The following is a 57671-nucleotide window of genomic DNA, read 5'->3' on the forward strand; positions in this document are numbered from 1 at the left end:
TGACCCGAAAGGCTGGTGCCCGCTGCACGAAAGGTCACCGGCACACGGTCGCGCTGGGCCAGTTGCAGCAGGGCCACCACTTCATCTTCCGATTCAACACGGATCACCAGTTGTGGGATCAGTCGGTAAAAACTGGCGTCGGTGCCGAAGGCGAGGGTGGAAAGTGGATCGTCGAAGCGACGATCTTGCGGGATCAGTTGTGCGGCGTCGCTCAGAAAAGCAGCAGGCAGGCTCATCGGTCCTCCAGAAATAGCTGACGCCGGAATCGCTGTCCGGCGTCGGTTCTTACCCTATTACGTGCAGGTCTTAGTGCACCAGCATACCGGTGAACCAGTAGGCCTGGGCCAAGGTGATCAGCCCGACAATCGTCGCGAAGAACAGGCTGTGCTTGAGGGTAAAGCGGAACAGGTCGGATTCCTTGCCTACCAGGCCAGTCGCGGCGCATGCCACGGCGATCGACTGCGGCGAGATCATCTTGCCGGTCACGCCGCCGCTTGTGTTCGCCGCCACCAGCAAGGTGTCGCTGACGCCGATCTGGTGCGCGGTGGTGGCTTGCAGCGAGCTGAACAGCGCGTTGGACGAGGTGTCGGAGCCTGTCAGAAACACGCCGAGCCAGCCAAGGAATGGCGAGAAGAATGGGAAGGCTGCGCCGGTACCTGCCAGCACCAGGGCCATGGTCGATGACATGCCCGAGTAGTTGGTGACGAAGGCAAAGGCCAGCACCATGCCGATGGAGAGAATCGGCCAGCGCAGCTCATAGAAGGTTTCTTTTAAGGTGGTCAGACCAGTTTTGAAGTCGATCTTCAGCACCAGCATCGACACCAAAGCGGAGAAGAAAATCGCCGTGCCGGTCGCGGAAATAGGATCAAGCTTGAACACCGCAGGGATGGCCGTTGGCATGGTAACGATCGGCGCAACCTTGATCACCAGTTGATCCAGGTGCGGGATCGCAAAGTTGAACACCGAGCTGTACATCGCACCGCCGACGGCGAACATCGCCTTGAACGGCTTGAGGGTCCAGATGGTGACCAGTACGGTCAGGATCAGGAACGGCGACCAGGCTTTGAAAATTTCCCCCAGGCTGTAAGGCGAAGCCACAGTATTGCGGGGCAGGCCAAAACCACCGGCGCTGGCGGTGATGGCGGTGCCGGACGTTGCGCCAGCGATTTGCGCGCCGGCACTGCGCTTGGGCTGCCAGACTTTCAGGAACAGGGTCAGGGAAATCAGGCTGGCCAGGGCCGAGGTGATGTCCGGCAGTTCAGGCCCGATGTAGTTCGAGGTGAAGAACTGGGTAACGGCGAAGCTCAGGCCCGCAACCAGCGCGGCAGGCCAGGTTTCCTTGACGCCGCGCAGGCCGTCCATCATGAACACCAGCCAGAACGGCACGAACAACGACAACAGCGGCAATTGGCGGCCGGCCATGGCGCCGATCTTGAACGCGTCGATGCCCGTCACCTGGCCCGCCACGATGATCGGAATCCCCAGTGCGCCGAAGGCAACGGGTGCAGTGTTGGCAATCAGGCACAGGCCGGCGGCGTACAGCGGGTTGAAGCCCAGGCCTACCAGCAATGCGGCGGTAATCGCCACCGGTGCACCAAAGCCGGCCGCACCTTCCAGGAAGGCGCCGAAGCAGAAGCCGATCAGCAGCACTTGCAGGCGCTGGTCGTCGGTAATCGACAGCACGGAGCTGCGGATGATTTCGAACTGGCCGCTTTTGACCGTCAGTTTGTAGAGGAATACAGCGGCGACGATGATCCAGGCGATGGGCCACAGGCCGTAGGCAAAGCCGTAACCGGCGGCGGCGAGCGCCATATCGACCGGCATCTGGAAGGCAAAGATCGCCACCAGGATCGACAGTGCCAAGGTGATGCTGCCCGCAACGTGGCCTTTGAGGCGGAACACCGCCAGGGCCAGGAAGAAAAATACGATGGGAATGACGGCGGCCAGTGCGGACAGGCCGAGGCTGCCGAGCGGGCTGTAGAGCTGTTGCCAGGTTTGCATATGGGGTGGCCCCTAATTGTTGTTGGTCAGGCACTGCTTTAGCGATTTGGATAATTGGTATTACCAATTTACAATCGCTGTTGGCTAGGTTAAAAGCCTTCAGGGGGATGTGTCAATTTGCCGCTTGTGAATCTTTGGTCGTAGGTCGGCCTAAACGGGTACTGATCGGATGAAACGAGAGCGTTCTGATAGGTGCCGGATGCGCGGCGATAGGCCAGAATAGGGGCCCCGGCGAGTGGTCGGGATGGTGGAGAGTGAGTTATGGGGTTTGATCAGGTGCGTCAGCGCCGTTTGTCTGACGATATCGTCGAGCAGCTTGAGGGCATGATCCTTGAGGGCACGCTGAAGTCGGGCGAGCGCTTGCCGGCCGAGCGCGCACTGGCCGAGCAGTTCGGGGTGTCGCGACCGTCGTTGCGCGAGGCGATCCAGAAGCTGGCGGCCAAAGGTTTGCTGATCAGTCGTCAGGGTGGTGGCAATTATGTGGTGGAGTCGCTGGGTTCAACCTTTAGTGATCCGCTGCTGCATCTGCTGGAAAATAATCCCGAGGCTCAGCGCGACCTTTTGGAGTTCCGTCAGACCCTGGAAGCTTCGTGCGCGTACTACGCAGCGTTGCGCGCCACTGAGGTGGACCGAGAGCGGCTGACGGCGGCTTTCGAAGAACTGCAGGATTGCTATACGCGGTCAGACGAAGTGAGCCGGGCGGAAGAGGGCGCGGCGGATGCGAGGTTTCACCTGGCCATCGCCGAGGCCAGTCATAACGCGGTATTGCTGCATACCATTCGCGGCCTGTTCGATCTGCTCAAGCGTAACGTGGTGACCAACATTGGTGGCATGTATCAGCAGCGTACCGAAACACGGGACATGCTGATCAATCAGCACCGTGATCTGTACCTGGCGATTATCGAAGGGCGTGCCGAGCAGGCGCGGGAGGTTTCAACACGTCACCTGCTGTATGTGCAGGAAGTGCTGGAAGAAGTGCGGCAGGAGGTTCAGCGCATGGCGCGGGCGGAACGGCGCAAGGGGATATAGCGATTGAGGTAGCTGAGGGAGCGGGCTCCCTCAGCCACATCAAGTCACAGGAAAATCAGTCTTCCTTGCCCTTGTTACGCACGGCACGCTGCAATTCCCGGTTGGAATCGCGTTCGCGCTCGGTGTCACGCTTGTCGTATTCCTTCTTGCCCTTGCCCAATGCGATCTCGCACTTGACCAGGTGCTTGCTCCAGTACCACGACAGGCAGATGCAGGCGTAGCCTTTTTGCTGCACCGCAGCTTGGAGTTTTTCCAGCTCGCGAGCATTGAGCAGCAGCTTGCGCGTGCGCACCGGATCGGCAATCACGTGGGTGCTGGCTGTCATCAGCGGCGTGATATGACTGCCGAGCAGCCATGCCTCACCGTCTTTGAGCAGCACATAACTGTCGACCAGTTGCAGCTTGCTGGCACGCAGACTTTTTACTTCCCAGCCGGCCAGGACCAGACCAGCCTCGAACCGATGTTCGATGAAGTAATCGTGTCGCGCCTTTTTATTTTGCGCGATGGTCCCTGTTGGGTGTTTCTTTTGTTTAGCCATAGGGGCGGCATTATAGGGAGTTGCGAGCGCGTCGGCTACGGTCAACCTGCGTGCTTGAGCGTGTTGAATGAATCCCGGACAATGTAGGCTGTTTTTTGATTTTTTCTTTCGCGAATCCTGTTGTCCTTTCGCGATGTTTGCCGCTCAGCTGTGGAAATAACGCTCACATGACGACGCATATTCAACGTTCGGCCCTGCTGCCTTATCCGGCACAGGCGCTCTATGACCTGGTCAACGACGTGGCGCGTTACCCGGAGTTCCTGCCTTGGTGTTCAACTGCTGAGGTGTTGGAGAGCAGTGATGAACATATGCTCGCCAGCGTGGGGGTGGCGAAGGGCGGCTTGAGCCAGCACTTTGTCACGCGCAACACGCTGGTGCCCGGGCAGTCCATTGAGATGAATCTCGAAGAAGGCCCATTCACTCAGTTGCATGGTGTGTGGGTGTTCAAGGCGTTGAACGAGAAGGCCTGCAAGATCAGCCTGGACCTGTCGTTCGATTATGCCGGCCCTATCGTACGTGCCACCTTGGGCCCGTTGTTCAATCAAGCGGCCAATACCCTGGTGGACGCGTTCTGCCAACGCGCCAAGCAAATGCATGGCTGAGCCATTGGTTGAAATCGAGGTGGTGTACGCCGCGGTGGATCGCCAGGTGTTGATGAGCCTGGCAGTAGCGCCGGGTTCAAGCCTCAGGGCGGCGGTGCAGGGTTCTGGAGTGGTCGCGCAATTCCCGGAGCTGAATCTGGAGAGTTGCCCTTTGGGGATTTTCGGCAAGGTGGTTGCGGACGCGGATGTTCGCTGTGTGCGGGATGGAGACCGAATCGAGATCTATCGGCCATTGCTGGCAGATCCGATGGAGATACGTCGCTTGCGTGCGGCGAAGGCTGCCAAGGCAAAACAGCAGAATTCATAGCTTGCGAAACGGCAGGCAACAAAAAGCCCGGCATGCCGGGCTTTTTATCGAGCGTTACAAACTTACTGCGGGCTGGCGTCCAGAGGTTCTGGAGTTGGCACCGGAACGGTTTGCACGCCGTCGACGCCTTTCTGGATCTCGTCCAGCAAGGAGCCAGGCTTGGCCGGTACCTCGGACTTAGGCTTCTCCTCGTTCTGCGCAGGCGCAGGAGCGGTGGTGCCGTTGTCCTTGCCCAGCAAGGCTTCATCGCGGCTTACGCCCGGTTTGAAGTCCCCCGACAGGCTGGTGAGCTGATCATTGCCATTGAAGATGACACTGACCCGCTCCTGCTGGCGTTCACCGCCACCAGGTTGGATGCTGTAGAGATAATCCCAGCGATCGGCATGGAATGTGTCGGTCAGCAGGGGATTGCCCATGATAAACCGTACTTGCCGTCGGGTCATTCCCGGGCGTAACTGGTCTATCATGTCCTGCGTGACGACATTGCCCTGCTGGATGTCGATTTTGTAAACCCCGGGGAATGAACAACCGGCGAGTGCGAGCAGTCCCACAAAGGTGAAACTGGTTAGCAAGAGCTTGGTGTTTTGCATCGGTGGGCGACTTCCACTATCTTGGCTGGGACAACGTAAACGCCGATCATACCCGTATTAAGAGAAGCTGCGAAGCAGCATCCGCGAGAAAGCTAACCATGGTTGAAAATAGCGAACTACGCAAAGCCGGTCTTAAAGTGACTCTGCCACGAGTCAAGATTCTACAAATGCTCGATTCTGCTGAGCAGCGCCACATGAGTGCCGAGGATGTATACAAGGCACTGATGGAGTCTAACGAGGACGTCGGCCTGGCCACGGTTTACCGTGTACTGACCCAGTTTGAAGCAGCAGGACTGGTGGTTCGTCATAATTTCGACGGCGGTCATGCAGTGTTTGAATTGGCCGACGGCGGTCATCACGACCACATGGTTGACCTGGATACCAATGAGGTTATCGAGTTCACCAGTCCGGAAATCGAGAAGCTCCAGCACATGATCGCTGAGCAGCATGGATTCGATTTGGTGGACCACAATCTGGTTCTCTACATACGTAAGAAAAAGTAAGAAAGCTACGCAGATTCACTCTGCGAAACGATCGAAGGCGACCCTAGGGTCGCCTTCGTGCTTTCTATAGAAAGAAAAGGATCAGTGAGCTGAGCCTTAGACCTTCGCGGTGACCACCATTTTCTTCGCGTGAGCCAAGGATTCTTTGGTCAGGTCAATGCCTCCGAGCATCCGCGCGACTTCTTCTACCCGTTCGGTCTTGTTCAGCTTGGACACGGCGGTATGAGTGGCATCGCTGCCCCGTACCTTGTGCACGAATAGGTGCTGGTGCCCTTGAGCAGCCACTTGTGGCAAGTGAGTGACGGTCAGTACCTGGCCGCGATCGCCCAGTCGGCGCAATAGTTGACCAACAATCTCGGCAGTCGGGCCGCCGATCCCGACGTCCACTTCATCGAATACCAGCGTTGGCACGCGTGAGGTCTGGGCCGTGATCACCTGGATCGCGAGGCTGATCCGCGACAGTTCGCCGCCGGATGCCACTTTGGCCAGCGCCTTGAGTGGTTGGCCTGGGTTCGCACTGACCAGCAGCTCTACCTGCTCAAGCCCGTTAGGCAGCAGCTCGTTGCTGGTGTTGGTGTGCAGCTCGATGGTGAAACGCCCGCCGGGCATGCCCAATCGCTGGATTTCCTGTTCTACCGCACTGGCCAGGCCAGTGGCAGCCTGATGACGCAGGTCGCTCAGCTCTCGGGCTTTTTCCTGATAGTGGCGAGCAAAGGACGCCAACTCTTCGCCCAGTCGCTCAATGGATTCATCATTGGCATTCAGGGTTTCGATTTCATCCAGCAGCTTTTGCTGCATGGTCGCGACTTCGGTCGGCTGGATCCGGTGTTTGCGCGCCAGGGTGTAGATGGTGTCCAGGCGCTCTTCTATATCCTGCAGGCGAGCCGGGTCGGCATCGAAGTGATCGAGAAAGCGGTTCAGCTCGCCGACGGCTTCTTCTACCTGAATTTGCGCGCTGGTCAGCAACGTGGTGGCTTCATTCAGTGAGCCGGAGGCATTGTTCACGCTGGACAGGCGATTGAGGCTCGCCGTCAGGGCGTTGAGCACATTGCCGGAATCACTTTCGCTGCACTGTTCCACCACTTGCCGGCAAATGCCCAGCAGGGTTTCGGCGTTGGTCAGGTTTTTGTGTTCCTGCTCCAGTTGCTCCAGTTCCGTCTCGCCGAGCCCCAGGCTTTCCAGCTCTTCCAGTTGATAGCTGAGCAGTTGGTGGCGGGCGCGCTGCTCATCGCCGGAGTTGGAGAGGCGCTCCAGTTCCTGGCGGGTTTGGCGCCAGCGCTGAGCGGCCAATTGCACCTGGCGTGCAAGGTCGGTGGCACCGGCATACTCGTCGAGAAGTCGGCGATGGGTGTCGGTTTTCAGCAGGGATTGGTGTTCATGCTGGCTATGGATATCGATCAGCAACTCGCCCAGGGCTTTCAAGTCGCCAAGCGGGCAGGGTGTGCCATTTATATAGCCGCGGGAGCGCCCTTCGGCAGTGATCACCCGGCGCAGGATGCACGGGCCTTCATTATTAAGGTCGCGCTCGGCAAGCCAGGCCTCGGCTTCCGGGATGTCGGCCAGGTCAAAGGTGGCGAGGATGTCGGCCTTGTCGGCGCCCGGGCGAACCACGCCGCTGTCGGCGCGATCACCCAGGGTCAGGCCCAGGGCGTCGAGCATGATCGACTTGCCGGCGCCGGTTTCGCCTGTGATTACGCTCATCCCGCGATCCAGTTCAAGATCCAGATGTTCAACGATGGCGTAGTTATGTACGGACAGGTGCACCAGCATGACGGCCGCTCCCAGGCTTTAGATCTGGTTATTTATACAGTGTTTTGTTTGGGGGTGACAATCCTGATGCTTAGTCCGATTTGCTTGAATGGCTGGCTTTTTAAGTGCGACGGGGAATGACCGGGAAGAATTGATCCAGGGCAAGTAAAGACTTTTGGTAACGCCTCAACCCTTGAACCTGAAAATTGTGGCCCCATATACCGGAACAGAAGCGCGAGTCGAGTTCGCGCATGATTTTGAAAGGAGAAATCTATGGCTGACGAACAGACGCAGGATACGCAAAATCCAGACGCCAACCAGGCAGCAGGTGAAGACCTGGCAGCTCGTGTGCAAGTGCTCGAAGAGCAATTGGCCGGCGCACAGGATCAATCGTTGCGTGTTGCCGCTGATCTGCAGAACGTCCGCCGCCGCGCCGAGCAGGATGTAGAAAAGGCTCACAAATTCGCCCTGGAAAAATTTGCCGGTGATCTGTTGCCGATCATCGACAGCCTGGAGCGTGGCCTTGAGCTGTCCAACCCGGACGACGAAAACATCCGCCCAATGCGCGAAGGGATCGAACTGACCCTGAAAATGTTCCAGGACACCCTGAAGCGTTATCAGCTGGAAGCCATCGATCCGCAAGGCGGTGAGCCGTTCAATGCCGAGCATCATCAAGCGATGGCGATGCAGGAAAACGCTGATCTTGAGCCGAACAGCGTATTGAAGGTGTTCCAGAAGGGTTACCAGCTCAACGGTCGCTTGCTGCGCCCGGCAATGGTTGTAGTGAGCAAGGCTCCTGCACCTGTTGCACCTTCGATTGATGAGCAGGCTTGAAATAAGTCGTAACGGCCCCATCTATAAGTCAAGCGTTTAAGTCATGCCGCAGTTAGCCACCACTGCTGCGGCAAAAAAATCCAAGTTTCGGGAGAGTAAATCATGGGCAAAATTATCGGTATCGACCTGGGGACTACCAACTCCTGCGTCTCCGTGCTGGAAAACGGCGTATCCAAAGTTATTGAAAACGCCGAAGGCGCACGTACCACCCCGTCCATCGTGGCTTATGCCAACGACGGCGAAATCCTGGTGGGCCAGTCCGCCAAGCGTCAAGCTGTGACCAATCCGCATAACACCCTGTATGCGGTGAAGCGTCTGATCGGTCGTAAGTTCGACGAAGAAGTCGTACAGAAAGACATCAAGATGGTTCCGTACAAAATCGCCAAGGCTGACAACGGTGACGCCTGGGTTGAAGTGAACGGCCAGAAAATGTCGCCGCCACAAATTTCGGCTGAAATCTTGAAAAAGATGAAGAAAACCGCCGAAGACTACCTCGGTGAAGCAGTGACTGAAGCGGTGATCACCGTTCCGGCCTACTTCAACGACAGCCAGCGCCAGGCGACCAAAGACGCCGGCCGTATTGCTGGCCTGGACGTAAAACGTATCATCAACGAACCAACCGCAGCCGCTCTGGCTTACGGTATGGACAAGGCCAAGGGCGATCACACCGTGATCGTTTACGACCTGGGTGGCGGTACCTTCGACGTTTCCGTGATCGAAATCGCTGAAGTCGATGGCGAGCACCAGTTCGAAGTGTTGGCCACCAACGGTGACACGTTCCTGGGCGGTGAAGACTTTGACATTCGTCTGATCGACTACCTCGTGGACGAATTCAAGAAAGAAAGCGGCATGAACCTCAAGGGTGACCCGCTGGCCATGCAGCGCCTGAAAGAAGCCGCTGAGAAAGCCAAGATCGAACTGTCTTCGAGCAATTCGACCGACGTGAACCTGCCGTACATCACTGCAGACGCCACCGGTCCTAAGCACTTGAACGTGAAAATCTCCCGCGCCAAGCTGGAGTCGCTGGTAGAAGACCTGGTTCAACGCACCATCGAGCCTTGCCGCATTGCGCTGAAAGACTCGGGTATCGACGTTGGCGCGATCAACGACGTGATCCTGGTCGGCGGTCAGACCCGTATGCCACTGGTTCAGAAGCTGGTTACCGAATTCTTCGGTAAGGAAGCGCGTAAAGACGTGAACCCGGACGAAGCGGTTGCCATGGGTGCTGCCATCCAGGGCGCGGTATTGGCCGGTGACGTGAAAGACGTTCTGCTGCTGGACGTCAGCCCGCTGACCCTGGGTATCGAAACCATGGGTGGCGTGATGACCGCGCTGATCGAGAAAAACACCACGATTCCTACCAAGAAATCGCAAGTGTTCTCGACTGCCGACGACAATCAGGGCGCCGTGACCATTCACGTGCTGCAAGGTGAGCGTAAGCAAGCCGGTCAGAACAAGTCCTTGGGCAAGTTCGACCTGGCCGAGATTCCACCAGCACCACGTGGCGTGCCACAAATCGAAGTGACCTTCGACATCGACGCCAACGGCATCCTGCACGTAGGCGCCAAAGACAAGGCCACCGGCAAGACTCAGTCGATCGTGATCAAGGCTAACTCGGGTCTGTCCGAGGAAGAAATTCAGCAGATGATCCGTGATGCTGAAGCCAACGCTGACGAAGACCGCAAGTTTGAAGAGCTAGCCGCTGCCCGTAACCAGGGTGATGCACTGGTTCACTCGACGCGCAAAATGATCGCTGACGCTGGCGACAAAGTGACTGCCGAAGAGAAAACTGCAATCGAAGCAGCCGTAGTAGCCCTGGAAGCCGCCGTTAAAGGCGACGACAAGGCCGCTATCGAAGCCAAGGTTGAAGAACTGTCGAAAGTCTCTGCGCCAGTGGCTCAGAAAATGTACGCCGAACAAGGCCAGCCGGCTGACGGTGCTGCACACCAGGCAGAACCTGAAGCCAAGCACGACGATGTTGTCGATGCCGAGTTCGAAGAAGTCAAAGACCAGAAGTAACTTGGTCGCCCGGTTGACCGCTCACAAGCGGTGACTGGTAGGATGTCGCCGCGCGGGAGCTTGCTCCCGCGTTGGCGTGTCTGGGGTACGCGAATTTTTACAGCATGCGACAACGCTCGGATGCTGGCGGTGTGATCGGGAATGCTCCTGCTTTCCGGACGACAGTCACCGCGTTTTTGGCCGGTTGCGGCTGAAAGCAGTAACGACCAGGATCGTTGAATTGACGTGAGTTGGGTCCGGGCCTGTATTGGGGCTCAACGAGTTTGGCAAGGCTCAGGAGGGTTTTGCCGGACGTCCTTAAGAGTGCAAAGACTTATGGCAAAGCGTGACTATTACGAAGTGTTGGGTGTGGAGCGCGGCTCCAGCGAGGCGGACCTGAAAAAGGCTTATCGTCGCCTGGCGATGAAGCACCACCCGGACCGTAATCCGGATAACAAAGAATCCGAAGAGCTGTTCAAAGAGGCCAACGAGGCCTACGAATGCCTGTGTGATCCAAACAAGCGTGCCGCTTACGATCAGTACGGCCATGCCGGTGTTGACCCAAGCATGGGCGGCGGCGGTGCCGGTTTCGGTGGCCAGAACTTCTCCGATATTTTCGGCGACGTGTTCAGCGACTTCTTTGGCGGCGGCCGCGGTGGCCAGCGTGGCGGTGCTCAGCGTGGCAGCGACCTGCGCTACACCCTGGAGCTGAACCTGGAAGAAGCGGTGCGTGGCACCAGCGTTAATATCCGCGTTCCGACGCTGGTGAACTGCAAGCCGTGCGACGGTTCGGGCGCCAAGAAAGGCTCCTCGCCGATCACTTGCCCGACTTGCGGCGGCATCGGCCAAGTACGCATGCAGCAAGGCTTCTTCTCGGTGCAGCAAACCTGCCCGCGCTGCCATGGCCAGGGCAAGATCATTTCCGACCCGTGCGATTCGTGCCATGGCGAAGGGCGTGTCGAAGAGTACAAGACCCTCTCGGTGAAAGTGCCGGCGGGTGTTGATACCGGCGACCGCATTCGTCTGTCGGGTGAAGGCGAGGCGGGTACTCAGGGCGGCCCGACGGGCGACCTGTACGTGGTGATCAATGTGCGCGAGCACTCGATCTTCCAGCGCGACGGCAAGCATCTGTTCTGTGAAGTGCCGATCAGCTTTGTCGATGCAGCCTTGGGTGGTGAGCTTGAGATTCCGACGCTGGACGGTCGGGTCAAGCTGAAGATTCCTGAGGGCACGCAGACCGGCAAGCAGTTCCGTATCCGTGGCAAAGGCGTTGCGCCGGTGCGCGGTGGCGGTGCCGGCGACTTGATGTGTCGTGTGGCGGTAGAGACGCCGGTGAACCTGGGTCGTCGTCAGCGTGAACTGTTGGAGGAATTCCGCAGCTCCCTGGCCGGCGATGACACTCATTCGCCAAAGACCACTGGTTGGTTCGAAGGCGTAAAGCGTTTCTTCGGCGACCTGTAAGGAAGTGAGTATGCGACGTATCGCGGTGATGGGCGCTGCCGGGCGCATGGGCAAAACCCTGGTCGAGGCTGTACAGGCACGCTCGCCGGCCTCCGGGCTGACGGCGGCGATTGTTCGTCCCGGCAGCACCTTGATTGGTGCGGACGCGGGTGAGTTGGCGTCCCTGGGGCGGATTGGCGTTTCGTTGTCCGGTAATCTGGAACAGGTCGCCGACGAGTTCGACGTGCTGATCGATTTCACCCTGCCGGACGTGATGCTGAAAAACCTGGCGTTCTGCCGCAAGGCGGGCAAGGCCATGGTGATCGGAACGACCGGTCTGAGCGCCGAGCAAAGGCAGCAGCTGGTGGAGGCGGGCAAGGATATTCCTATCGTGTTCGCGGCCAACTTCAGCGTCGGCGTCAATCTGTCGCTGAAGCTGCTCGACATGGCGGCGCGCGTGATGGGTGATGAGGCTGACATCGAGATTATCGAGACTCATCACCGGCACAAGATTGATGCGCCGTCCGGTACGGCGCTGCGCATGGGCGAGGCGATTGCCGATGCCCTTGGGCGTGATCTGTCGAAAGTGGCGGTGTACGGCCGCGAGGGTCACACCGGTGCTCGAGCTCACGACACCATTGGTTTTGCCACTGTGCGCGGTGGTGACGTGGTGGGTGACCATACGGTGCTGTTTGCAACCGAGGGTGAGCGTCTTGAGATCACCCACAAGGCGTCGAGCCGCATGACGTTCGCCAAGGGTGCCGTACGTGCGGCGCTGTGGCTGGAGGGTCGTACGCCGGCCTTGTACGACATGCGTGACGTGCTGGACCTGCATTAAGAAGTAGCTAAAACGGGGCCTCAGGATTATTCTAGGGCCCCGTTTTTACCCGCTAAGCGACGTCCTGTCGCATTCCCCTGCCTTTAAGGCTCATTAGCGGTGGACCAAAAAAGCCTTTTTCTGTAAGCTACAGCTTTAGTGTGTCCACTAAAAGCGCGCAGAATAATTCGGTGAAGAAGCGGGGTGACGTGTCCATACGTCACTCCGCTTTTTTACAACCTGCGATCGCCCTTTCAGGCTTTATTTACGGGAGGTCTTCTTGACTAAGCCAGCCATACTCGCCCTTGCTGATGGCAGCATTTTTCGCGGCGAAGCCATTGGAGCCGACGGTCAGACCGTTGGAGAGGTGGTGTTCAACACCGCCATGACCGGCTATCAGGAAATCCTTACCGATCCTTCCTACGCCCAACAGATCGTTACCCTGACCTATCCGCACATCGGCAACACCGGTACTACACCGGAAGACGCCGAGTCTGATCGTGTCTGGTCGGCTGGCCTGGTCATTCGTGACCTGCCACTGGTTGCGAGCAACTGGCGTAATACGATGTCCCTGTCCGATTACCTGAAAGCCAACAACGTTGTGGCGATCGCCGGTATCGATACGCGTCGCCTGACACGCATCCTGCGTGAAAAAGGTTCGCAGAACGGCTGCATCATGGCCGGTGACAACATCTCCGAAGAAGCAGCGATTGCAGCGGCCCAAGGTTTTCCTGGCCTGAAAGGCATGGACCTGGCGAAAGTCGTCAGCACCAAGGAAAAGTACGAGTGGCGCTCCACTGTATGGGACTTGAAGACCGACAGCCACGCAACCATCGAAGCTTCCGAGCTGCCGTACCACGTTGTGGCCTACGACTACGGTATCAAGCACAACATCCTGCGCATGCTGGTCGAGCGCGGTTGCCGCGTGACCGTGGTGCCGGCGCAAGCCCCGGCCAGCGACGTACTGGCTTTGCAGCCGGACGGCGTGTTCCTGTCCAACGGCCCGGGTGACCCGGAGCCTTGCGACTACGCCATCAAGGCCATCAAGGAAGTGCTGGAAACCGAGATTCCGGTATTCGGCATCTGCCTCGGCCACCAGCTGCTGGCCCTGGCCTCCGGCGCCAAGACCCTGAAAATGGGCCACGGCCACCACGGTGCCAACCACCCGGTGCAGGATCTGGACACTGGCGTTGTGATGATCACCAGCCAGAACCACGGTTTTGCCGTGGACGAAGCGACGCTGCCGGGCAACGTCCGGGCGATTCACAAGTCGCTGTTCGACGGTTCCCTGCAAGGCATCGAGCGCACCGACAAGAGCGCGTTCAGCTTCCAGGGCCACCCTGAAGCAAGCCCGGGCCCGAACGACGTAGCACCGCTGTTCGACCGTTTCATCAATGAGATGGCCAAGCGACGCTAAGTGAGCGGCCTGAGGGTGGCCCGGGAAACCGGCGGCCCCCTCGGGCTCTTCAAAGATTGTTCAAGACGGCTTGCCGACTGACCTGCGGATTTGAGTGACAAACCCATGCCAAAACGTACAGACATAAAAAGCATCCTGATTCTCGGCGCTGGCCCGATCGTGATCGGCCAGGCCTGCGAATTCGACTACTCCGGCGCCCAGGCCTGTAAAGCCCTGCGCGAAGAGGGTTATCGCGTCATCCTGGTGAACTCCAACCCGGCCACCATCATGACCGACCCGGACATGGCCGACGCCACCTACATCGAGCCGATCAAGTGGCAGACCGTTGCCAAGATCATCGAAAAAGAGCGTCCGGACGCGCTGCTGCCAACCATGGGTGGCCAGACCGCTCTGAACTGCGCACTGGACCTTGAGCGCGAAGGCGTCCTGGAGAAGTTCGGCGTAGAGATGATCGGCGCCAATGCCGACACCATCGACAAGGCTGAAGACCGTTCGCGTTTCGACAAGGCCATGAAGTCCATCGGCCTTGATTGCCCGCGTTCCGGTATCGCCCACAGCATGGAAGAGGCCAATGCGGTCCTCGAGAAGCTTGGCTTCCCGTGCATCATCCGGCCGTCCTTCACCATGGGCGGCACCGGTGGCGGTATCGCCTACAACCGTGAAGAGTTCGAAGAAATCTGCGCCCGCGGTCTGGACTTGTCTCCGACCAAAGAGCTGCTGATCGACGAATCCCTGATCGGCTGGAAAGAATATGAGATGGAGGTTGTCCGCGATAAGAAGGACAACTGCATCATCGTTTGCTCGATCGAAAACTTTGACCCAATGGGCGTGCACACCGGTGACTCGATCACCGTTGCGCCGGCACAGACCCTGACGGACAAGGAATACCAGATCATGCGTAACGCCTCTTTGGCGGTACTGCGTGAGATTGGCGTGGAAACCGGTGGCTCCAACGTCCAGTTCGGCATCTGCCCGGACACTGGCCGCATGGTTGTGATCGAGATGAACCCGCGTGTATCGCGTTCTTCGGCGCTGGCATCGAAAGCTACCGGCTTCCCGATTGCGCGCATCGCTGCCAAGTTGGCGATCGGTTACACATTGGACGAACTGCAGAACGAAATCACTGGCGGCGCGACGCCGGCATCCTTCGAGCCGTCGATCGACTACGTCGTCACCAAGCTGCCACGCTTCGCTTTCGAGAAATTCCCGAAAGCCGACGCCCGCCTGACCACTCAGATGAAGTCGGTCGGTGAAGTCATGGCCATCGGCCGGACCTTCCAGGAGTCCCTGCAGAAAGCCCTGCGTGGCCTGGAAGTGGGTGTTTGCGGCCTGGACGAGAAACTCGACCTGAGCAACCCGGAAAGCATGAGCGTGCTCAAGCGCGAGCTGACCGTGCCGGGTGCCGAGCGTATCTGGTACGTGGCCGATGCTTTCCGCGCCGGCATGACCGTCGAAGACATCTTCGGCATGAACATGATCGACCCGTGGTTCCTGGTACAGATCGAAGATCTGATCAAGGAAGAAGAGAAGGTCAAGACCCTCGGTCTGTCTTCTATCGACCGCGACCTGATGTTCCGCCTCAAGCGCAAAGGCTTCTCCGACATGCGTCTGGCCAAGCTGCTGGGCGTGACCGAGAAGAACCTGCGCACGCATCGCCACAAGCTGGATATCTTCCCGGTCTACAAGCGCGTTGATACCTGTGCGGCCGAGTTCGCAACCGACACGGCGTATATGTACTCCACCTACGAGGAGGAGTGCGAAGCAGCGCCGTCGGGCCGCGACAAAATCATGATCCTGGGTGGCGGTCCAAACCGTATCGGCCAAGGCATCGAGTTCGATTATTGCTGCGTACACGCCGCTCTCGCCCTGCGCGAAGACGGGTACGAGACCATCATGGTCAACTGCAACCCGGAAACTGTTTCCACCGACTACGACACTTCCGACCGTCTGTACTTCGAGCCGGTAACGCTGGAAGACGTACTGGAAATCTGCCGCGTCGAGAAGCCAAAAGGCGTGATCGTTCAGTACGGCGGCCAAACCCCGTTGAAACTGGCTCGCGCACTTGAAGCTGCTGGCGTACCGATCATCGGTACCAGCCCTGATGCTATCGACCGAGCCGAAGACCGTGAACGCTTCCAGCAGATGGTTGAGCGTCTGAACCTGCGTCAGCCGCCAAACGCCACTGTGCGCAGCGAAGACGAAGCGATCCGCGCAGCCAGCAAGATTGGTTACCCGCTGGTGGTGCGTCCGTCCTACGTACTGGGCGGCCGGGCGATGGAAATCGTCTACGAAGAAGACGAACTCAAGCGTTACCTGCGTGATGCGGTGAAAGTGTCCAACGACAGCCCGGTGCTGCTGGACCACTTCCTCAACTGCGCCATCGAGATGGACGTGGATGCGGTCTGCGACGGCACCGACGTGGTGATCGGCGCGATCATGCAGCACATCGAACAGGCTGGCGTTCACTCCGGTGACTCCGCTTGCTCGCTGCCGCCGTACTCGCTGCCTGCGCACATCCAGGACGAAATGCGTGAACAGGTCAAGAAAATGGCCCTGGAACTGGGTGTGGTTGGCTTGATGAACGTACAGTTGGCGCTGCAAGGCGAAGACATCTACGTCATCGAAGTCAACCCGCGCGCTTCGCGTACCGTGCCATTTGTTTCCAAGTGCATCGGTGTTTCCCTGGCGATGATTGCAGCCCGTGTGATGGCCGGTAAGACCTTGAAGGAAATCGGCTTCACCAAGGAAATCATTCCGAACTTCTACAGCGTGAAAGAGGCGGTGTTCCCATTCGCCAAATTCCCTGGTGTGGACCCGATCCTGGGCCCAGAGATGAAGTCCACCGGTGAAGTGATGGGCGTGGGCGATACCTTCGGTGAAGCGTTCGCCAAAGCCCAGATGGGCGCCAGCGAAGTGCTGCCGACCGGCGGTACTGCGTTCATCAGCGTGCGCGATGATGACAAGCCACTGGTTGCGGGCGTGGCCCGTGATCTGATCAACTTGGGCTTCGAAGTCGTGGCTACTGCCGGGACCGCCAAGCTGATCGAAGCTGCCGGCCTGAAAGTACGTCGCGTGAACAAGGTGACGGAAGGCCGTCCACACGTGGTCGACATGATCAAGAATGACGAAGTCACCCTGATCATCAACACCACTGAAGGTCGCCAGTCGATCGCGGACTCCTACTCCATTCGTCGTAACGCCTTGCAGCACAAGATCTACTGCACCACTACCATTGCTGCTGGCGAAGCTATCTGCGAAGCGCTCAAGTTCGGTCCTGAAAAAACCGTGCGTCGCTTGCAGGATCTACACGCAGGATTGAAGGCATGATCAAATACCCAATGACCGTCCAGGGCGCAAAAGCCCTGGAAGAAGAGCACGCTCACCTGACCAAGGTCGTCCGTCCGAAGCTGAGCCAGGACATCGGTACGGCCCGTGAACTGGGTGACCTGAAGGAAAACGCTGAATACCATGCTGCCCGCGAGCAGCAAGGTATGGTCGAGGCGCGTATCCGTGACATTGAAGGCCGTATGCAGAATGCGGTTATCATCGACGTCACGACCATTCCGAAGACCGGCAAGGTGATTTTCGGCACCACCGTGGAAATCGCCAACGTCGAGACTGACGAAAGCGTGGTTTACCACATCGTGGGTGAAGATGAGGCCGACTTTAAACTCGGCAAGATCTCCGTCGGTTCGCCGCTCGCCCGCGCCTTGATTGCCAAGGAAGAGGGGGATGTGGTGGCCGTCAAGACGCCTGGTGGCGTGATCGAGTACGAGATTGTCGAAGTTCGTCACATCTGAAAGACGGCGCCCGCTTCATGCGGGCGCCATGCTTTGGCAGTTTGCCCAGATGCTTTGGGTCGGCGGCCTATGGCTGTTACACATTGGTGTTCTGCCGGTGCTGGGCCTGATAGGCCTGGCACCGTTGCTGATCGATGAGGTCGGCGGATTACTGAGTGCGTTGCTGGTGGGGTTTGCAGCGGCGTGCGTGACGCTTCAGGCGCTGGTGCTGATCAAGGCCGAAGGCTTGGAGAGTTTGTGGCGGGATATACGCGGGCAACTGCTGTTGATGGCGCTGTATGCGTGCGCAATGTTTTGCGTAGTGCGCATCTTTCTGCCGGAAGCGTTGCGCTGGCAGCTGTTCAGCTATCTTGTGCTAGGGTTTTCCGGGTTGGTGCTGGTTGTACAGCCGGCGCCAGGATGGAGTGGCAGGGCGCGCGAAGCACGCCCGTGACCCTTGTTTCACTTGAAGCGGTGTACGTTCGACAGTTGCTTGTTGACGCTGAAGTTCTTGCGATACAGCAGCGCCATCTTGCCGATGACCTGAACCAGGTCCGCTTTGCCAGCCTTGCACAGTTCTGCAATGGCTGCCAGGCGCGCCTCGCGATCAAGGATGCTGACCTTGATTTTGATCAGTTCGTGATCGCCCAATGCGCGTTCAAGTTCGGCTAACACACCTTCAGTCAAACCGTTGTCAGCCACAGTCAAAACTGGTTTCAGATGGTGGCCAATGGATTTGTACTGTTTCTTCTGCTCTTGAGTGAGCGGCATAATCTGACCCCTGCGTCTGATCTTGTAAAAAGCGGCGGCCAGTTTACCCGAGCGAGTCCGGGACCGCCCAGTTAATCACGACCCGTTTTATTTTCGAGGTGGCCCGTGGCCCGTTCCAAAACTAGCCTTAAGTGGCTGCAAGAGCATTTCAACGACCCTTACGTCAAAATGGCGCAAAAGGATGGCTACCGCTCCCGGGCCAGCTATAAGCTGCTGGAGATTCAGGAAAAGGACAAGTTGATCCGCCCTGGCATGAGCGTTATCGACCTGGGCGCCGCCCCGGGTGGCTGGTCCCAGGTGACCAGTCGTCTGATTGGTGGGCAAGGTCGCTTGATCGCTTCAGATATCCTGGAAATGGACAGCATCCCGGACGTGACCTTTGTTCACGGCGATTTTACCCAGGATGAAGTGCTGGCACAGATACTGGAAGCCGTCGGTAATTCGCAGGTAGACCTTGTGATTTCCGATATGGCCCCCAATATGAGTGGATTACCAGCTGTTGATATGCCGCGAGCCATGTTCCTCTGCGAATTGGCACTGGATCTGGCGGGACGGGTACTACGTCCGGGTGGTGATTTTCTGGTCAAGGTCTTCCAGGGTGAAGGCTTCGACGATTATCACAAGAACATCCGCAAGCTGTTCGACAAGGTACAGACACGTAAACCTGACTCTTCCCGGGACAGGTCCCGTGAGCAGTATTTGCTGGGTCGCGGCTTCCGTGGCATTGAAGGCGCTGCGAGTGAAGAGCGTTTTTGAGAAATTTGACGGAGGCGATAGGTTTTTTTATATCGCTTTCGTCACGAAGCTTTACGAATATTGTGTAGTCAAAGTTTCACAAAGGGTTACAGACGGCGCCTGCCAGAGTTGTAGGTAATGTAGTAAGTTAGGCCGGTGAATATCATGCGAAGCACGCGCCAGTAGCGGAGCTTGCTTCAGAGGGTAGTTAATTGAACGATATGGCAAAGAATCTGATCCTGTGGTTGATCATCGCGGCTGTCCTCGTGACGGTGATGAACAACTTCTCCAGCCCTAACGAGCCGCAGACCCTCAACTATTCCGACTTCATCCAGCAAGTTAAGGATGGCAAGGTCGAGCGCGTAGCAGTTGACGGCTACGTGATTACCGGCAAGCGCAACGATGGCGACAGCTTCAAGACCATCCGTCCGGCAATCCAGGACAATGGCCTGATCGGCGATCTGGTGGATAACCACGTGGTCGTTGAAGGCAAACAGCCTGAACAGCAGAGCATCTGGACCCAGCTCCTGGTGGCCAGCTTCCCTATCCTGGTGATCATCGCCGTATTCATGTTCTTCATGCGCCAGATGCAAGGTGGTGCGGGAGGCAAGGGCGGGCCGATGAGCTTCGGCAAGAGCAAGGCGCGCCTGCTTTCCGAAGATCAGGTGAAAACCACCCTGGCTGACGTTGCTGGTTGCGACGAAGCCAAGGAAGAAGTGGGCGAGTTGGTTGAATTCCTGCGGGATCCGGGCAAGTTCCAGCGCCTGGGTGGTCGTATTCCTCGCGGCGTGCTGATGGTTGGCCCGCCAGGTACCGGTAAAACCCTGTTGGCCAAGGCCATTGCCGGCGAAGCCAAAGTACCTTTCTTCACCATTTCCGGTTCCGACTTCGTCGAAATGTTCGTCGGTGTCGGTGCCAGCCGTGTTCGCGATATGTTCGAACAGGCCAAGAAGCACGCGCCATGCATCATCTTCATCGATGAAATCGACGCCGTTGGTCGCCATCGTGGCGCCGGCATGGGCGGCGGTCATGATGAGCGTGAGCAGACTCTTAACCAGTTGCTGGTTGAGATGGACGGCTTCGAAATGAACGACGGCATCATCGTGATTGCTGCGACCAACCGTCCAGACGTACTCGACCCTGCGCTGTTGCGTCCGGGCCGTTTCGACCGTCAGGTTGTGGTTGGTCTGCCGGACATCCGCGGTCGTGAGCAGATTCTGAAAGTGCACATGCGCAAAGTGCCAATGGGCGACGACGTGGCTCCGGCCGTGATTGCCCGTGGTACTCCAGGCTTCTCCGGTGCTGACCTTGCCAACCTGGTGAACGAGGCGTCGCTGTTTGCCGCACGTACCGGCAAGCGCATCGTCGAAATGAAAGAGTTCGAACTGGCGAAAGACAAGATCATGATGGGCGCCGAGCGCAAATCCATGGTCATGTCCGAGAAAGAGAAGCAGAACACTGCTTATCACGAAGCCGGTCACGCCATTGTTGGTCGCGTTGTGCCTGAGCATGATCCGGTCTACAAGGTGTCGATCATTCCTCGTGGCCGGGCGCTGGGCGTTACCATGTTCCTGCCGGAAGAGGATCGCTACAGCCTCTCCAAGCGTGCCTTGATCAGCCAGATCTGCTCGCTGTATGGCGGCCGGATCGCGGAAGAGATGACCTTGGGCTTTGACGGTGTTACCACCGGCGCCTCCAACGACATCATGCGTGCCAGCCAGATTGCACGGAACATGGTGACCAAGTGGGGCCTGTCGGAAAAACTCGGTCCTTTGATGTATGCCGAGGAAGAAGGTGAAGTGTTCCTGGGTCGCGGTGGTGGCGGTCAAGCTGCCAGCTTCTCCGGCGAGACAGCCAAGCTGATCGATTCCGAAGTGCGCAGCATCATTGACCAGTGCTACGGCACGGCCAAGCAGATCCTCTCCGATAACCGTGACAAGCTCGACGCCATGGCTGACGCCCTGATGAAGTACGAGACCATTGATGCCGAGCAGATCGACGACATCATGGCCGGTCGTACGCCTCGCGAGCCTCGCGATTGGGAAGGTGGTTCGGGTACTTCGGGCACTCCGCCAGTAGTACAGAACGAGCGTCCTGAAGCCCCGATCGGCGGCCCGGCTGCTGACCATTAAGGTTTGAAATGACTTCTGCGTTGTCCTCGACCCGGTTGCCTTGCGGCAGCCGGGTTCTTGATTTGGCCCATACACACGTTATGGGCATTCTTAATGTAACCCCTGATTCCTTTTCCGACGGCGGCCGCTTCAGTCAGCTTGATGCTGCGCTGCGACATGCGGAAGCTATGGTGGCTGCAGGGGCGACCCTGATTGATGTCGGTGGCGAATCGACCCGTCCCGGGGCGCGTGCAGTTTCTCCTCTGGAAGAGCTGGAGCGGGTTGCACCTATTGTCGAGCGCATCCACCGAGAGCTGGATGTGATCATCTCTGTCGACACCTCGACGCCGGCCGTCATGCGCGAAACTGCGCGGCTGGGCGCCGGGTTGATCAACGATGTGCGTTCCTTGCAGCGAGACGGTGCCTTGGATGCCGCTGCCGCCACGGGCCTGCCAGTTTGCCTGATGCATATGCTCGGTGAGCCGGGGACGATGCAGGATGACCCGCATTACGACAACCTGGTCGGTGAGGTGAAAGGCTTCCTTGCCGAGCGCATGGCTCAATGTGCAGCCGTGGGGATTGCCCCTGAGCGGATAATCCTCGATCCGGGGTTTGGCTTTGCCAAAACCTTGCAGCACAATTTAAGTCTGTTCAAGCATATGGAATCCCTGCATGCCCTTGGTCGCCCTTTGTTGGTCGGCGTTTCGCGCAAGAGCATGATAGGTCTGGCGTTGAATCGTCCGGTGGGTGAGCGGCTGCATGGCGGCCTGGCACTTGCGGCACTTGCCGTGGTCAAGGGTGCACGTATCTTGCGCGTCCATGACGTGGCCGAGACGGTAGATGTGGTGCGAATGATCGCAGCGGTTGAATCAGCCGAATAAGAATGATGGAGCACTTATGACTAAAAAGTATTTTGGCACCGATGGCATTCGCGGTCGGGTCGGCGAATTTCCGATTACTCCCGATTTCATGCTCAAGCTGGGCTGGGCTGCCGGGATGGCGTTCCGCAGCATGGGTGCCTGCCGCATCCTGGTGGGCAAAGACACGCGTATCTCGGGTTACATGTTTGAGTCCGCGCTGGAGGCGGGTCTGTCTGCTGCCGGCGCTGATGTGATGCTGCTGGGGCCGATGCCTACGCCGGCGATCGCTTACCTGACGCGTACCTTCCACGCTGAAGCCGGTATTGTGATCAGTGCTTCGCACAATCCTCACGATGACAACGGTATCAAGTTCTTCTCGGGCCAGGGCACCAAGCTGCCGGACGAGATCGAGCACATGATCGAAGAGTTGCTGGATGCGCCGATGACCGTCGTCGAATCGAGCAAGCTGGGCAAGGTTTCGCGGATTAACGACGCTTCTGGTCGTTACATCGAATTCTGCAAAAGCAGCGTGCCAAGCAGTACCAATTTTGCCGGACTGAAAGTCGTCATCGACTGTGCTCACGGCGCGACCTACAAAGTGGCTCCGAGTGTGTTCAAGGAGCTTGGCGCAGACGTTACTGTGCTGTCGGCCCAGCCGAATGGCTTGAACATCAACGACAATTGCGGCTCGACCCATATGGGGCAGTTGCAGGCGGCTGTACTGGCTGAACATGCTGACCTGGGCATCGCGTTCGATGGTGATGGTGACCGGGTCTTGATGGTCGACCATACGGGCGCAATTGTTGATGGCGACGACCTGTTGTTCATCATTGCCCGCGACTTGCACGAGCGTAACAAGCTGCAAGGCGGTGTCGTCGGCACCTTGATGAGCAATCTAGGGCTGGAGCTGGCCCTGGCAGATCTGGGTATTCCGTTTGTGCGCGCCAATGTCGGTGACCGCTACGTGATTGCTGATCTGCTGGAGCGTAATTGGCAGGTGGGTGGCGAAAACTCTGGTCATATCGTCTGCTTCCAGCACACGACTACCGGAGATGCGATCATCGCCGCGCTGCAGGTGCTGCTGGCGCTGCGTCGTCGCGAAGAAAGCCTGGCCCAGGCGCGCCAGGCACTGCGCAAGTGCCCTCAAGTACTGCTCAACGTGCGCTTTGCGGGCGGTGACAATCCTATCGAGCATCCGGCCGTGAAAGAGGCCAGTGAGCGCGTCACTGCTGCGATGGCGGGTCGTGGTCGGGTCTTGTTGCGCAAGTCGGGTACCGAGCCTTTGGTGCGTGTCATGGTCGAAGGCGAGGACGAAACACAGGTTCGCGGCTATGCCGAAGAGCTGGCAAAACTGGTAACTGAAGTTTGCGCCTGAATTCGGCTTGCCAGTGATGATGTGGTTGGGTAACATCTGCGCCCACTTTGACCGACGAGGTACAGCATGCGTCGCACTATGGTAGCTGGTAACTGGAAGATGCACGGTACCCGCGCCAGTGTCGCTGAGCTGATCAACGGCCTTCGTCACTTGGCCTTGCCTGGCGGTGTTGATGTCGCGGTATTCCCGCCTTGCTTGTATATCAATCAAGTGATTGATGGCTTGAAAGGTAAGTCGATTCAGGTCGGCGCGCAGAACTCTGCGGTGGAATCCATGCAAGGTGCGTTGACCGGTGAGATTGCGCCGAGTCAGCTGGTTGATGCGGGTTGTTCCCTGGTGCTTGTTGGGCACTCCGAGCGCCGCCAGATCATGGGCGAGCGTGATGGGACACTCAATCGCAAATTCGCGGCGGCACAGGCTTGTGGCTTGATTCCGGTGTTGTGCATAGGGGAGACCCTTGAGCAGCGTGAGTCCGGTAAAACTCTTGAGGTTGTCGGGCGTCAGCTGGGCAGTATCATCGAGGAGCTGGGAGTCGGTGCCTTTGCAAATGCAGTAATCGCTTACGAGCCGGTCTGGGCCATTGGCACCGGGCTGACTGCTTCGCCGCAACAGGCGCAGGATGTGCACGCAGCCATCCGCGCGCAGTTGGCGGCAGAGAATTCTGAGGTCGCACGAGGTGTGCGGCTTCTATACGGCGGCAGCGTGAAGGCGGCCAATGCGGTCGAACTGTTCGGCATGCCGGATATCGATGGGGGGCTCATTGGTGGAGCTTCCTTGAATGCAGATGAGTTCGGTGCGATTTGTCGCGCCGCGGGAAACTGAAAAAATGCTGGAAACAGTCATCGTTGTTTTTCATCTGCTGGGTGCACTGGGCGTAGTTGCTCTGGTTTTGCTGCAGCAGGGTAAAGGTGCGGACGCCGGTGCGTCTTTCGGGGCAGGTGCTTCAAATACTGTGTTCGGAAGCCAAGGTTCCTCTACCTTTCTTAGTAAGTTTACTGCTATACTTGCCGCCGGTTTCTTCATAACCAGCTTGGGGTTAGGTTACTTTGCTAAAGAGAAAGCTCATGTGCTGACTCAAGTAGGTCTCCCAAACCCAGCAGTGTTGGAAGTACCAAAAGCAAAACCGGCTTCTGATGATGTCCCGGTGCTTCAAGAGCAAAAGTCGGCTACTCCAGCGACTGACGTACCTCCAGCTCAAGAGCAGAAGTAAGAAGGTTGTAAACGCTGTATTGCCGAGGTGGTGGAATTGGTAGACACGCAACCTTGAGGTGGTTGTGCCTATAGGGTGTAGGGGTTCGAGTCCCCTTCTCGGTACCAATTATCAGGAGAGCCCGCTGTTGCGGGCTTTCTTGTAGGTGGAAGGTTACATTGACCCTGTAAGGGATCGGTCGTATACTTCCGCCCCAGCTTTGTCGCGGGGTGGAGCAGTCTGGTAGCTCGTCGGGCTCATAACCCGAAGGTCGTCGGTTCAAATCCGGCCCCCGCAACCAGTTTTAGCGGAGCCCCTTTTAAGGGGCTTTTTGTTAGCTGGACACTTTCAACGCCGCTGTTCGACGGCGTTTCAAGGATGGGCGTTTCGCCCATTTTTTTATTTTGCACAGCATGCACATACATGCACGAGGGGGTTCAGGTGTCGAGCAAGCTAGAAGAGTTGCAGGCCTTGTTGGCCCCGGTGATCGTGGCCCTAGGCTATGAATGCTGGGGTATTGAGTTTTCGGCTCAAGGTCGCCACTCAATGTTGCGCGTTTATATCGATAAAGAGGGCGGCGTGCTGGTGGACGATTGTGCCATTGTCAGCCGTCAGATCAGCGGTGTCCTGGATGTTGAAGATCCGATCTCCGTTGAATACACCCTCGAAGTTTCCTCGCCTGGCATGGAACGCCCACTGTTCACTATTGATCAGTTTGCAAAATTTGCCGGTGAACAAGTGAAGATCAAGCTGCGTTCTCCCTTTGAAGGGCGACGCAACTTTCAGGGCCTTCTGCGCGGTGTAGAAGAGCAGGACGTCGTGGTGCAGGTAGAAGACCATGAGTTCCTGTTGCCGATCGATATGATCGACAAGGCCAACATTATTCCCAGTTTTGACTGAGACGCGGATCCCGCGGATCCAATGGCTTGCGAAAGGCGAGGCGTACGATGAGCAAAGAAGTACTGCTGGTTGTTGAGTCGGTATCCAATGAAAAGGGCGTACCGGCAAACGTGATTTTTGAAGCGCTGGAGCTGGCCCTGGCCACTGCTACCAAAAAGCGTTTTGAAGACGAAGTTGATCTGCGTGTGGAAATTAACCGCCACACCGGTGCCTACGAGACTTTCCGTCGCTGGACGGTCGTCGAAGAAGCCGATCTTGATGATCCGGCCATCGAAACCTGGCCGAGCAAGGTTGCTGAAACGCATCCGGGCGCCCAGGTCGGTGATGTCGTCGAAGAAAAGATCGAGTCCATCGAGTTCGGCCGCATCGCTGCACAGACTGCCAAGCAAGTCATCGTGCAGAAGGTCCGCGAAGCCGAGCGCGCTCAAGTCGTTGACGCTTATCGCGAGCGCCTGGGTGAAATCATCTCCGGCACCGTGAAAAAGGTCACCCGCGACAACGTGATCGTCGACCTGGGTAACAACGCTGAAGCGTTGCTGGCCCGCGAAGACATCATTTCTCGCGAAACTTTCCGGGTTGGCGTGCGTTTGCGTGCGCTGCTCAAGGAAATCCGCACCGAGAACCGCGGCCCTCAGTTGATCCTGTCGCGTACCGCGCCGGAAATGCTGATCGAGTTGTTCCGCATCGAAGTGCCGGAAATTGCCGAAGGCCTGATCGAAGTCATGGCTGCGTCCCGCGATCCGGGTTCGCGCGCCAAGATCGCGGTCCGCTCCAAGGACAAACGCATCGACCCGCAAGGTGCTTGCATTGGTATGCGCGGTTCGCGCGTCCAGGCAGTGTCGGGCGAATTGGGCGGTGAGCGTGTGGACATCGTCCTGTGGGACGATAACCCGGCGCAGTTTGTGATCAACGCAATGTCGCCAGCTGAAGTGGCGGCAATTATCGTTGACGAGGATGCCCATGCAATGGACATCGCCGTTGGCGCAGACAATCTGGCTCAGGCCATCGGTCGCGGTGGTCAGAACGTACGTTTGGCCAGCCAGTTGACCGGCTGGACCCTGAACGTGATGACCGAATCGGACATCCAGGCTAAGCAGCAAGCAGAAACCGGTGACATCCTGCGCAACTTCATCGACGAGCTGGAAGTCGACGAAGACCTGGCACAGGTGCTGGTAGATGAAGGCTTTACCAGCCTGGAAGAGATTGCCTACGTACCGTTGGAAGAAATGCTCAACATCGACGGCTTTGACGAAGACACCGTCAACGAGCTTCGCGCTCGGGCCAAGGATCGTTTGTTGACTAAAGCCATCGCTACTGAGGAAAAGCTGGCAGACGCCCATCCGGCCGAAGACCTGCTCTCGCTTGAGGGTATGGACAAGGATTTGGCGATGGAACTGGCGGTGCGCGGCGTAATTACCCGCGAAGACCTGGCCGAGCAGTCTATTGACGACCTGCTCGACATCGACGGCATTGACGATGATCGTGCCGGCAAGTTGATCATGGCCGCCCGAGCCCATTGGTTCGAGTAATTAGGCGCGGCCTGAGGAGAGAAGTGCATGACGCAAGTCACGGTGAAACAACTGGCCGATGAGGTCAAAACACCGGTAGAGCGCCTGTTGCAGCAGATGCGTGAGGCAGGTCTGCCGCACACCGCCGCCGACGAAGGTGTGAGCGATAGTGAGAAGCAGTCTTTGCTGACTCACTTGAAGAGCAGCCACAAGGCGAAAGTGGAAGAACCGCGCAAGATTACATTGCAGCGCAAAACCACCAGCACCCTGCGTGTTGCTGGTAGCAAGAGCATCAGCGTTGAAGTACGCAAGAAGAAAGTCTTCGTACAGCGCAGCCCGGAAGAAATCGAAGCCGAGCGCAAACGCGACCTGGAAGAACGTCGCGCAGTAGAAAATGCTGCTCGTCAGAAGGCTGAAGAAGAAGCCAAGCGTCGCGCCGAAGAAGAAGCGCGTCGCCAGCCTGCTGCTGCGCAACCTGCTAACACTGACGCAGTTGCCGCGCCTAGCGCGCCTGTAGAAGCTGTTCGTGAGGCCGCTCCGGTTGCCGCCGCGCCTGCTCCTGCAGCCGACGCTCGCAAACGCGAAGAGCCTCGTCGTCCGGACAAACCACGTGCCGACGATAACAATCGTCGTGGCAGTGGCGATGGTGAGCGCAAAAACGCTCCACATCGTGCTTCGGTCAAAGAGAAGGCGCCAGCGCCACGCGTTGCTCCACGTACTACCGACGAAGAAAGCGACAGCTTCCGTCGCGGTGGTCGCGGCAAGGCCAAGCTGAAAAAACGCAACGCCCACGGTTTCCAGAGCCCAACCGGCCCTGTCGTGCGTGATGTGCAGATCGGCGAGACCATCACTGTTGGCGACCTCGCCAATCAGATGTCGGTCAAGGCTGCTGAAATCATCAAGTTCATGTTCAAACTGGGTACCCCAGCGACCATCAACCAGGTACTGGATCAGGAAACTGCCCAACTGGTTGCTGAAGAGCTGGGCCACAAAGTGACCCTGGTCAGCGACACCGCCCTGGAAGATTCCCTGGCCGAGTCCCTGAAGTTTGAAGGCGAGACCTTCTCCCGTGCGCCAGTCGTGACCGTAATGGGCCACGTTGACCATGGTAAGACTTCGCTGCTCGACTATATCCGTCGTGCCAAGGTAGCTGCAGGCGAAGCCGGCGGCATCACCCAGCACATCGGTGCATACCACGTTGAAACCGAACGCGGCATGGTCACCTTCCTCGACACCCCTGGTCACGCTGCGTTTACCGCCATGCGTGCCCGTGGTGCCAAGGCTACTGACATCGTGATCCTGGTAGTTGCAGCGGACGACGGCGTAATGCCGCAGACCATTGAAGCTGTCCAGCACGCCAAGGCCGCTGGTGTTCCACTGGTTGTTGCAGTGAACAAAATCGACAAGCCGGGCGCCGATCTCGATCGCATCCGTAGCGAGCTGTCGGTTCACGGCGTGACTTCTGAAGAGTGGGGCGGTGATACGCCATTCGTTTCGGTTTCGGCGAAAGTCGGTACCGGTGTAGACGAACTGCTCGAAGCTGTTCTGCTGCAAGCCGAAGTTCTCGAACTGAAAGCAACTCCATCGGCCCCGGGTCGTGGTGTTGTGGTTGAATCGCGTCTCGACAAAGGTCGTGGCCCGGTTGCAACCGTTCTGGTTCAAGACGGTACCCTGCGCCAAGGCGACATGGTCCTGGTCGGTTCGAACTACGGCCGTGTACGTGCCATGCTCGACGAGAACGGCAAGCCAATCAAGGAAGCCGGTCCTTCCATCCCTGTCGAGATCCTCGGCCTGGACGGTACCCCGGACGCTGGCGACGAGATGAGCGTGCTGTCGGACGAGAAGAAAGCCCGTGAAGTGGCTCTGTTCCGTCAAGGCAAGTTCCGCGAAGTCAAGCTGGCCCGTGCTCACGCCGGCAAGCTGGAAAACATCTTCGAGAACATGGGCCAGGCAGAGAAGAAGACGCTTAACATCGTCCTCAAATCTGACGTTCGTGGTTCCCTCGAAGCGTTGAACGGCGCCTTGAATGGCCTGGGTAACGACGAAGTGCAAGTGCGTGTTGTCGGTGGCGGTGTCGGTGGTATCACCGAATCCGACGCCAACCTGGCACTGGCTTCCAACGCTGTACTGTTCGGCTTCAACGTGCGTGCCGATGCTGGCGCACGGAAGATCGTCGAGCAGGAAGGCCTGGACATGCGTTACTACAACGTCATCTACGACATTATCGAAGACGTCAAGAAAGCCCTCACCGGCATGCTTGGCAGCGACGTCCGGGAGAACATCCTGGGTGTGGCCGAGGTGCGTGACGTGTTCCGCTCGCCGAAATTCGGCGCGATCGCCGGTTGCATGGTTATCGAAGGTGTTGTGCACCGTAACCGTCCAATCCGTGTGCTGCGTGAAGACATCGTTATCTTCGAAGGCGAGCTGGAATCCCTGCGCCGCTTCAAGGATGACGCTTCCGAAGTACGTGCCGGCATGGAATGCGGTATCGGCGTCAAGAGCTACAACGACGTCAAAGCGGGTGACAAGATCGAAGTCTACGAGAAGGTTCAGGTTGCTCGCAGCCTCTAACTCGCGCACTTCAAGGGCCACGCGGCGCCCTGGCATGCAAATGCCTGGCGCCGTGTTCGGACTCTAAACGCAACGCCCGGTCTGGCTTTTGTCAGGCCGGGCGTTTGCCGCTTTCAGACCCCACGGGTTTCACCGTGTGGCAGTAACAGGTAACAAGACATGGCAAAAGAATACAGCCGTACCCAACGTATCGGCGATCAGATGCAGCGTGAGCTGGCACAGCTGATCCGTCGTGAAGTAAAAGACCCACGTGTTGGCCTGGTCACCATCACCGCCGTTGAAGTCAGCCGTGACGTTGGTCACGCCAAGATCTTCATCACCGTGATGGGCCAGGACAGCAGCGAAGAAATCGCGCAAAGCATCAAGGTGCTCAACTCTGCCGCAGGCTTCCTGCGCATGCAGTTGGCCCGTGAGATGAAGCTGCGCAGCGTCCCTCAGTTGCACTTCCACTACGACGAAAGCGTCGTGCGTGGCGCGCACCTGTCGGCACTGATCGAGCGGGCCGTGGCTGAAGACAATCAGCACCCGGTATCCGCCACGCCTGAAGACGCCAAGGAGTAGTCGGTGGCTCAGGTCAAACGTATCCGTCGTAACGTCAGCGGCATCATTCTGCTGGACAAGCCCATTGGCTTTACCTCCAATGCGGCGTTGCAGAAGGTCCGCTGGCTGCTCAATGCCGAGAAGGCAGGGCACACCGGCAGCCTCGACCCTTTGGCCACCGGCGTGTTGCCGTTGTGCTTTGGCGAGGCCACCAAGTTTTCGCAATACCTGCTCGATTCCGACAAGGGTTACGAAACCCTGATGCAACTGGGCAAGACCACCACCACGGCAGACGCCGAAGGTGATGTTTTGCAGGTTCGCGAAGTGACCGTTGGTCGTGCTGATATCGAGGCTGCCTTACCTGCTTTTCGTGGGCAAATCAGTCAGATACCGCCGATGTACTCGGCTCTCAAGCGTGATGGCCAGCCGCTTTACAAGCTGGCACGTGCAGGTGAAGTGGTGGAGCGCGAACCGCGTTCTGTTACTATTGCGCGCTTGGAATTGCTCGCCGCTGAAGGCGACACTGCCCGGTTGGCGGTGGACTGCAGCAAAGGCACCTATATCCGTACCCTTGTGGAAGATATCGGTGAGCAACTAGGCTGTGGCGCATACGTTGCAGAACTGCGACGCACCCAGGCAGGCCCTTTCACCCTGGCCCAGACGGTCACGCTGGAAGAGCTGGAAGCGGTACATGCCGAAGGCGGCAACGAAGCGGTTGATCGCTTCCTGATGCCATCGGACAGCGGTTTGCTGGATTGGCCATTGCTGCACTTCTCGGAGCACAGCGCGTTTTACTGGCTTAACGGCCAGCCAGTACGTGCACCGGATGCCCCGAAGTTCGGCATGGTGCGGGTACAAGATCACAACGGTCGCTTTATCGGTATCGGTGAAGTGAGCGAAGACGGGCGCATCGCGCCGCGTCGACTGATTCGGTCAGAATGACCGAACGAGGGTGGCTGTTAACAGGCACGGTCACTACTCATTTTTAGATACAGGGATTTGTCCCTGGCCTGTTGAAACCGCCCTTTGGGTGGTTTCCTGAAAAAAGGATTGCCTCATGGCTCTCGACGTTCAAGAAAAAGCTCAAATCGTAGCTGACTACCAGCAAGCTGTTGGTGACACTGGTTCGCCAGAAGTGCAAGTTGCACTGCTGACCCACAACATCAACAAGCTGCAAGGTCACTTCAAGGCCAACGGTAAAGATCACCACTCCCGTCGTGGTCTGATCCGCATGGTAAACCAGCGTCGTAAGCTGCTGGACTACCTGAAAGGCAAGGATCTGGGTCGTTATCAGGCTCTGATCGGTCGCCTGGGTCTGCGTCGCTAATAAGCGATTGCGCTAGAGGTTGGTTGGCTGTCGTGTGTCAGTGGGTTTCCCGCTGGCCCATGGCAGGCTTCCAGCCTCAAGTTTTATCTGGATACACGTTTTACCCTGGACAGGCGTTGGGCCGATTCCCGACATTGCCCAAGAATTTCGCAAGAAGACAAGTTCCCCAAGAGCCACAAAGAAGGTAGGACACCGTGAACCCGGTTATCAAAAAATTCCAGTTCGGTCAGTCGACCGTTACCCTCGAGACAGGCCGTATCGCCCGTCAAGCCTCCGGCGCAGTGCTGGTTACCGTTGACGACGACGTCACCGTATTGGTGACCGTTGTAGGCGCCAAGACCGCTGACCCAAGCAAAGGCTTCTTCCCTCTTTCCGTTCACTACCAGGAAAAGACTTACGCTGCCGGTAAGATCCCTGGTGGTTTCTTCAAGCGCGAAGGCCGTCCTTCCGAGAAAGAAACCCTGACTTCCCGACTGATCGACCGTCCGATCCGTCCGCTGTTCCCAGAAGGCTTCATGAACGAAGTGCAGGTTGTCTGCACCGTCGTTTCCACCAGCAAGAAGACCGATCCGGACGTCGCTGCGATGATCGGTACCTCGGCTGCCCTGGCCATCTCCGGTATTCCTTTCGATGGCCCGATCGGCGCTGCCCGTGTTGCGTTCCACGAAAGCACCGGCTACCTGCTGAACCCGACTTACGAACAACAGAAAGCTTCGAGCCTGGACATGGTCGTTGCCGGTACTTCGGAAGCCGTTCTGATGGTTGAATCGGAAGCCAAAGAGCTGACCGAAGACCAGATGCTGGGCGCAGTACTGTTTGCTCACGACGAGTTCCAGGTTGTGATCAACGCGGTTAAAGAACTGGCCGCTGAAGCTGCCAAGCCAACCTGGACCTGGGCTCCTCAGCCAGAAGCCACCGCACTGCTGGGCGCTATCCGCTCCGAGTTCGGCACCGCTATCTCCGACGCCTACACCATCACCATCAAGGCCGACCGTTACGCTCGCCTGGGTGAGTTGAAGGACCAGGTTGTTGCCAAGCTGTCCGGTGAAGAAGGCCAGCCTTCTTCCAGCGAAGTCAAAGCAGCCTTCGGCGAAATCGAATACCGCACCGTTCGCGAAAACATCGTTAACGGCAAGCCACGTATCGACGGCCGCGACACTCGCACCGTACGTCCGCTGAACATCGAAGTCGGCGTTCTGCCAAAAACCCACGGTTCGGCCCTGTTCACCCGTGGTGAAACCCAGGCTCTGGTAGTCGCGACGCTGGGTACTGCCCGTGACGCACAGCTGCTGGACACCCTGGAAGGCGAGAAAAAAGACCCGTTCATGCTGCACTACAACTTCCCTCCGTTCTCGGTAGGTGAGTGTGGCCGCATGGGTGGCGCTGGTCGTCGTGAAATCGGTCACGGCCGTCTGGCCCGTCGTTCGATTGCTGCGATGCTGCCTGCCGCTGACGTGTTCCCGTACACCATTCGTGTTGTGTCGGAAATCACCGAGTCCAACGGTTCCAGCTCCATGGCTTCGGTCTGCGGTGCTTCCCTGGCTCTGATGGACGCTGGCGTACCGATGAAGGCACCTGTTGCCGGTATCGCCATGGGTCTGGTTAAAGAAGGCGAGAAGTTCGCCATCCTGACCGACATCCTGGGTGACGAAGACCACCTCGGCGACATGGACTTCAAAGTAGCCGGTACCGCCAAAGGTGTTACCGCGCTGCAGATGGACATCAAGATCAAGGGCATCACCGAAGAAATCATGGAAATCGCTCTGGGCCAAGCCCTGGAAGCGCGCCTGAACATCCTCGGTCAGATGAACCAGATCATTGGTCAGTCCCGCACCGAACTGTCGGAAAATGCTCCGACCATGATCGCGATGAAAATCGACACCGACAAAATCCGTGATGTTATCGGTAAAGGCGGCGCGACCATTCGTGCGATCTGTGAAGAGACCAAGGCTTCGATCGACATCGAAGACGACGGCTCGATTAAGATCTTCGGCGAAACCAAGGAAGCGGCTGAAGCTGCACGTCAGCGCGTCCTGGGTATTACCGCTGAAGCCGAGATCGGCAAGATCTACGTCGGTAAGGTTGAGCGCATCGTCGACTTCGGCGCATTCGTCAACATCCTGCCTGGCAAGGACGGTCTGGTTCACATCTCCATGCTGAGCGATGCTCGCGTTGAGAAAGTGACCGACATCCTGAAAGAAGGCCAGGAAGTGGAAGTGCTGGTACTGGACGTGGACAACCGCGGCCGTATCAAGCTGTCCATCAAGGACGTAGCAGCAGCCAAGGCTTCGGGCGTTTAATCACCCCGTCGCTGTAAGCTGAAAAAAGGACTCTTCGGAGTCCTTTTTTATGCCTGCGGGAAAGTGTCGCGAAATCAGGCGTTTAGCCAATCTCAAAAGCCGCAACTTGCATGCAGGCACGGTCTTCTTCATGCAAGTTGCACGATTTCGAAAATAGCCTGTTTTCATAACGTATTGTTTTATAAGGGTTTAATCGCGAGTCTGGAGTTGGCACACTGCCTGCAATATCCCTGTTAACGCTGCAGCATCAAGGTTTACGTACTGCAGACTTTTAATAAAACAGGAGTTACTCGTATGAAGAAGTTCGCTCTCGCTACTGCTACCGCTCTGACCCTGGCCATGGGTGCTAACGTAGCCTTTGCTCAGACTTCCCAAGCCCCAATGACGTTGGCGGCCGGTGAAGTCACCAAGGCTAAAGAGTCCACTTCGGATACCTGGATCACCACCAAAGTCAAAGCTGACCTGCTGACCGAGAAAGGTATTCCTGGTTCGGACATTAAGGTCGAAACCAACAAAGGTGTGGTTTCCCTGTCCTCGACAGTCGCTATCTCCGACGCGCAGAAAGCCACTGCTGTAGCAATCACCAAAAAAATCAAAGGCGTAACCGCAGTTTCGGCTGACGGCCTGATGGCTGGCGGCGCTACCAAGGCTGATAACGTCGACAAAACCAAAAGCGCAGCTGCTGGCGCCAAAGAGTCCACCTCGGACACTTGGATTACCACCAAAGTGAAAGCTGACCTGGTAACCGAGAAAGGCATTCCTGGCACCGACATCAAAGTCGAAACCAACAAAGGTGTAGTTTCCCTGTCTTCGACCGTAGCGGTCACTGAAGCGCAGAAAACCACCGCGGTGAACATCACCAAGAAAATCAAAGGCGTTAAAGCTGTATCGGCCGATGGCCTGAAAGCAGAGTAACGTTTAACGAATCGCCTGAGCTAGGCAGAGGCGGCCACGAGCGAGTTAGATATCCGCTCAATGCACCTCACAGGTTCATGCGACCGACCACACGGATGTGGTCATTACAGGCCCCGGCACTTGTGCCGGGGCCTGTTCTATTGTGGGTAGAAAAGTGGGGAGGTTAGCGAGGCTCTTGTGGCGAGGGGGCTTGTCCCCCGTTGGGCCGCGTAGCGGCCCCTTGGTATGACGACGGTGACCTGCCTGAATGACCGCGACGCCCTGATAGGGGCCGCTGCGCGGCCCAACGGGGGACAAGCCCCCTCGCCACAGGTGCTCAGCGGGCGCCGGGTTATTCGGCATCCAGATGCATCGGTGTCACCACCCGACCATCTTTCTCCGTTTCCCCAAGGTTTGCATCGATAAAGTAAACCCGATCATCTTCCAGCTGGCCCTTGTCCACCAGGTAGTCCTTGATCGCGCTGGCGCGGTCCTGGCCCAGTTGGCGCAGCAACACGTCACTGCCACTCCAGAACTTGATCACACCGTCCCGCAGCTTGGCGGTGCGCTCGTCACTGCTCAGGTCTTTCCACTCTGCCGGCGGCTGTTGTTTCAGGCGGGTACGGTAGATGCCTTCCAGCAGCGGCGCCTTTTCCTTTTCCGGGACTTCAAGCAGTGACGCCTGGGCCGGGACCTTATCGCCACGGCGCTGGAGGATCTTGTAGTAGTTGTACTGGTATTCGCGTTCCAGCCGCTGTGCGGCCAACAGCGGACCGTCACTGCTGGCAGCGGCGGTGCCTTCGATCTCCAGGCGCAGGGCCGGGCGCTCCTTAAGGGCCTTGGCCAGGCTGTCCAGTGCCGACTGGGAATCCTTGCTCAGCTCGCTGGAACCTGCGACGAACGACACGTTGCCTAGGTCTTGTGCACCACCACCGCTAACCAACCCGCCAATGAACTTGAAGGGCGCTGTGGCCGCGCGTACCACCAGGTTACGCAGGGTCTGCCAGACAATCGGCATCACGCTGAATTGCGGGTTGTTCAAGTCGCCGGTCACCGGCAGTTCAATGGAGATCTTGCCGTCGGAATCCTTGAGCAGAGCAATCGCCAGGCGTATCGGCAGGTCCACGGCATCAGCACTGTCGACCCTCTCACCCAGTTGCAACTGCTCGACCACCACCTTGTTCTCGGCCTTCAACTGGCCCTTGGTGATGACGTAATGCAGGTCCAGGTTGAGCCGGCCCTTGCGGATACGGAACCCGGCGAACTTGCCCGAGTAGGGCGTCAGGTTGGTCAGTTCGACACGTTTGAAGCTGGTGGCGATATCCAGCGCCGCCATTGGGTCAAACGGATTCACATTGCCCTTGATGGTCACCGGCGCATAACGGTCGACCTTGCCCTTGATGTCGACGCTCGCTGGCTTGGCCTGGCGACTGTCGATGGTGCCGATCTGGCCGTTGAGCTGTTGAATCGCCGTGGCGAAGTTCGGGGTCAGGCTGAAGTCGGCGAAGTTGGCCGAGCCGTCGTTGATCGCAATTTGACCAATATGAATGCCCAGGGGCTTTTCTTTGCCGGCCGCAGGTTTGGCCGCGGACTTGGTGCCGCTGTCGGCCGGCTGTGGAATCAGCAGGTCATCGATGTTGGTGGTGCGGTCATCGTTGATCATGAAGCGCGCATAGGGCTGCAGCAGGTTGACCTTGTCGATCGACAGGCTGTCGCCATGTTGATAATTCACGCCTTCCAGCACCAGGCGCTGCCATTTCAGGAAGTCACGGGTCTTCAAGGTGTCCAGGGTGTGCAACTGATCGACCTGTGCCCGGCCAGTCACCTGGAACGCCAAAGGCTCGGTGCTTTTCAGGTTCACGTCGAGGTTGCTGCCGAGCATGCCGCTACGCAGTTCCAGGCGGATAAACGGGCTGATGTAGGACTGGGCGACGCGCAGGTCGATGTCCTTGGTATCCACTTTCAGCTTGGCGCTGACCGGGTTCAGGTTGACCTGGCCGGTCGCCTGGAGCTTGCCCTGTTTGCCTACGCCGGTATCCAGCTTGAGGGTAAACGGGCTTTGGTTGAGGCTGTCGAAATCCTGCAGGTCAAGGTTCAGCGGCCCCACTTCCAGGGCGACTGCCGGCTTGGCGGAACGGTCCGCCAGATGCACTTGATAGTTGCGCAGTTGCACGTCCTTGAGCAGCACTTGCCATGGTTTGCTCGGCGCTGCCGGTGCGGGCTTTGGCGAGTCGGCGGTGGCGGGTGCGGTGGCAGGCTCGGCGGCGGGTGCCGGCTTGCTCGGTTGGCTGGCAAACAGTTTCTGCCAATCCAGTTGGCCGTCTGCTTCAAGGGCTGCCCAGGTTTCGAGCTTGTTGCTGCGGATCTTGCCGACAATTACCTGCTGCTTGGCCAGGTCGACAGTGGTGTCGCTGACTTCCAGCTTCTCCAGGCGCGCGAGTGGCCGGCCATCCGGGGCTTTGATCGCAAACGGCGCGACACTCAGGGCGACGTTGGTTAGGTTCAGCTCGGTTTCCTTGGCCAGGCTCAGCTTGTAGTCGGTGCTGAAATTGAGGATGCCGTCTTCCAGAACCAGCGGCACCGCATCACGCACATACGGCCACCAGACTTTCATCTTGCCGTCGGTAACCTTGAGTTTGCCCTCGGAGGCAATCGGGATGAGGCTGAAGTTACCGGTCCAATCGATCTGCCCGCCTTCAGGGCCGGCCGCAACCAGCGTCATATCAGCGTTGTCTTCGGGCAGCGTGCTGAGGTTTTTCAGCTCGAAATCCAGCTTGTCGTAGAGAAACTCGATCGGTTCGCTGGGGCGCAAATCCTGGAAGTGCACATAGCCGGCTGCCAGCTTGATGTTATCGATGCGCAGCGGGAACGGCTTGGCGTTGGGGTCGGTGGGCGTCGGCTCGCTGGCTGGCAATTTGAACAGTTGCGCCAGGTTGAGTTGGCCGGACTTGTCGAACAACAACTCGGTCTTGGGCTTGTCGAGCTGTACATCAGCCAGGTGCAGGGCGCGGGTCCAAAGGCTGTCGATCTGCAGGTTGGCATAGAGGCGTTCAAAGCCTACTTGCTCCTTGCCAGGCTCACCGATGTTCAGGCCCCATACGGTCAATTCGAGGCTGAACGGGTTGAGCTCGATACGCTCGATGCGCGCCGGCACGGTGGCGTAATTGGCCAACTGTTGGTTGGCTACGCGAAGGGCGATGCCGGGGAGAATAAGGAAGCCCAGCAAACTGTACAGAGCAAGGGCGGTCAGCAAGGCGCCAGCGGCGCGAATCAATCCTTTGGGCATATGTGACGCCATCTATGTCAATCAAGAGTGCCTTGGAGTATGGCACGGGTTTACGGTTCCGAAGCAACGGTCCTTTATTCCTGCGGCCAGGCTCTTTTGGGACAGATCTTACAGCTGCAGGATCAGCGTCTTCAGCGGGGGCTGCTGGTCTTGCGACGGGAAGTCCGCGCCTGGGGTCATGATCTGCCAGTCACGTACCGGGCGCCCGGCCTTTTCGGCGCAGCGCAGGACCTGGTCGCGCCAGTCGTCCATGCTGACTTTTGCCAGGTTGTTGCAGCAGATCAGCACGCCGTTGTCGGCGGTGGCCAGCAGTGCCGGCTTGAGCAGGCTCTGATAGTCGCGCAGCAGGTCGACGGTGCCGAAGGCGCTCTTGGCCCAGGCCGGAGGGTCGAGCAGTACCAGGTCGTATTGGCGTTGCTCCAGGCGTGGATAACTCGGCAGTTTCTGGCCGCGACGCTGGCTGATGGGCAGGCCGGCCAGTTGGCGGATTGCCGGGAAGTAGTCGGACTGCACGAATTCCATCGTCGGCAATTGCGGATTGAGCTGGCCGTTTTCGCGACCGACCGCGAGATTGCCTTCGGCAAAGTCCAGGTTGCACACCTCACGGGCGCCACCGGCAGCCGCGCTCAGGCCTACGCCACAGGTGTAGGCAAACAGGTTCAGCACGCTTTTACCGGCGCTGTGTGCCTTGACCCAGCCGCGGGTGTTGCGCAGGTCGAGGAACAGCAGCGGGTCTTGCCCTGCATGGCGGCCGCGCACGCGGTAGTTGAGGTCCCATTCGTGGCCGATCAAGTCTTCCAGGGCCGCAGGTTCTGCGCGGTACACCGTGTCTTCACGGTCGATGCGCGAGTTGCCCCGGGAGCGGTCGTTGTAGACCAGCAGCAGTTCCAGCCCCAGGTACTGGTTGATCGCCTGGTGCAGTTGCAGCAGGTCGTCGCTTTCCAGCGACTGGTGAAAGCTTTGCACCAGCAGTTGCGGGCCGTAGCGGTCGATCGTCAGGCCGCCGGCGCCTTCCTGGCTGCCGTGGAACAGGCGATAGCAATCGGTGCCTTGGGCATGCAGCTCAGCGAGCAGGTCTTGGCGATGATCGAGGGCGGCGCGCAGCGCCTGATTCAAGGAAGACATGTTGCGCGCCTTGCAGAGTAATGGGGGCGCGGGAGTTTAACAGTTATGGCTCCAGCAGGCCCATTCGCCTGTGGGCCCGTTGCACCGAACCGTTGCGCATGGCCCAGCGTAGCATTGGCGCGCTGCGCTTGACCCCGGCGCGAATCATCTGGCGTTGCAGCGAGCTTTGCTTCTGCCCGAGCATGTCGCTGGCCCAGTCCGGCAGCAGGTCGATGCCGGCCTGCATCATCAGCGAGCCAAACGGCTTGGCCAAGGTGCTGGGGGACGGCGCGTTCAGCAGCAGACGCAGCACTTCGTGGCTGCGGTCGTCACACAGCAGTTGCGGGCGAATGCGCTCAAGGTAGTAGGAAATTTCCTGACGTGAGCGCGGCACATGGCGCGCACCCAGTTGCTCAGCTACCAGGGCGATTTCGCTGTAGTACCGGTCTTGATCCCTGGGGGATAGTTCCGGGTTGCAATACCGCAGGTGGGCCGCCAGAAAGTTACTGACCTCCGCCACATGCACCCACGTCAGCAATTCCGGATCGCTGGCCGCATACGGTCGACCATCAGGCGCATGCCCCACCACTTGCAGGTGAATGGTGCGCACTTTCTCGATCAGCCATTCGGCGTCGCGGCGCGAACCAAACGTGGTCCCGGAAATAAATTGCGAGGTACGACGTAGCCGTCCCAGCATGTCTTGCCGAAAGTTCGAATGGTCCCACACGCCGGCCAGGGCCAGCGGGTGCAACGCCTGCAACATCAGCGCGCTGATGCCGCCAATCAACATGCTGCTGAAGTCGCCATGGACCTTCCAGCTCACCGAGTTCGGGCCAAAGAGACCTGGATCGCCCTTGGGGTTTTCCAGGTCGAGTTGGCCGAGCGACAAGCCGGTCAGGCTCATCAGCTGGTTTTCGATGCGGCTGCGAATGAATTCCATGGGTTCCTATCGGTTGAGGCGTTTGTCGATCAGGCCATCCACCACGCTCGGGTCGGCCAGGGTGGAGGTATCTCCCAGGCTGTCCAGTTCGTTGCAGGCAATCTTGCGCAAAATCCGCCGCATGATCTTGCCTGAGCGGGTTTTCGGCAAGGCCGGTGCCCATTGAATCAGTTCGGGCTTGGCGAAGCTGCCGATTTCCTTGCTCACCAGGTCCAGCAAGTGCTTTTTCAGCGCATCGTCGGGCTCGACGCCATTCATGGGCGTGACAAAGGCATAGATGCCCTGGCCTTTGACGTCGTGGGGATAACCCACCACGGCGGCTTCGGCGACCTGATCATGCAACACCAGGGCGCTTTCCACCTCGGCGGTACCGATACGATGCCCGGACACGTTGATCACATCATCGATACGCCCGGTGATCCAGTAATCGCCGTCCTCGTCCCGCCGGGCGCCGTCGCCGGTGAAGTAGTAGCCGGGGTAGGGTTTGAAATAGGTGTCGATCATCCGCTGCGGGTCGCCGTACACGCTGCGGATTTGCCCTGGCCAGCTGGACTTGATCGCCAGCACGCCGCTGCCGGCGCCGCTGATTTCCTTGCCTTGCTCATCAAGCAGCACCGGCACTACGCCAAACATCGGCTGGGTAGCGCAGCCGGGTTTGATGCGCTGGGCGCTGACCAGCGGGCTGAGCATGATGCCGCCGGTTTCGGTCTGCCACCAGGTGTCGACAATCGGGCAGCGTTGTTCGCCGACCGCGTTGAAGTACCAGTCCCAGGCCTCCGGGTTGATCGGCTCGCCGACACTGCCCAGCAGGCGCAGGCTGGCGCGAGATGTATTTTCCAGAGGGCCGTGGCCTTCACGCATCAGTGCGCGCAAGGCGGTAGGCGCGGTGTAGAAGATGTTGACCTTGTGTTTGTCGATCACCTGCCAGAAGCGCGAGCTGTCCGGATAACTCGGCACACCCTCGAACATCAGCGATGTGGCGCCATTGGCCAGCGGCCCATAGACGATATAACTGTGGCCAGTGACCCAGCCGACATCAGCGGTGCACCAGAATACTTCGCCGTCGCGGTAGTCGAGCACGTACTTGAACGTCATCGCAGCCTGCAACAGGTAACCGCCGGTGGTATGCAGCACACCTTTGGGTTTGCCGGTGCTGCCGGAGGTATAGAGGATAAACAGCGGGTCTTCCGCGTCCATCGGCTCGGGCGGGCAGTCGTCGCTGGCTGCGTCCAAGGCCTGTTGATACTTGAGGTCGCGGCCTTCGGTCCAATTGACCACCGCGCCGGTGCGCTGCACCACCAGCACTGTGCTGACGTCCGGGCAACTGGCCAGGGCCTTGTCGACATTCTGTTTCAGCGCCACAGGCTTGCCACCGCGCACGCCTTCATCGGCGGTGATCACCGTGCGGCAGTCGGCGTCGAGAATACGGTCGCGCAGGGCGTCCGGCGAGAAACCACCAAACACCACCGAATGCACCGCGCCGATCCGCGTACAGGCGAGCATCGCGTAGGCCGCCTCGGGAATCATCGGCATGTAGATACACACCCGGTCGCCTTTCTTCACGCCACGGCTTTTCAGCACGTTGGCCAGGCGGCTGACGTTTTGGTGCAGTTGGCGGTAGGTGATTTTGGAAGAGGTTGCAGGATCATCGCCTTCCCAGATGAAGGCCGGCTGGTCGGCACGTTGCGCCAGGTGGCGGTCGATGCAGTTGTAACTGACGTTCAGTTGGCCGCCGGCAAACCATTGGGCGGCGCCGGTCTTGATGTCGGATTTCTGAACGGTTTGCCAAGGCGTGGACCAGTCGAGAAAGCGCTTGGCTTGCTCGGCCCAAAAGGTATCGGGTTGTTCGACGGATTGGCGGTAGAGGCGCTGGTAGTCCTCTTGACTGAGTTGCGCAGCCCGGCGGACGGCATCGGCGGTGGGGAACGTGCTGATATCGAACATGAGGGATCCTTATTCTTGTTTTTGCGACAAGCAATAAAGATGCACCCTGTGGCAGGCGGGTTCAAGGCCAACGTCCAAACAGACGTTGGCCTTGCAGGCATTACATCAACCGCGGTGACGACCGCGGAAGTAGTTGATCAACCCTTGGGTGGACGCGTCGTCCGCCGGCTGCTCTTCAGTGCCGGTCAGGCGGTTGTAGACGCCTTTGCCCAGCTCCTTGCCCAACTCCACGCCCCATTGGTCGAAGGCGTTGATGCCCCAGATGACGCTTTGCACGAACACTTTGTGTTCATACATGGCCACCAGCGCGCCGAGGCGGCGAGGGCTGATGCGTTCAACCACAATGGTGTTGCTCGGACGGTTGCCCGGGATCACCTTGTGCGGTGCCAGCTTCTGCACTTCGGCCTCGTCCATCCCTTTGTCGCGCAGCTCGGCTTCAGCTTCGCTGCGGGTCTTGCCGAGCATCAGTGCCTGGCTCTGGGACAGGCAGTTGGCGTACAGCCACTGATGGTGGTCGGAGACCGGGTTGAAGCTGACGATCGGCACGATGAAGTCGGCCGGAATCAGCTGGGTGCCTTGGTGCAGCAGCTGGTGGTAAGCATGCTGACCGTTGCAGCCTACGCCGCCCCAGATAACCGGGCCGGTGTCGGTGGAAACCGGAGTACCGTCCTGGCGCACGCTCTTGCCGTTGGATTCCATATCCAGCTGTTGCAAGTGCTTGGTGATGTTACGCAGGTAGTGGTCGTACGGCAGGATCGCGTGGCTCTGCGCGCCCCAGAAGTTGCCGTACCACACGCCCAACAGGCCCAGTAGTACGGGCATGTTCGCTTCGAACGGCGCGGTTTGGAAGTGCTGGTCCATGGTGTAGGCACCGGACAGCAGTTCCTTGAAGTTGGACATGCCGATGGCCAGCGCGATCGGCAGGCCGATGGCCGACCACAACGAGTAACGACCGCCAACCCAGTCCCACATCGGGAAGATGTTTTCTTCGCGAATACCGAAGGCCACGGCGGCGGCGTTGTTGCTCGAAACGGCGATGAAGTGGCGATACAGCTCGGCTTCCGAGCCACCCTGGGCCAGGTACCAGGCACGTGCGGCCTGGGCGTTTTTCAGGGTTTCGAGGGTGTTGAAGGATTTCGACGAGACGATGAACAGCGTGGTCTCGGCGCGCAGCTTCATGGTCAGCTCGTGGAACTCGCTGCCGTCGATGTTCGCCAGGTAATGGCAGCGCACGCCTTTGTGGGCGTAGGACAACAGCGCTTCAGACACCAGCTCCGGACCGAGGAACGAGCCACCGATGCCGATGTTCACCACGTCGGTGATCGGCTTTTCGGTGTAGCCACGCCACAGGCCGTCGTGGATGCGGCCGACCAGGTCAGTGATCTGGTTCAGCACCTTGTGCACGTCCGGCATGATGTTCACGCCGTTGACCGACAGCTTGTCGCCGACCGGGCGACGCAGCGCGGTGTGCAGCGCCGGGCGACCTTCGGAAGAGTTGACCGGCTCGCCGTTGAACAGCGACTTGATCGCGCCCTGAAGGTCGACTTCCTTGGCCAGGCCTACCAGCAGGTCGCGGGTTTCGCTGGTGATCAGGTTTTTCGAGTAATCGAGGAAAAGTCCGCAGCTGCTCAAAGTGAACTGGGTAAAGCGCTGGGGATCGGCATTAAAGGCTTCGCGCATGCTGAAATCCTGCATGGCTTGGCGATGTTGATTGAGCGCTTGCCAGGCGGGCAGAGCGGTAACGTCATGAGGGGTGCGGTAGTACGCCATCGCTGCGGGTTTCCTTTTTATTGCTGGGACTGCTGGTAGGACACTTTAAAGCCGGGAATGTGCTGTCTTTGTGAAGATGACAGGCTCCGGTCGACGCCAACGAATAGCGTAGGGCGAATACATTAAACCTAGCGTGTCGATCTGTCTTGGCTTTGTCTGCGCTGTGGCCGGTACTTTTTTATACCGGCCGATCAGGCAGTGCAACAGGCGGGGTGTGCGGCGGGGTCAGTTCAGCTGCAAATGCAGGTTGTCGATCAGCCGGGTGGCGCCCAGGTAGGCGGCGACCAGAATCACCAGATCCTTGTCTTCAGCAGTGGCCGGACGCAGGTGCAGGCCCTGGCGGACCTCCAGGTAATCCATGCGAAAGCCCGCGGCTTCAATCTGCTGGACCTGTGCCGCGCGCAGTTGGGCGAAATCACGGTCGCCCGCTTCAATGGCGGCGGCAATCTGGCTGAGGCTGCGGTACAGCACCGGTGCGATCGCGCGCTGCTCTTCGGTGAGGTAACCGTTGCGCGACGACAGCGCGAGGCCATCGTCGGCGCGAACGGTCGGCTCGCCGATAATCTGGATCGGCATGTTCAGGTCATGGACCATGGCGCGAATGACTGCCAGTTGCTGGTAGTCCTTCTGGCCAAAGATCGCCAGGTCTGGCTGGACCATGTTGAACAGCTTGCTGACCACCGTGGCCACACCTTCAAAATGCCCGGGACGGCTGGCGCCGCACAGTCCTTCGGACAGTTGTGGCACGCTGACGCGCGTCTGGCCGGCCATGCCGTCGGGGTACATCTCGTCGACGGTCGGGGCGAACAGCAGGTTGCAACCGGCTTGCAGCAGCTTCTCCTGGTCGGCGGCCAAGGTGCGCGGGTACTTGTCCAGGTCTTCGCCGGCGCCGAATTGCAGCGGGTTGACGAAAATGCTCGCGACCACGAAGTCCGCTTGTTGCGCAGCCTTGGTCACCAGCGTGGCATGGCCGCTGTGCAGGTTGCCCATGGTGGGCACAAAGCCGATGCGTTTGCCTGCGCTGCGGGCATGGGCGACGGCGGCGCGCAGTTCGCGCACGGTCTTGACGGTGTTCATGCAGAGAATCCGTGTTCAGCGCCGGGGAAGGTAACGGCTTTGACTTCGCTGACGTAGGCGGCGAGGGCCGATTGAATGCTGTCCTGGCCAGCCATGAAGTTCTTCACGAACTTGGGTACGCGACCGGTCAGGGACAGGCCCAGCATGTCGTGCAGCACCAATACCTGGCCGTCGGTGCCGGAACCTGCGCCGATACCAATCACCGGGATTTTGACGGCCTGGGTGATTTCCGCTGCCAACTCGCTTGGCACGCATTCCAGCAAAATCATGCACGCACCGGCCTGCTCCAGGGCGATGGCATCGGCCCGCATCTGACGCGCCTGGGCTTCGCCGCGGCCTTGCACCTTGTAGCCGCCGAGGATATTCACCGACTGGGGCGTGAGGCCCATGTGCGCGCAAACCGGCACACCACGTTCAGCCAGCAGGCGAATCGACTCCGCAAGCCAGGCGGCACCTTCAACCTTGACCATGTGTGCACCGGCACGCATCAGTTGAGCGCTGTTGGTCAGGGTCTGTTCGATGGTGGCGTCTGCCATGAAGGGCAGGTCGGCGACGATGAAGGCGCCCTCGTTGCCACGTTTGACGCAGGCTGTGTGGTAAGCGATTTCGTCGTTGGTGACCGGCAGGGTGCTGTCATGCCCTTGTAGAACCATGCCCAGGGAGTCCCCCACCAACAACACTTCAACTCCTGCCTGGCAGCTGGCCTGGGCAAAAGTGGCGTCGTAGCAGGTCAGCATGGTGATCTTTTCACCTTTGAGTTTGAGGCTCTGCAAGGTGCTCAGGGTAACGTTTGGCATGAAAAGGGTCCTCATTCAGGCGCTTGGAAACAGCGAGTAACGCGCGTGAGTCTTCGTTTATACAGGCGCACTTTCTTAAGGATCAGTGCTTATAAGGCCTGGATTGCGCCCTTTAGCGCCGGGTAGGCGGCAGCGGGACGCCTATAGTCGTGAGGAGGACTCTGGAAGTCAATTGGATGTGTTACCGCATTGTTACGCGAGGGGTGTTACCGCTGTTACTGATGCGATTCAGCAGTAAATAATGTAGGAGCGAGCTTGCCCGCGAAGGTCGTTAACGATGACGCGGGAAGCCTGACACCCAGCGGTGTTCTCAGGTTTTTCGCGAGCAAGCTCGCTTCTACAGGTTTGAAGGCAGGCGTTCCAGGCCGGCAAACGGGCAGGCGTCCAACAGGTCGCTGAGCAGGCGGCCATCGGCGAGTTGCAGGCTGGCAGGGGCCAGTTCTGCCAATGGGTAAAGCACGAATGCACGCAGATGCATTTGATAGTGCGGCACCTTCAGGCGCGGCTCGTCGATAAGCCGGTCGCCAAAGATCAGGATATCCAGGTCCAGGGTGCGCGGGCCCCAGCGCTCGAGGCGCTCGCGGCCCTGGTCATTCTCGATGGCTTGCAGGGCATCAAGCATTTCCAGAGGCGCAAGTGCGCTGTCCAGGGCCGCGACCGCGTTGGTGTAGCGCGGTTGGCCCGGGAGCAGGGAATCACTTTGATAGAAGGCGGAGACGCCCGCCAGCGTGGTGTTCGGCAACTGCGCCAAGGCCTCGATGGCATGGCGCAATTGTTGTTCAGGGGCCGCCAGGTTGCTGCCCATGCCGATGTAGATACGTTCCACGGGCTTACTCGCCAGACGCGCTCGAGGCGTCGCCAGCGCTTCGTTTGCGCTTGCTGCCACTGCTGCGGCGACGTTTTTTCGGGCCATCGCCGGTGGCTTCGCCTTTGCTGCTGAGTTCTTTGATCATCTCGCGGCGCTGGCTGTCGTTGGCGTCCTGGTAGTCGGTCCACCATTCACCCAGGCCGTCGGTCTGCTCGCCGGCGCTTTCACGCAGCAGCAGGAAGTCGTAGCCGGCACGGAAGCGCGGGTTGTCCAGCAACAGGTCGGCACGTTTACCGCTGCGGCGTGGCAGGCGCTCCTGCATGTCCCAGATCTCGCGGATCGGCATGGTGAAGCGTTTCGGGATGGCGATGCGTTGGCATTGTTCGGCGATCAGCTCATGAGCCGCTTCCTGCATGGCCGGAATTGCAGGCATGCCGCGATCCTGCAAGCGCATCACGCGCTTCGGCAGCGCAGGCCACAACAGGGCGGCAAACAGGAACGCCGGAGTGACCGGTTTGTTCTGCTTGATGCGCAGGTCGGTGTTGATCAAGGCTTCGCTGATCAGCGTGTGGGTGTAGGTCGGGTTGTACTCCAGTGCCTCGGCGCTGGCCGGGAACAATGGGTCGAACAGCTGCAGGTCTACGAGCATTTCGAACGTGTCGGCGGCATAGCCGGAGAGGAACAGCTTGAGCACCTCTTCGAACAGCCTGGCCGAGGGGATTTCCCGCAACATCGGCGCCAGGTCGCGAATCGGCGCGGCCGTGTGCTTCTCGATGCCGAAGTTCAGCTTGGCCGCGAAACGTACGGCCCGCAGCATCCGCACCGGGTCTTCCTGGTAGCGTTGCGTCGGGTCGCCGATCAGGCGCAGCAGGTTGTTGCGAATGTCGTGCACGCCGTTGGCGTAATCGAGGATGCGCTCGCTGACGGGGTCGTAATACAAGGCATTGATGGTGAAGTCGCGGCGTTGCGCGTCTTCTTCCAGGGTGCCGTAGACATTGTCCCGCAGGATGCGCCCGCTTTCATTGCGGGAAGACTGGTTAGTGTCTTCTTCTTCATCGTTTTGCGGGTGGTTGGCGCGGAAGGTCGCGACCTCGATGATCTCGCGACCAAAGTGGATATGCACCAACTTGAAGCGCCGCCCAATGATCCGCGCATTGCGGAATTCGGCACGCACTTGTTCCGGCGTGGCACTGGTGGCGACGTCGAAATCCTTGGGAGTGATGTTGAGCAACATGTCGCGCACGCAACCGCCAACCAGGTAAGCCTGGTAGCCGGCGTTCTGCAGGCGTTCGACGATGTTCACCGCATAACGGCTGAACTGGGCACGCTGCAACGAATGCTGGTTGCTATTAAGCACTTCAGGCGTGCTGCGGATGTGTTGCGTACGACGCAAGGGAGAACGGAATGACTGGAACAACTTCTTCAGCATGGGATGCACTGTTTGAAGGAATGTTCGGCCATAACGAAGAATGACCGCATGATGGGCGGGGATTCTAGCATTTAGTCAGGGGATGGTGTAGGAACTAGCTGCAAGGCTTGAGCCAGAAGCTTAAAAGAAGGGTGGCAGGTGCCAAATCGCGGAAACTACAAGGGGAGCCGAAGCTCCCCCAGAAGTAGTTGCGTGCTCTATTTTTATTATTGGTTTCGGGCTTCTTGTTTTTGTTGATCGCCCTCGCCATGAAGCTTCACCTTCATGACACTCCCAATCGGGAGCCAAGAGCAAACGGATTGCTTTGGTCGCTGTGTTGCTGATCTACGATCCAACCAGTTCAGGCTCTGCCTTAGGGCAGTTTTTGTTGTTCTCGGCCTGGTTGCGGGGCAAGCCCCAAATGCAACGCCTCTCCAAAAGAATCAGTTAGCTGCGCCTCCGCCGTGTTGTTTTTGTTATGCGTGAGTCGATTCGTCTTATTTTTATTGTCTTGTACATTTGCTTGTTATTGTTTTTGTACTAAGCATATAGCAGGGTGCGTGCCAACTTTTGCGAGGCCCAGCAAAATAAGGGGGTCGGAGCGCTTTCGGGTTTTTTGAGGGCGAAAAAAAGCCGGGGCTTCGTTACCGTAAGCCCCGGCTTTTGTTACGTGAAAAATCAGCGGTAACAGTTTTTTCACATCTGAGGGTGTTACCTGTGGGGGCGCCCCCACTCAGCTTTCGCTGGCAACCCCGGTTTTGCGCCGTGGGATACCCAGGCGCTGGCGCCGTTCCCACAGGCATTTACGGCTGACGCCCAGTTTGCGCGCCAGTTCGGTCTCGGTCATATGGTCCTGATGCTCGAGGACGAAGTGCTGGAAGTAATCCTCCAGTGACAAATCTTCCGTCGGCTCGTGGCTGCTGTTACTGCCACCCTGCTGCGGCGGAAGGCCGATGAAGTCGTCGTCATCCAGGTCGCTGAGCTCGATATCGATCCCTAGCAGCTCGGCGGAAATCTCCGGGCTCTCCGACAGGATCACCGCGCGTTCTACCGCGTTCTCCAACTCCCGCACGTTACCCGGCCAGGAGTAGTGTCGGATTGCCTGCTCGGCATCGGCAGCAAACTTCAGGTCGGTACGGTTGATCCGCGCACTCTGGCGGGCCAGGAAGGCCGTGGCGATTTCGTTGACGTCGGCGCCACGCTCACGCAGGGCCGGCAGTTTGAGCGCGATCACGTGCAGGCGGTAATAAAGGTCTTCACGGAACTGGCCGATCTTGGCCAGGCTTTTCAGGTCTCGGTGCGTGGCTGCGATCAGTCGTACATCGACCTTCTGCGACTGTACCGAGCCGACGCGGCGGATTTCACCTTCCTGGAGTACCCGCAGCAAGCGTGCCTGGGCTTCCAGTGGCAGTTCGCCAATCTCGTCGAGGAACAGCGTGCCGCCATCGGCGGCTTCAACCAGACCTGCACGGCCAGCGCTGGCGCCGGTAAAGGCACCTTTCTCATGGCCGAACAATTCGGATTCGATCAGAGATTCGGGGATCGCCGCGCAGTTCACCGAAATCATCGGTGCCTTGGCGCGCTTGGATAGGTTGTGCAGGGCGCGGGCCACCAGTTCTTTACCGGTGCCGGATTCGCCCTGGATCAATACATTGGAGTCTGTTGGCGCCACTTTGCGGATCTTGCTGTACAGGTCCTGCATCGGTGGGCAAGAGCCGATAATGCCGATTTCGCCATTGCTGTTATCCACCCCGGGCTTTTCGGCGCCGTTGACGGCCTTGCCCGCTGCCGGGCGTTCAGCCGGTGTGCTGCTGGCGGATTGACGGTCACGCAGGATGCGCGCCACGGCCTGGAGCATTTCGTCGTGGTCGAAAGGCTTGGCGATGTAGTCCACCGCGCCCATCTTCATCGAGTCCACTGCCGAGCGCAGGCTGGCGTAGCTGGTCATGATCAGCACCGGAGTGCCTTGGCCGAGTTTGATCAACTCGGTGCCAGGGGCGCCCGGCAAACGTAGGTCACTGACGATCAGGTCGAACGTGGGAATGCTGAAACGCTCTTGGGCTTCCTGCACCGAGCCGGCTTCGCTGACCTGGTACTGATTACGTTCAAGCAGGCGACGCAAGGCAGAGCGGATAATGGTTTCGTCTTCGACGATCAAAATGTGCGGCATTGATTCAACTCTCTCGACGGTCTCAGTTCACAGCGGACGTCGCTTCGACATGACGCGGCAAGGTCACCCGAATACGGGTGCCGCGTTGGCTTTCGGTGTCAGCCGGGCTGTCGATGGTGATTTGTCCATAATGCTCTTCAACGATGGAATAGACCAGTGCAAGGCCCAGACCGGTACCTTCACCCGGATCCTTGGTGGTGAAGAAGGGTTCGAACAATCGATCCATGATGTTCTGTGGAATGCCGCTGCCCTCGTCCTCTACGATCAGGTCGACCGTGTGCTCGAAAGCCTCGCTCTTGACCCGTACCGCGCTGCCGGCCGGCGACGCGTCGCGGGCGTTGGACAGCAGGTTGATCAGCACTTGGGCCAGGCGTTGTGAGTCACCGTCGACCCAATGTTCCGGGTCGCACAGGTTAAAGAACTGTACTTCGAAATTGCGCCGGTTCAAGGCCAGCAGCCCAATGGCATCCTGGGCGACTTCGGCCAGGCACACCGCTTCGTCGTGATTCTGATGGGCACCCGCGTGGGCAAAGCTCATCAGCGACTGCACGATGCGCGAGACACGCTTGGTCTGCTCGAGAATCTGCCCGCTGATTTCGATGATTTCGCCGTCTTCCTCGCGCTCTTCCCGCAGGTTTTGCGCCAGGCAGGCGATACCGGTGATCGGATTGCCGATTTCATGAGCCACACCCGCCGCCAGACGACCGATGCTGGCCAGGCGCTCGGAGTGCACCAGTTTGTCTTCGAGCATCTGGGTGTCGGTCAGGTCTTCCACCAGCAGCACCAGGCCGCTGTTACCGGGTGCCAGAGGCTCGTCGATGGCGGCCTTGTGCAGGTTGAGCCAGCGGGTCTGGCCGTCCAGCGCCAGGTGTTGTTTGTGCAAGTGTTCGTCGGGCAGGTTGATGAAGCCCTGGAGCAGTTCTTTCCATGGGTCGCCAATGGTGTTCAGGCGCGAACCCACCACGCGCTGGGCGGCGATCCCGGTGAGTTCTTCCATGGCCTTGTTCCACATCAGGATCTCTTGATCCTTGGCCAGGGAGCAGACGCCCATCGGCAACTCCTGCAGTGTCTGGCGGTGATAGCGGCGCAGCGCGTCGAGTTCGGCGGCCAGGCCGGTGAGGCGCGAGTGGTAATCCTCCAGCCGGCTCTCGATGAAGTGGATGTCTTCGGTCACGTAGTTTTCGCCGCCGGCCTTGTAGGGCAGGAAGGTCTCAACCATGTCCTGGGACACACTCGGGCCCATCAAGCCGGAAAGGTTGGCCTCGATACGGTCACGCAGGCGACGCAAGGCGTAAGGCCGGCGTTCGTCGAATGGCAGGTAAAGGTCGCGCAGGGCCTGCTCGACTTCCTTTTGCGCAGCCTTGGCGCCCAGCGGCTTGGCCAGTTGCGTGGCGAACTCCTGGGGCGAGGCAGCGTGCAGTTCGCGGCGTTGCGGGCGGCGTACGTTGTCCACGGCGCAGGCTTCGGCGGCGCTGGTTTCTTCCGGGCTGGCGTTGGTGAACAGCGAGATCAGCGTGAACATCAGCACGTTGGCCGCCAGCGAAGCAATCGCCGCCATGTGCCAACTGGTGTCATCCAGCACGTAGATCATGTTCAGCAGCGGGATGTAGAAACCCTGCAGATTGCCCACCAAGGGCAGCAGCATGGTGACGGTCCACACCAGGATCCCGGCCAGCAGCCCGGCGATAAACCCACGGCGGTTAGCGGTCGGCCAGTACAGCACCGACAACACACCCGGCAGGAACTGCAGCGTTGCGACAAAGGCCACGATGCCCAGGTTGGCCAGGTCCTGCTCGGCACCCAGCATCAGGTAGAAGCCATAGCCAGCCATGATGATTGCGACGATCAGGGCGCGGCGGGTCCATTTCAGCCAGCGATAGATATTGCCTTCGGCTGGCGGCTGGTAGAGCGGCAGTACCAGGTGATTGAGCGCCATCCCCGACAGGGCCAGGGTACTGACGATGATCAGGCCGCTGGAGGCCGATAATCCGCCGACATAGGCCAGCATGGCCAGTGACTTGCTGTTGGCGGCAATGCCGATGCCCAGCGTGAAGTATTCCGGATTGGTGGTGGCGCCAAGCTTCAGGCCCGCCCAGAGAATCAGCGGCACCGCCAGGCTCATCAGCAGCAGGAACAGCGGCAAGCCCCAGCTGGCGCTGACCAGTGAACGCGGGTTGAGGTTTTCGGTGAAGGTCATGTGGTACATGTGCGGCATCACGATGGCCGAGGCGAAGAACACCAGCAGCAGCGTGCGCCATGGGCCTTCCTGCAACGGCGTGTGCAGCGCGGCCAGGGCGGTCTGGTTTTGCAGCAGCCACAGTTCCAGTTGTTGCGGGCCGTCGAATACACCGTAGAGCGCATACAGGCCAACGCCGCCAATGGCGATCAGCTTGATCACCGACTCAAATGCGATCGCGAACACCAGGCCTTCATGCTTCTCACGGGTAGCGATATGCCGTGAGCCGAAGAAGATTGTGAACAGGGTGATCAGCGCACAGAAGCTCAATGCAACGCGGTGCTGCACCGGCTCGCGGGTGAGGATGCTGATGGAGTCGGCCACCGCCTGGATCTGCAACGCCAGCAACGGCAGCACGCCGATCAGCATGAAGATCGTGGTCAGCGCACCGGCCCAGGTACTGCGAAAGCGGAACGCAAACAGGTCGGCGAGTGACGACAGCTGATAGGTGCGGGTGATTTTCAGGATCGGATACAACAGCACCGGCGCCAGCAAGAATGCCCCGGACACCCCGAGATAACTCGAAAGAAAGCCATAACCGTACTGATAGGCCAGGCCCACCGTGCCGTAAAACGCCCAGGCGCTGGCGTACACGCCCAGGGACAAGGTGTAGGTCAACGGATGGCGAATGATCGCCCGCGGAATCATTCCACGTTCACTGATCCAGGCTACCCCGAACAGCGCGGCCAGGTAGGCGGCGCTGATCAGCAGCATCTCGGTCAGGCTAAAGCTCATCGGCATCTTTTTGGCTCTGCAGGATGAAAGTCACGACGATCAGAATCAGCCAAAGCAGATAGGGCCGGTACCAGGCGCCTGTGGCGTCGATCCACCAATCCATGATGGCGGGAGAAAACAGGTAGATCCCGACGACCAACAGCAGGACCAATCGATAGATGTACATGTTGGCCCTTGATTGAAATTGCGGAAATATAACGATTTTTTGTATGAGCGATGGTAACGGATGGCTCGCAAGCTGCAAGCGCCTTCAGCGCAATTGCGCTTCGGCCAGTGTGAGTGTGCGCGGGATCTGTGTGGCATCCCAGTGCGCAATGCCCCAATCCAGCAGTTCCCGTGGGCTGGCGTGGTTCAGTTCGTCGCCCGCTGGCTGGCCCAGGGCACGCAGTGCTCTTAACAGCAAAGGCGTGGCCTGGTCGGTGGCCAAGGGCGGTGAACGATAGGATTTGCCCAGCTTGTTACCGTCCGGCTGGATGATCAGGGGCACATGCAGGTAGCGCGGTTGGCGCAGGCCCAGCAGTTCTTGCAGATACAGCTGGCGCGGCGTGGAGTCGAGCAGGTCGGCGCCACGCACGATGTCGGTCACACCTTGCCAGGCGTCATCGAGGACCACCGCCAGTTGGTAGGCATACAGGCCATCGCGACGGCGGATGATGAAATCGCCTACGTCGCGACCCAGATGCTGTCGGAATTCGCCTTGTACACGGTCGGTAAAGTGGTACTCCAGCTCCGGCACCCGCAGACGTATGGCGGCATCTTGCTGGTCATGCCCGGCATTGCGGCACAGGCCGGGATAAATACCGTTGTAGGGTTCCAGTTGCTTGCGCGAACAGGTACAGGCGTAGGCCAGCCCGTGGTTGAACAAGCGGTTGAGCACTTCGGCATACGCATCGTGCCGCTCGCTTTGTCGGACCAATTCCCCGTCCCATTCGAAGCCGTAGCTTTCAAGGGCATTGAGGATTGCGGCCTGGGCGCCGGGTTCTTCCCGTGGCGGATCGAGGTCTTCCATGCGCATCAGCCAGCGGCCTTGATTGGCGCGGGCGTCGAGGTAGGAGGCGAGGGCAGCGACCAGGGAGCCGAAGTGCAGGTGTCCGCTGGGCGTGGGGGCGAAACGCCCGATATAGGAGGAGGCTGTCATGGGCCGGATATTACTGGAAAACCAGCAAACGCCAGAAACAAAAATGGAGCGTTCGCACGCCCCATTTGTACAGCTCGGCGGTGATTACTTGCCGACCTGTTTTTCCTTGATTTCAGCCAAGGTCTTGCAGTCCACGCACAAGTCGGCGGTAGGACGCGCTTCCAGGCGGCGAATACCAATCTCGACGCCGCAGGACTCGCACCAGCCATACTCTTCGTCTTCGATGAGTTGCAGGGTTTTGTCGATTTTCTTGATCAGCTTGCGCTCGCGATCACGGGCGCGCAGTTCAAGGGCGAACTCTTCTTCCTGGCTGGCACGGTCTGCCGGGTCCGGGAAGTTGGCCGCTTCGTCCTTCATATGGTCAACGGTACGGTCAACCTCTTGCATCAAGTCCTGTTTCCACTGCTTCAGGATCTTGGAGAAGTGTTCGCGCATGGGCTTGCCCATGTATTCCTCACCCTTCGATTCGACGTAGGGTTGGAAGCCGCTGATGCTCTGTTGCTTTGCTTGGGTGGGCATGAATGGACCGCCTCTCACTCTTCTAATCCATTGCGCAGGATTGCAACATCACCGACACCTGCCGGCCCTGCGGCTGCAAGCGGGCGAACTTACCAGATAGATTCAGGGTGCGCCACTCCCGGTTGTCGAGGCACCTTCTCTTGAGGGTTGAAAACCGCCGCAGGCCCCAGCGGGGCGGGCTTGTACGGTCTCGAATGTTGATTTTAGCTGTTTTGCAGGTAGTTGCTCGCCGTGCGTGCTACATGGCTTCGGGCAATAGAGCAGGTTTTGTGCGGCGGGTTGGGTAGAATCGGAGTTTGTCCTCACAGTTAAGGAAGGCTAATGGCTCAGCCCTACAGTGCGCGCAGTCGCGCTATCGAACCTTTCCATGTCATGGCGTTGCTGGCGCGGGCCAATGAATTGCAGGCCGCCGGTCACGACGTGATTCACCTGGAAATCGGCGAGCCGGACTTCACCACCGCCGAGCCCATCATCAAGGCCGGGCAGGCGGCGCTGGCCAATGGCAAGACCCGCTATACCGCGGCCCGCGGGCTGCCGGAGTTGCGTGAGGCTATCAGCGGTTTCTACCAGCAGCGCTACGGGCTGGATATCGACCCTGAGCGAATTTTGATCACCCCGGGTGGCTCAGGTGCCCTGCTGCTGGCGAGCAGTTTGCTGGTGGATCCCGGCAAGCACTGGCTGCTGGCAGACCCCGGTTACCCGTGCAACCGCCACTTCCTGCGCCTGGTGGAAGGCGCGGCGCAATTGGTCCCGGTCGGCCCCGACGTGCGTTATCAACTGACCGCCGACCTGGTGGCTCGTCACTGGGATCAGGACAGCGTGGGCGCGTTGGTCGCTTCGCCTGCCAACCCTACCGGCACCATCCTGACGCGCGAAGAGTTGGCCGGACTGTCGAACGCCATCAAGGCGCGCAATGGGCATTTGGTGGTGGATGAGATCTATCATGGCCTGACCTACGGCACCGATGCCGCCAGCGTGCTGGAAGTCGACGATGAAGCCTTCGTTCTAAATAGTTTTTCGAAGTATTTCGGAATGACCGGCTGGCGGCTGGGCTGGCTGGTGGCGCCGCCGGCGGCCGTGGGTGAGTTGGAGAAGTTGGCGCAGAATCTCTACATCAGCGCACCGAGCATGGCCCAGCATGCGGCCCTGGCTTGCTTTACCCCGGAAACCTTGAACATTCTTGAAGACCGTCGGGCCGAGTTTGGTCGTCGTCGCGATTTCCTGCTGCCAGCCCTGCGGGAGCTTGGCTTCGGCATCGCCGTTGAACCGGAAGGCGCGTTCTACTTGTATGCCGATATCAGCGCATTCGGCGGTGATGCCTTCGCTTTCTGCCGGCACTTCCTTGAAACCGAGCATGTAGCCTTCACCCCGGGCCTGGATTTCGGTCGCTATCAAGCCGGTCACCATGTGCGTTTTGCCTACACACAAAACCTTGATCGCCTACAGGAAGCCGTCGAACGGATTGCCCGTGGCTTGCGGAGTTGGCAAGGCTGATGCGCTTTAATCCTCCCCTCGAAGAAGGCCGGCTGATCCGCCGCTACAAGCGTTTTCTCGCCGATATCGAAACCGTTACCGGCGAGTTCCTGACCATTCACTGCCCGAACACCGGCTCGATGTTCAACTGCATGGTGGAAGGTGGCCAAGTCTGGTTCAGCCGCTCCAGTGACCCCAAGCGCAAGCTGCCCGGCACTTGGGAAATCAGCGAAACCCCTCAAGGGCGCCTGGCGTGTGTGAATACCGCGCGGGCCAATCAGTTGGTGGAAGAGGCGCTGCGGGCCGGGGTTATCACCGAGCTCAACGGTTTTACGGCGCTGAAGCGCGAAGTGGCCTACGGTCAGGAAAACAGCCGGATCGATTTCCGTCTGGATTACCCAACGGGCCCTGCGTATGTCGAAGTCAAAAGTGTCACTCTCGGGTTTGATGAGACTTCGACAGCGGCGTTTCCCGATGCCGTCACCCAGCGCGGGGCCAAGCATTTGCGGGAACTGGCGCATCTGGCGCGTGAGGGTGTGCGGGCGGTGCAGTTGTATTGCGTCAACCTCTCGGGGATTGATGCGGTGCGTCCTGCCGAAGAAATTGATGCCGCTTATGCGGCTGCATTGCGTGAGGCCAAGGCGGCGGGCGTCGAGGTGCTGGCCTATGGCGTGCGGGTGACGTCAGAGGAAATCTGTGTCGACCGTCGCCTGGAAGTATTGCTCGGCGATTAGAGTTGCACCCATAGGCCCTGCTCGTCCTCACGGCCGGGCAGGGCTGTCAGGCTCTGGCCGGCGCAAGGCCCGGCGACGCACTCACCGCTCTCGATCAGGAACAGCGCGCCGTGGGTGGCGCACTGGATCAGGCTCGCGCTCTGGTCCAAAAACTGGTGCGGCTGCCATTCCAGCGGCACCCCGCGATGTGGGCAACGGTTGATATAGAAGTAGGCAATGCCTTCGCGGCGCACGGCAAACAGCTTGCGGCCGTCGATATCGAAACCGCGGCTGGCGTTGGGTGCGAGTTCGCTGGAGGCGCAGAGAAACTTCATATCGGTCCTTAAGTGCCGCCGTTTGCGGGCTGCAAGGCTATCCTGATTTGGCCGAAGAGCCCGGCGCTTGACGTGCAAATGCAAACAATTATCAAATGCCGGCTTCGCCCGTTAGCTGACTGGGCGCTCTGTACGATGTCGGGCAGCCTTGATCTGTCACATTGCGAGTGTTTCAGCGGGCTCACCCCTTGGAAGGAAACCCTTTTATGCGCCTGAGTGCCAGTGCTATCGCGCTCGTTGTCGGACTGCTGGTCAACGCTGGGGCCCAGGCCTCTGAACTGCCACAACGTTGGGTCAGCGCCGGTGGTGCGTTGTCGGAATGGGTAACGGCCCTGGGCGGTGAGTCAAAGCTGGTGGGTGTGGATACCACCAGCCAGCATCCAGAATCCCTCAAGGCGTTACCGAGTATTGGATACCAGCGTCAGTTGTCGGCAGAGGGCATTCTGAGCCTGCGCCCGCAAATCCTGGTCGGCACCGAGGAAATGGGCCCGCCGCCGGTATTGGTGCAAATCCGCAATGCTGGTGTGAAAGTG

Annotated in this window: 50 protein-coding genes and 2 tRNA genes (2 of these 52 cut by a window edge); 31 read left to right on the plus strand and 21 right to left on the minus strand. The window is 58.9% G+C overall.

What is annotated here, in order from left to right; genetic code table 11:
• A protein-coding gene (locus HBJ59_RS27220; RefSeq protein ID WP_167665361.1) for an FAD-binding and (Fe-S)-binding domain-containing protein crosses the window boundary here: on the minus strand, positions 1-236 show its start. It extends 2575 nt beyond the left edge of the window; the window shows 236 of its 2811 coding nt (coding positions 1-236); it begins with the start codon at positions 234-236; its stop codon lies beyond the left edge, outside the window.
• A 70-nt stretch (positions 237-306) separates the two neighbouring features.
• Complete coding sequence (locus HBJ59_RS27225; protein ID WP_167665362.1) at positions 307-2001, minus strand: lactate permease LctP family transporter; 1695 nt, start codon at positions 1999-2001, stop codon at positions 307-309.
• A gap of 261 nt (positions 2002-2262) precedes the next feature.
• On the opposite strand from HBJ59_RS27225, the gene HBJ59_RS27230 reads away from it, so the two are divergent.
• Positions 2263-3030 carry an FCD domain-containing protein gene (locus HBJ59_RS27230; RefSeq protein ID WP_063033222.1) on the plus strand — a complete coding sequence of 256 codons (768 nt, stop codon included), beginning with the start codon at positions 2263-2265 and terminating at the stop codon, positions 3028-3030.
• A 55-nt stretch (positions 3031-3085) separates the two neighbouring features.
• On the opposite strand, the gene smpB is transcribed toward HBJ59_RS27230, so the two are convergent.
• Positions 3086-3568, minus strand: a complete 483-nt coding sequence (gene smpB / locus HBJ59_RS27235) for an SsrA-binding protein SmpB (RefSeq protein WP_076013764.1) — start codon at positions 3566-3568, stop codon at positions 3086-3088.
• Positions 3569-3735: 167 nt separating this feature from the next.
• On the opposite strand from smpB, the gene HBJ59_RS27240 reads away from it, so the two are divergent.
• Both HBJ59_RS27240 and HBJ59_RS27245 read left to right on the plus strand, forming a co-directional pair.
• Positions 3736-4170, plus strand: coding sequence for a type II toxin-antitoxin system RatA family toxin (locus HBJ59_RS27240; RefSeq protein ID WP_076013763.1), 435 nt, complete (start codon positions 3736-3738; stop codon positions 4168-4170).
• On the plus strand, positions 4163-4477 hold the full coding sequence (locus HBJ59_RS27245) for an RnfH family protein (protein ID WP_178124296.1): 315 nt from the start codon (positions 4163-4165) through the stop codon (positions 4475-4477). Before HBJ59_RS27240 ends, HBJ59_RS27245 begins: the two co-directional genes overlap by 8 nt.
• 62 nt (positions 4478-4539) lie before the next feature.
• Here HBJ59_RS27245 and HBJ59_RS27250 read toward each other — a convergent pair whose 3' ends face one another.
• Positions 4540-5067 (minus strand): outer membrane protein assembly factor BamE, encoded by a 528-nt coding sequence (locus HBJ59_RS27250; RefSeq protein WP_167665363.1) that lies wholly within the window; start codon positions 5065-5067, stop codon positions 4540-4542.
• A 98-nt stretch (positions 5068-5165) separates the two neighbouring features.
• Between HBJ59_RS27250 and fur the strand changes: the two genes are divergently transcribed.
• The gene (fur, locus tag HBJ59_RS27255; protein WP_003212228.1) at positions 5166-5570 is read left to right on the plus strand and encodes a ferric iron uptake transcriptional regulator; all 405 of its coding nucleotides are present in this window, start codon (positions 5166-5168) and stop codon (positions 5568-5570) included.
• A 96-nt stretch (positions 5571-5666) separates the two neighbouring features.
• Here fur and recN read toward each other — a convergent pair whose 3' ends face one another.
• Positions 5667-7340 carry a DNA repair protein RecN gene (gene recN, locus HBJ59_RS27260; protein WP_017478557.1) on the minus strand — a complete coding sequence of 558 codons (1674 nt, stop codon included), beginning with the start codon at positions 7338-7340 and terminating at the stop codon, positions 5667-5669.
• Between the two features lie 252 nt (positions 7341-7592).
• On the opposite strand from recN, the gene grpE reads away from it, so the two are divergent.
• The 8 genes from grpE to HBJ59_RS27300 all read left to right on the plus strand — a co-directional run bounded on the left by grpE (position 7593) and on the right by HBJ59_RS27300 (position 18058).
• Entirely contained in the window at positions 7593-8153 is a 561-nt protein-coding gene (gene grpE, locus HBJ59_RS27265) for a nucleotide exchange factor GrpE (RefSeq protein WP_003212224.1), read from the plus strand.
• Positions 8154-8255: 102 nt separating this feature from the next.
• Positions 8256-10172, plus strand: coding sequence for a molecular chaperone DnaK (gene dnaK / locus HBJ59_RS27270; protein ID WP_063033219.1), 1917 nt, complete (start codon positions 8256-8258; stop codon positions 10170-10172).
• A gap of 315 nt (positions 10173-10487) precedes the next feature.
• Positions 10488-11612 carry a molecular chaperone DnaJ gene (gene dnaJ, locus HBJ59_RS27275; protein WP_063033218.1) on the plus strand — a complete coding sequence of 375 codons (1125 nt, stop codon included), beginning with the start codon at positions 10488-10490 and terminating at the stop codon, positions 11610-11612.
• Positions 11613-11622: 10 nt separating this feature from the next.
• Positions 11623-12429, plus strand: coding sequence for a 4-hydroxy-tetrahydrodipicolinate reductase (dapB, locus tag HBJ59_RS27280; RefSeq protein ID WP_167665364.1), 807 nt, complete (start codon positions 11623-11625; stop codon positions 12427-12429).
• Positions 12430-12688: 259 nt separating this feature from the next.
• A complete protein-coding gene (carA, locus tag HBJ59_RS27285; RefSeq protein ID WP_076013759.1) occupies positions 12689-13825 on the plus strand; it encodes a glutamine-hydrolyzing carbamoyl-phosphate synthase small subunit in 1137 nt (378 codons plus the stop codon).
• A 105-nt stretch (positions 13826-13930) separates the two neighbouring features.
• On the plus strand, positions 13931-17152 hold the full coding sequence (gene carB, locus HBJ59_RS27290) for a carbamoyl-phosphate synthase large subunit (RefSeq protein WP_076013758.1): 3222 nt from the start codon (positions 13931-13933) through the stop codon (positions 17150-17152).
• A complete protein-coding gene (greA, locus tag HBJ59_RS27295) occupies positions 17149-17625 on the plus strand; it encodes a transcription elongation factor GreA (protein ID WP_076013757.1) in 477 nt (158 codons plus the stop codon). Before carB ends, greA begins: the two co-directional genes overlap by 4 nt.
• A gap of 28 nt (positions 17626-17653) precedes the next feature.
• Positions 17654-18058 (plus strand): MFS transporter, encoded by a 405-nt coding sequence (locus HBJ59_RS27300; RefSeq protein WP_076013756.1) that lies wholly within the window; start codon positions 17654-17656, stop codon positions 18056-18058.
• An 8-nt stretch (positions 18059-18066) separates the two neighbouring features.
• Here the strand turns inward: HBJ59_RS27300 and yhbY are convergent, their stop codons facing one another.
• Positions 18067-18375, minus strand: coding sequence for a ribosome assembly RNA-binding protein YhbY (gene yhbY, locus HBJ59_RS27305; protein ID WP_076013755.1), 309 nt, complete (start codon positions 18373-18375; stop codon positions 18067-18069).
• Positions 18376-18480: 105 nt separating this feature from the next.
• Between yhbY and rlmE the strand changes: the two genes are divergently transcribed.
• The 16 genes from rlmE (at position 18481) to HBJ59_RS27385 (ending at position 34706) form a co-directional block, all read left to right on the plus strand.
• Positions 18481-19131 (plus strand): 23S rRNA (uridine(2552)-2'-O)-methyltransferase RlmE, encoded by a 651-nt coding sequence (gene rlmE / locus HBJ59_RS27310; RefSeq protein ID WP_167665365.1) that lies wholly within the window; start codon positions 18481-18483, stop codon positions 19129-19131.
• 200 nt (positions 19132-19331) lie between these two features.
• On the plus strand, positions 19332-21242 hold the full coding sequence (ftsH, locus tag HBJ59_RS27315; protein WP_076013754.1) for an ATP-dependent zinc metalloprotease FtsH: 1911 nt from the start codon (positions 19332-19334) through the stop codon (positions 21240-21242).
• Positions 21243-21250: 8 nt separating this feature from the next.
• Positions 21251-22102: a dihydropteroate synthase gene (folP, locus tag HBJ59_RS27320; RefSeq protein WP_010174322.1), complete on the plus strand. Its 852-nt coding sequence runs from the start codon at positions 21251-21253 to the stop codon at positions 22100-22102.
• 16 nt (positions 22103-22118) lie between these two features.
• Positions 22119-23456, plus strand: a complete 1338-nt coding sequence (gene glmM / locus HBJ59_RS27325; RefSeq protein ID WP_003212196.1) for a phosphoglucosamine mutase — start codon at positions 22119-22121, stop codon at positions 23454-23456.
• A 66-nt stretch (positions 23457-23522) separates the two neighbouring features.
• The gene (tpiA, locus tag HBJ59_RS27330) at positions 23523-24278 is read left to right on the plus strand and encodes a triose-phosphate isomerase (RefSeq protein ID WP_010174326.1); all 756 of its coding nucleotides are present in this window, start codon (positions 23523-23525) and stop codon (positions 24276-24278) included.
• A gap of 4 nt (positions 24279-24282) precedes the next feature.
• Positions 24283-24666, plus strand: a complete 384-nt coding sequence (gene secG, locus HBJ59_RS27335; RefSeq protein ID WP_026078118.1) for a preprotein translocase subunit SecG — start codon at positions 24283-24285, stop codon at positions 24664-24666.
• Positions 24667-24687: 21 nt separating this feature from the next.
• Positions 24688-24773 (plus strand) — tRNA-Leu (locus HBJ59_RS27340).
• Between the two features lie 96 nt (positions 24774-24869).
• Positions 24870-24946 (plus strand) — tRNA-Met (locus tag HBJ59_RS27345).
• Positions 24947-25086: 140 nt separating this feature from the next.
• Positions 25087-25545, plus strand: coding sequence for a ribosome maturation factor RimP (rimP, locus tag HBJ59_RS27350; protein ID WP_159442625.1), 459 nt, complete (start codon positions 25087-25089; stop codon positions 25543-25545).
• 47 nt (positions 25546-25592) lie between these two features.
• Positions 25593-27074 (plus strand): transcription termination factor NusA, encoded by a 1482-nt coding sequence (nusA, locus tag HBJ59_RS27355; RefSeq protein WP_003212187.1) that lies wholly within the window; start codon positions 25593-25595, stop codon positions 27072-27074.
• A gap of 27 nt (positions 27075-27101) precedes the next feature.
• Entirely contained in the window at positions 27102-29624 is a 2523-nt protein-coding gene (gene infB / locus HBJ59_RS27360; protein ID WP_076013750.1) for a translation initiation factor IF-2, read from the plus strand.
• 159 nt (positions 29625-29783) lie between these two features.
• A complete protein-coding gene (rbfA, locus tag HBJ59_RS27365; RefSeq protein ID WP_017478568.1) occupies positions 29784-30185 on the plus strand; it encodes a 30S ribosome-binding factor RbfA in 402 nt (133 codons plus the stop codon).
• A gap of 3 nt (positions 30186-30188) precedes the next feature.
• A complete protein-coding gene (gene truB, locus HBJ59_RS27370; RefSeq protein WP_003212182.1) occupies positions 30189-31106 on the plus strand; it encodes a tRNA pseudouridine(55) synthase TruB in 918 nt (305 codons plus the stop codon).
• 115 nt (positions 31107-31221) lie between these two features.
• A complete protein-coding gene (gene rpsO, locus HBJ59_RS27375) occupies positions 31222-31491 on the plus strand; it encodes a 30S ribosomal protein S15 (RefSeq protein ID WP_003176135.1) in 270 nt (89 codons plus the stop codon).
• A 194-nt stretch (positions 31492-31685) separates the two neighbouring features.
• Positions 31686-33791 carry a polyribonucleotide nucleotidyltransferase gene (gene pnp, locus HBJ59_RS27380; RefSeq protein WP_076013749.1) on the plus strand — a complete coding sequence of 702 codons (2106 nt, stop codon included), beginning with the start codon at positions 31686-31688 and terminating at the stop codon, positions 33789-33791.
• Between the two features lie 294 nt (positions 33792-34085).
• Positions 34086-34706, plus strand: coding sequence for a BON domain-containing protein (locus tag HBJ59_RS27385; RefSeq protein ID WP_003212178.1), 621 nt, complete (start codon positions 34086-34088; stop codon positions 34704-34706).
• A 331-nt stretch (positions 34707-35037) separates the two neighbouring features.
• Here HBJ59_RS27385 and HBJ59_RS27390 read toward each other — a convergent pair whose 3' ends face one another.
• The 14 genes from HBJ59_RS27390 to dksA all read right to left on the minus strand — a co-directional run bounded on the left by HBJ59_RS27390 (position 35038) and on the right by dksA (position 54617).
• Entirely contained in the window at positions 35038-37971 is a 2934-nt protein-coding gene (locus HBJ59_RS27390; protein ID WP_167665366.1) for a DUF748 domain-containing protein, read from the minus strand.
• 108 nt (positions 37972-38079) lie between these two features.
• On the minus strand, positions 38080-39096 hold the full coding sequence (locus tag HBJ59_RS27395; RefSeq protein WP_076013747.1) for a class I SAM-dependent rRNA methyltransferase: 1017 nt from the start codon (positions 39094-39096) through the stop codon (positions 38080-38082).
• Between the two features lie 43 nt (positions 39097-39139).
• Positions 39140-40015: an oxygenase MpaB family protein gene (locus tag HBJ59_RS27400; RefSeq protein WP_167665367.1), complete on the minus strand. Its 876-nt coding sequence runs from the start codon at positions 40013-40015 to the stop codon at positions 39140-39142.
• A gap of 6 nt (positions 40016-40021) precedes the next feature.
• Complete coding sequence (gene acs, locus HBJ59_RS27405) at positions 40022-41959, minus strand: acetate--CoA ligase (RefSeq protein WP_167665368.1); 1938 nt, start codon at positions 41957-41959, stop codon at positions 40022-40024.
• Between the two features lie 105 nt (positions 41960-42064).
• The gene (gene pgi / locus HBJ59_RS27410) at positions 42065-43729 is read right to left on the minus strand and encodes a glucose-6-phosphate isomerase (protein ID WP_076013744.1); all 1665 of its coding nucleotides are present in this window, start codon (positions 43727-43729) and stop codon (positions 42065-42067) included.
• 225 nt (positions 43730-43954) lie between these two features.
• Positions 43955-44806, minus strand: coding sequence for a pantoate--beta-alanine ligase (panC, locus tag HBJ59_RS27415; protein WP_167665369.1), 852 nt, complete (start codon positions 44804-44806; stop codon positions 43955-43957).
• A complete protein-coding gene (panB, locus tag HBJ59_RS27420; protein WP_167665370.1) occupies positions 44803-45603 on the minus strand; it encodes a 3-methyl-2-oxobutanoate hydroxymethyltransferase in 801 nt (266 codons plus the stop codon). Before panB ends, panC begins: the two co-directional genes overlap by 4 nt.
• Before the next feature lie 337 nt (positions 45604-45940).
• Complete coding sequence (gene folK / locus HBJ59_RS27425) at positions 45941-46429, minus strand: 2-amino-4-hydroxy-6-hydroxymethyldihydropteridine diphosphokinase (protein ID WP_167665371.1); 489 nt, start codon at positions 46427-46429, stop codon at positions 45941-45943.
• A gap of 4 nt (positions 46430-46433) precedes the next feature.
• Complete coding sequence (locus tag HBJ59_RS27430; protein ID WP_017478579.1) at positions 46434-47840, minus strand: polynucleotide adenylyltransferase PcnB; 1407 nt, start codon at positions 47838-47840, stop codon at positions 46434-46436.
• A 712-nt stretch (positions 47841-48552) separates the two neighbouring features.
• On the minus strand, positions 48553-49989 hold the full coding sequence (locus tag HBJ59_RS27435; RefSeq protein ID WP_167665372.1) for a sigma-54 dependent transcriptional regulator: 1437 nt from the start codon (positions 49987-49989) through the stop codon (positions 48553-48555).
• Positions 49990-50011: 22 nt separating this feature from the next.
• On the minus strand, positions 50012-52966 hold the full coding sequence (locus tag HBJ59_RS27440) for a sensor histidine kinase (protein WP_167665373.1): 2955 nt from the start codon (positions 52964-52966) through the stop codon (positions 50012-50014).
• Positions 52950-53126 carry a hypothetical protein gene (locus HBJ59_RS27445; RefSeq protein ID WP_003176118.1) on the minus strand — a complete coding sequence of 59 codons (177 nt, stop codon included), beginning with the start codon at positions 53124-53126 and terminating at the stop codon, positions 52950-52952. Before HBJ59_RS27445 ends, HBJ59_RS27440 begins: the two co-directional genes overlap by 17 nt.
• 84 nt (positions 53127-53210) lie before the next feature.
• Complete coding sequence (gene gluQRS / locus HBJ59_RS27450; RefSeq protein ID WP_167665374.1) at positions 53211-54098, minus strand: tRNA glutamyl-Q(34) synthetase GluQRS; 888 nt, start codon at positions 54096-54098, stop codon at positions 53211-53213.
• Positions 54099-54182: 84 nt separating this feature from the next.
• On the minus strand, positions 54183-54617 hold the full coding sequence (dksA, locus tag HBJ59_RS27455) for an RNA polymerase-binding protein DksA (protein ID WP_010174401.1): 435 nt from the start codon (positions 54615-54617) through the stop codon (positions 54183-54185).
• A 321-nt stretch (positions 54618-54938) separates the two neighbouring features.
• Here dksA and HBJ59_RS27460 point away from each other — a divergent pair, with 321 nt between their 5' ends.
• Both HBJ59_RS27460 and sfsA read left to right on the plus strand, forming a co-directional pair.
• Positions 54939-56111, plus strand: a complete 1173-nt coding sequence (locus HBJ59_RS27460; protein ID WP_167665375.1) for a pyridoxal phosphate-dependent aminotransferase — start codon at positions 54939-54941, stop codon at positions 56109-56111.
• A complete protein-coding gene (sfsA, locus tag HBJ59_RS27465) occupies positions 56111-56824 on the plus strand; it encodes a DNA/RNA nuclease SfsA (RefSeq protein WP_167665376.1) in 714 nt (237 codons plus the stop codon). Before HBJ59_RS27460 ends, sfsA begins: the two co-directional genes overlap by 1 nt.
• On the opposite strand, the gene HBJ59_RS27470 is transcribed toward sfsA, so the two are convergent.
• Positions 56821-57138 (minus strand): Rieske (2Fe-2S) protein, encoded by a 318-nt coding sequence (locus tag HBJ59_RS27470; protein WP_167665377.1) that lies wholly within the window; start codon positions 57136-57138, stop codon positions 56821-56823. The genes sfsA and HBJ59_RS27470 overlap by 4 nt on opposite strands.
• A gap of 206 nt (positions 57139-57344) precedes the next feature.
• Between HBJ59_RS27470 and HBJ59_RS27475 the strand changes: the two genes are divergently transcribed.
• A protein-coding gene (locus HBJ59_RS27475) for a hemin ABC transporter substrate-binding protein (protein ID WP_167665378.1) crosses the window boundary here: on the plus strand, positions 57345-57671 show its 5' end (the start). The gene runs 552 nt beyond the window's last position; the window shows 327 of its 879 coding nt (coding positions 1-327); its start codon is at positions 57345-57347; its stop codon lies beyond the right edge, outside the window.

Origin of the sequence: Pseudomonas sp. AN3A02 (assembly GCF_011765255.1) — a bacterium.
Taxonomy (GTDB): domain Bacteria; phylum Pseudomonadota; class Gammaproteobacteria; order Pseudomonadales; family Pseudomonadaceae; genus Aquipseudomonas.

Excerpts from the sequence above, each read along its gene's own strand:
- HBJ59_RS27225 (WP_167665362.1), bottom strand. The coding sequence starts at position 2,001 with ATGCAAACCTGGCAACAGCTCTACAGCCCGCTCGGCAGCCTCGGCCTG.
- HBJ59_RS27230 (WP_063033222.1), top strand. The coding sequence starts at position 2,263 with ATGGGGTTTGATCAGGTGCGTCAGCGCCGTTTGTCTGACGATATCGTC.
- smpB (WP_076013764.1), bottom strand. The coding sequence starts at position 3,568 with ATGGCTAAACAAAAGAAACACCCAACAGGGACCATCGCGCAAAATAAA.
- HBJ59_RS27240 (WP_076013763.1), top strand. The coding sequence starts at position 3,736 with ATGACGACGCATATTCAACGTTCGGCCCTGCTGCCTTATCCGGCACAG.
- HBJ59_RS27245 (WP_178124296.1), top strand. The coding sequence starts at position 4,163 with ATGGCTGAGCCATTGGTTGAAATCGAGGTGGTGTACGCCGCGGTGGAT.
- HBJ59_RS27250 (WP_167665363.1), bottom strand. The coding sequence starts at position 5,067 with ATGCAAAACACCAAGCTCTTGCTAACCAGTTTCACCTTTGTGGGACTG.
- fur (WP_003212228.1), top strand. The coding sequence starts at position 5,166 with ATGGTTGAAAATAGCGAACTACGCAAAGCCGGTCTTAAAGTGACTCTG.
- recN (WP_017478557.1), bottom strand. The coding sequence starts at position 7,340 with ATGCTGGTGCACCTGTCCGTACATAACTACGCCATCGTTGAACATCTG.
- grpE (WP_003212224.1), top strand. The coding sequence starts at position 7,593 with ATGGCTGACGAACAGACGCAGGATACGCAAAATCCAGACGCCAACCAG.
- dnaK (WP_063033219.1), top strand. The coding sequence starts at position 8,256 with ATGGGCAAAATTATCGGTATCGACCTGGGGACTACCAACTCCTGCGTC.
- dnaJ (WP_063033218.1), top strand. The coding sequence starts at position 10,488 with ATGGCAAAGCGTGACTATTACGAAGTGTTGGGTGTGGAGCGCGGCTCC.
- dapB (WP_167665364.1), top strand. The coding sequence starts at position 11,623 with ATGCGACGTATCGCGGTGATGGGCGCTGCCGGGCGCATGGGCAAAACC.
- carB (WP_076013758.1), top strand. The coding sequence starts at position 13,931 with ATGCCAAAACGTACAGACATAAAAAGCATCCTGATTCTCGGCGCTGGC.
- greA (WP_076013757.1), top strand. The coding sequence starts at position 17,149 with ATGATCAAATACCCAATGACCGTCCAGGGCGCAAAAGCCCTGGAAGAA.
- HBJ59_RS27300 (WP_076013756.1), top strand. The coding sequence starts at position 17,654 with ATGCTTTGGCAGTTTGCCCAGATGCTTTGGGTCGGCGGCCTATGGCTG.
- yhbY (WP_076013755.1), bottom strand. The coding sequence starts at position 18,375 with ATGCCGCTCACTCAAGAGCAGAAGAAACAGTACAAATCCATTGGCCAC.
- ftsH (WP_076013754.1), top strand. The coding sequence starts at position 19,332 with ATGGCAAAGAATCTGATCCTGTGGTTGATCATCGCGGCTGTCCTCGTG.
- folP (WP_010174322.1), top strand. The coding sequence starts at position 21,251 with ATGACTTCTGCGTTGTCCTCGACCCGGTTGCCTTGCGGCAGCCGGGTT.
- glmM (WP_003212196.1), top strand. The coding sequence starts at position 22,119 with ATGACTAAAAAGTATTTTGGCACCGATGGCATTCGCGGTCGGGTCGGC.
- tpiA (WP_010174326.1), top strand. The coding sequence starts at position 23,523 with ATGCGTCGCACTATGGTAGCTGGTAACTGGAAGATGCACGGTACCCGC.
- secG (WP_026078118.1), top strand. The coding sequence starts at position 24,283 with ATGCTGGAAACAGTCATCGTTGTTTTTCATCTGCTGGGTGCACTGGGC.
- nusA (WP_003212187.1), top strand. The coding sequence starts at position 25,593 with ATGAGCAAAGAAGTACTGCTGGTTGTTGAGTCGGTATCCAATGAAAAG.
- infB (WP_076013750.1), top strand. The coding sequence starts at position 27,102 with ATGACGCAAGTCACGGTGAAACAACTGGCCGATGAGGTCAAAACACCG.
- rbfA (WP_017478568.1), top strand. The coding sequence starts at position 29,784 with ATGGCAAAAGAATACAGCCGTACCCAACGTATCGGCGATCAGATGCAG.
- rpsO (WP_003176135.1), top strand. The coding sequence starts at position 31,222 with ATGGCTCTCGACGTTCAAGAAAAAGCTCAAATCGTAGCTGACTACCAG.
- HBJ59_RS27385 (WP_003212178.1), top strand. The coding sequence starts at position 34,086 with ATGAAGAAGTTCGCTCTCGCTACTGCTACCGCTCTGACCCTGGCCATG.
- HBJ59_RS27390 (WP_167665366.1), bottom strand. The coding sequence starts at position 37,971 with ATGCCCAAAGGATTGATTCGCGCCGCTGGCGCCTTGCTGACCGCCCTT.
- HBJ59_RS27395 (WP_076013747.1), bottom strand. The coding sequence starts at position 39,096 with ATGTCTTCCTTGAATCAGGCGCTGCGCGCCGCCCTCGATCATCGCCAA.
- HBJ59_RS27400 (WP_167665367.1), bottom strand. The coding sequence starts at position 40,015 with ATGGAATTCATTCGCAGCCGCATCGAAAACCAGCTGATGAGCCTGACC.
- acs (WP_167665368.1), bottom strand. The coding sequence starts at position 41,959 with ATGTTCGATATCAGCACGTTCCCCACCGCCGATGCCGTCCGCCGGGCT.
- pgi (WP_076013744.1), bottom strand. The coding sequence starts at position 43,729 with ATGGCGTACTACCGCACCCCTCATGACGTTACCGCTCTGCCCGCCTGG.
- panC (WP_167665369.1), bottom strand. The coding sequence starts at position 44,806 with ATGAACACCGTCAAGACCGTGCGCGAACTGCGCGCCGCCGTCGCCCAT.
- panB (WP_167665370.1), bottom strand. The coding sequence starts at position 45,603 with ATGCCAAACGTTACCCTGAGCACCTTGCAGAGCCTCAAACTCAAAGGT.
- HBJ59_RS27430 (WP_017478579.1), bottom strand. The coding sequence starts at position 47,840 with ATGCTGAAGAAGTTGTTCCAGTCATTCCGTTCTCCCTTGCGTCGTACG.
- HBJ59_RS27435 (WP_167665372.1), bottom strand. The coding sequence starts at position 49,989 with ATGCCGCACATTTTGATCGTCGAAGACGAAACCATTATCCGCTCTGCC.
- HBJ59_RS27440 (WP_167665373.1), bottom strand. The coding sequence starts at position 52,966 with ATGCCGATGAGCTTTAGCCTGACCGAGATGCTGCTGATCAGCGCCGCC.
- HBJ59_RS27445 (WP_003176118.1), bottom strand. The coding sequence starts at position 53,126 with ATGTACATCTATCGATTGGTCCTGCTGTTGGTCGTCGGGATCTACCTG.
- gluQRS (WP_167665374.1), bottom strand. The coding sequence starts at position 54,098 with ATGACAGCCTCCTCCTATATCGGGCGTTTCGCCCCCACGCCCAGCGGA.
- dksA (WP_010174401.1), bottom strand. The coding sequence starts at position 54,617 with ATGCCCACCCAAGCAAAGCAACAGAGCATCAGCGGCTTCCAACCCTAC.
- HBJ59_RS27460 (WP_167665375.1), top strand. The coding sequence starts at position 54,939 with ATGGCTCAGCCCTACAGTGCGCGCAGTCGCGCTATCGAACCTTTCCAT.
- sfsA (WP_167665376.1), top strand. The coding sequence starts at position 56,111 with ATGCGCTTTAATCCTCCCCTCGAAGAAGGCCGGCTGATCCGCCGCTAC.
- HBJ59_RS27470 (WP_167665377.1), bottom strand. The coding sequence starts at position 57,138 with ATGAAGTTTCTCTGCGCCTCCAGCGAACTCGCACCCAACGCCAGCCGC.